The sequence below is a fragment of the Allomuricauda sp. MMSF_3307 genome (genome assembly GCF_030733585.1).
Lineage (GTDB): Bacteria > Bacteroidota > Bacteroidia > Flavobacteriales > Flavobacteriaceae > Flagellimonas.
The window spans coordinates 748,450-806,120 of sequence record NZ_JASHIQ010000002.1; the positions used below are offsets into that span (position 1 = coordinate 748,450).

Here is a 57,671-nt window from a genome sequence, read left to right on the forward strand (position 1 = left end):
CTTGACGTCCTTCAAAATTTCTGTTCGATGTACTCACCGCATATTTGCCTGCAGGAATTTTGTCATCGTTCATGGCCAAGCAAGCGGAACAACCGGGTTCTCTCAATTCAAAACCGGCCTCGGTCAAAATATCCAAAATACCTTCACTCTTAATGGCTTCTTCCACCTTGTGGGAACCAGGTACCAACCAAGCGGTTACGTTGTCGGCTTTTTTTCTTCCTTTGATGATGGATGCAAAAGCCCTAAAATCCTCGATTCGACCATTGGTACAGCTTCCCAAGAACACAAAATCAATAGGTTTGCCCACCATGGCCTCTCCTTCGTTGTAATCCATGTATTCCAAGGATTTTTTGTATGTGGCTGGAGAACCATCAATGGTTTCCGCCAATGGAATATCCTTGCTGATTCCGATGCCCATTCCCGGATTGGTTCCAAACGTGATCATGGGTTCGATCTCGTTGGCATCGAAAGTTACTTCTTTATCAAAAACGGCATCTTCATCGGAATAGAGGGTTTTCCAGTACTCCATGGCCGCATCCCAATCCTTTCCTTTGGGGGTATACTCCCTTCCTTTGATGTATTCGAAGGTTTTCTCGTCCGGTGCAATCATTCCGCCACGGGCTCCCATTTCAATACTGAGGTTGCAGACCGTCATTCGGCCTTCCATGGACATATTTTTGAACACATCCCCTGCATATTCCACGAAGTAGCCTGTGGCTCCAGAGGTGGATAGTTTTGAAATGATGAACAAAGCCACATCTTTTGGTGTTACCGCCTTGTTCAATTCACCGTTCACGTTGATGCGCAAGCGTTTCGGCTTGGGCTGCATAATACATTGGGTAGACAGTACCATTTCTACCTCGCTGGTTCCGATGCCAAAAGCGATGGCACCAAAGGCACCGTGGGTAGAGGTATGTGAGTCGCCACAAACGATGGTGGCCCCAGGCACGGTGATTCCGTTTTCCGGGCCAATCACGTGCACAATCCCATTTTTCTCATGGCCAAGCCCCCAATAAGGTATGTTGTGCGCATTGGCGTTTTCTTCCAAAGCCCTCAACTGATTGGCGGACAAGGGGTCCTTAACGGGCAAGTGCTGGTTTCGTGTAGGGGTATTGTGGTCCGCGGTGGCAAAAGTGCGCTCTGGGTACAATACCTTAATTCCTCTGTTCTTCAATCCCAAAAAAGCTACGGGACTCGTGACTTCGTGTACCAAATGCCTATCGATGAAGAGTACATCCGGACCATTGTCGATATGCTTTACTACATGGGAATCCCAAACTTTATCAAATAGTGTCTTGCTCATTGTATCTTCCATAATTTGTAAGCCTACGAAGTTAAAAATTGTATATCAAACCGATTTTCGGTCCCTTATAAAATTACGATGTTCAACGGCAACTTCAAGCCATTATTTTGAAAATAAAGTAGGGGTAAGTGTTGATTGTCAACCAGTAATGACGTATTTATGGGTAAGGGTGTATACTGCCAATTACAAACCTTATCTGCATTAACTAATGTAATTCCAAATGGTAGTGTTGGCCATCATTTTGGAATAGGCACTTAAAATAGGTGCGTTTTCCACTTTTTCCAAACGGGGGTCATCTTTTAGCAATTGAATGGCGTGGTAACGAGCGGTTTTCAAGATTTGATTATCCTTTACAATATCCGCGATTTTTAGATTGAGCATACCGCTTTGTTGTGTGCCCATAAGGTCTCCGGGACCTCGAAGCTTCAGGTCCACCTCCGCAATTTCAAAACCATCGTTGGTGCGCACCATGGTCTGCAATCGGGTTTTGGCATCTTCGGACAGTTTATGGCCCGTCATGAGGATACAAAAACTTTGCTCGGCGCCTCGGCCCACACGTCCGCGTAGCTGATGCAATTGGGACAGCCCAAACCGCTCGGCACTTTCAATGATCATTACAGAGGCATTGGGGACATTTACGCCCACTTCTATCACTGTGGTCGCAATCATGATTTGGGTTTCGCCTTTTACAAAGCGTTCCATTTCGTAATCCTTGTCAGCTGGCTTCATTTTTCCGTGCACAATGGAAATCTGATACTCGGGCTGCGGAAAATCACGTACGATGCTCTCATAGCCATCCATCAGGTCTTTATAGTCCAGCGCTTCCGATTCTTGGATGAGCGGATACACAATATAGATCTGTCTCCCTTTTTTGATTTCATCTTTGATGAACCGGAATACTTTCAAACGGTTACTATCGTATCGATGCACCGTTTTAACGGGCTTTCTCCCTGGCGGAAGCTCATCGATGACCGAAACATCCAAGTCTCCGTAGAGGCTCATGGCAAGGGTTCTGGGAATTGGGGTGGCCGTCATCACTAAAACATGGGGGGGTACGGCCCCTCCATCCTCCCCAACGGGGAGACTATTGAGCACTTCCTCTATTCTTTTCACGACGGAATCTAGGGCTCCGATGACTTCTTCATTTTTAAAGCGAATTACCTTGTACCCAAAATCGTTCAGTATGGCTGTGCGCATGGCATCAGCTTCCTTTTGCATTGGGTCATTGTGGTATCCGCCATCAACTTCTACAATCAGTTTTTTGTATAAGCAGACAAAATCGACAATAAATTCATCAATTACGTGCTGTCTTCTGAACTTTGCACCTAGCTTTTTTGTCCTTAATTGCTCCCAAAGAATACGTTCTGCTTCAGTACTGTTCTTTTTGCCCTGCTGCTGGAGCTCTTTTAAGATTTTATAGGTTGAAGGTCTGGCTGTTTGATATTTATAACGGATTTCTTCCACCCTCCCTTTGGGAGGGAGCTCGGGAGGGCTTCCTTTGTGCCATAGCTTCGATCGCTGCGCCACACCAAACCGATGTTGTTCGTCCACAATGGCCAAGCCTAGATTCTGAAACTGGACTTTATCCTCCAGAAGGGCATGTGTACCTACCAAAATGTTCAAGTTCCCATTCTCCAGTTGATTGTGGAGGAGGGTGCGTTCGAATTTTTTCGTAGAACCCGTCAGTAGGGCAATTTTAACATCCATGCCTACCAACAGCTCCTTGAGCCCATTGTAATGCTGAGTGGCCAAAATTTCGGTCGGGGCCATCAAACAGGCTTGAAACCCGTTGTCAATCGCGAGCAACATACACATTAAGGCAACAATGGTCTTGCCCGAGCCCACATCACCCTGCAACAAACGGTTCATTTGGGCATTGCTGCCCAAATCGTTCCGTATTTCCTTAATGACCCGTTTTTGTGCGTCGGTGAGCTCAAAAGGCAAATGGTTTTCAAAGAATTCGGTGAATTTTTCGCCCACGGCCCCAAAAGGCATTCCCTTAATCTTTTGTTTGCGCCTTAAATTTTGGGATATGAGTCGCAATTGCACAAAGAACAATTCCTCAAACTTTAATCTAAACTGTGCTTTTGCCAACAATTCTTGATTCTTCGGAAAATGGATGTTAAAGAGCGCAGAACTCTTCGAAATCAGCCGTAACTCCTCCATGATCGTGGGAGAAAGTGATTCCGGAAACTTTCCCTTGCACTCCAAAAACAACTGTTGCATCATTTTGCTGATGACCCGATTGGTGATTCCCTTGTTGCTCAACTTTTCAGTAGATGGATAAATAGGCTGCATGACCATTTTTAATCCCTGTTGATGCTTTTGCAGCGTTTCCATTTCTGGATGGGGCATGGAGAAGGTACTTCCGTATTTGTTCACCCGGCCAAATACTACATAGGGTTCGTTCAATTTTAAACTTTCCTTGATCCATTTGTGCCCCCTAAACCAAACAAGGTCCATTTGTCCCGTTTCATCCACAAAAGTGGCCACCAAACGCTTCCCTCTTTTCTGTTCCACCATTTTTATGTGGACAATTTTTCCTATCACTTGCACATCGGCACCGCTGGGTTGAAGCTGGTTGACCTTATAATAGCTTGTCCGGTCCAGATAGCGATTGGGGAAGAGGTGCAATAGGTCCCTAAAGGTCTCAATACCCAGTTCGGCCTTGAGCACATCGGCCCTATTGGGGCCAACACCCTTTAAATAGGCTATGGGAGTTTGTAGAAAATTGGGATTCATCGAACTAAAATATGTAATTTGGAAGGACTTTTGATAAGATGATGGTATGAAGCTGAGCCCCATAGTTATTTTTTTACTGCTTGTGCAATCAATGTCCGCCCAAATTCAGGATAAGGTGGACTTTTTGCATGCCCAAGTTTGGATTGAACCCGAACCTGTTGAAAACCGTATTCACGGTACTGTTACCTATCAGTTTGAAGTAGTCAAGGATGTAGATTCCGTTTTTCTGGATGCGGTAAACATGGATTTTTCCAAGGTTTTTATTGATGGCAAAAAAATGGACTACGTGTATGACGGTAAAAAAATTACCATCAAAACGGACCTCAAAAAAGGAGGACAACATGATTTATCTTTGGCATATGTGGCAAAACCAAAACAAACGGTATATTTTTTAGGGTGGGACGATGCTGTTAGGAACAATGAGCAGGTCTGGACCCAAGGACAGGGCAAATACACCAGTCATTGGTTGCCCAGTTTTGATGATATGACCGAAAAGGTAGAGTTCGACCTTGAAATTGCGCTGGAACAAGCATATACCGTAATTGCCAATGGTAAATTGATAAAAAAAGAGCCTTTGCCCAACTCCAATGGGTATGCTTGGCAATTTAATATGGAAAAACCGATGAGCAGTTATTTGGTGGGCTTCGCAATTGGCAACTACAACAAAAAAACGGTCGAATCGTCCTCAGCCATACCCATTGAGCTTTATTACGAACCTACAGATGTTGCAAAGGTGGAGCCTACCTACCGATACACTGAAGCCATTTTTGACTTTTTGGAAACCGAAATTGGTGTGCCCTACCCATGGCAAGACTATAAGCAGGTTCCCGTTCAGGATTTTTTATATGCAGGGATGGAGAACACCACCTGTACCATTTTTTCCAATCAGTATGTGGTGGATTCCATCGCTTTTGTGGACAAAAATTACGTCAACATCAACGCCCACGAACTCGCGCACCAATGGTTTGGCAATCTGGTTACCGAAACCAGTAGCGAGCATCACTGGCTGCACGAGGGCTTCGCTACCTTTTATGCCTATTTGGCAGAAAAAGACATTTTTGGAGAGGATTATTTTTATTGGAGGTTATTGGAAACGGCCAAGGCTTTGGAACGTTTTTCGGGGGATGATAATGGCGAGGCACTGCGCAATCCCAATGCCGGGAGCCTGACCTTCTACGAAAAAGGGGCATGGGCCTTAGTGATGCTCAAGGATAGGATAGGGGAGGAAGCCTTTAAAAAAGGGATTCAGAACTATTTGAACACCTATGCCTTTAAAAATGTGACCATTCCCAATTTTATGGATGAAATGGAGAAGGCTTCGAATATGGCTCTTGCCGATTTTGAAACAGTCTGGCTTGAAAGCACCCATTTCCCGTATGACGAGGTCGTTTCCTTTTTAAAGAAGAAAAACACTTCCATTCAAACCTATTTCGAGCTAAAGGATAGGATTGGTAAGGAGCCGGAACAAGTGGAGTCCGTTTTGAAGAGAGCCTGGAAAAAATTGAAGTCCACCCAACTAAAGGAAAATCTAGTTTTGGATTATGGCTCCAAGCTATCGTCGGAATTTCTAAGTTCTATCCTTGATTCTGAAGATGTAAAGGTAAGGCAGGCCGTGGTGCTTTCCCAAGCTAAAATTCCAGCCGAGCTAAGATTACAAATGGAAAGCCTATTGAGGGATCACAGCTATACAACCATCGAAGCTGCTTTATATCGGTTATGGTCGGATTTTCCCCAGAACAGAAGCAGGTATCTCAATGAAACAGATAACATCACTGGTTTTTCCAACAAGAATATCCGCTTGCTTTGGTTGACATTGGCTTTGGTGACCCCAGAGTACAATCCCGATTTCAAAGCTTCGTATTTTGATGAATTGAGCGGTTACACCAGCTCCGAACATCATTTTGAAACCCGATTGCTGGCATTTGAATACCTCAAGAATATAGGAGGCTTTACCGATACCACCTTAAAAAACCTAGTGGAAGCCTGTAGCCATCATGTATGGCACTTTAAAAAATCGGCCCGGGAAATATTGAATGGCTTTTTGCAATCCGAAGGGAACACAGCCCGTATTAGGGGACTTTACCCTTTGTTAAGTCAGGAAGAAAAACAATATTTGGAGAAAACTTTAGGTGAATGAGGGCATTGGTCATTTCGGGAGGAGGTAGCAAGGGTGCCTTTGCGGGCGGCGTTGCCCAATTTTTGATACAAGAAGCCAAACGGGACTACGATTTGTTTGTGGGAACCTCTACGGGAAGCCTTTTGATTTCCCACTTGGCCTTAAATAAATTGGACAAGATCAAGGATATTTACTCCAATGTGAATCAGGATAGCATTTTTAATAACTGTCCTTTCATCATCAAAAAGAAGCATGGTGTTGAAACCATTGCCATCAATCACTGGAATGTGCTTCGAAACTTTTTGAAGGGAAAAAAGACCTTTGGGGAGAGCGAAAACCTTCGGAAACTCATTCGAAACTCCATTACTGTTGAGGAGTTCAACGAGTTGAAAGCAAGCAAAATGGATGTGGTGGTCACGGTCTCCAATCTCTCTTTGAACCAAGTGGAATACAAGTCCATCAACGATTGCACCTATGAGGAGTTCTGCGATTGGATATGGATTTCGTCCAACTATACCCCATTTATGAGTTTGGCCAAAAGGAACGGTTGCGAGTATGCCGACGGTGGACTGGGAACTTTGGTGCCCATTGAGGAAGCATTTTTAAGAGGGGCGACCGAAGTGGACGTAGTGGTGCTCCATACCGAAGTCAACCACTTGAACCGCCTTTCTTCCAAAAACCCTTTTGATTTGATTACGACGATATTTGGCTTTATGCTGGACCGTATCGAAAACCAAAATATCCGAATCGGAAAACTGGTGGCCAACCAAAAGGATGCCATCATTAATTTTTATTACACCCCCACGGTGCTCACGACGAATTCCCTTATTTTTAATAAGGAACGCATGACGCTGTGGTGGAAACGGGGCTATTTGTATGCCAAAAACAAAAATGAGGAAACAAGCCCCATTGAGCCCGAAAAGCAGGAATAGCCTATTTCCAGAGTTCGCTCACCTCTTTTTTAACATAGGCTAGGGCCGCGCTCGATGGCGATTCCCGTTCCATGGTTTGGTTCAGGATGTCCTCTCGCAATTTATCGGGCGAATCCGTTTCGCTCATGCCGGCCGAACGAATAATTTGTATGGTGGTGTTCTTGGCTGTTTTGATGATGCTCCAACAAGCATCCGACATATAAATCTGCTGGGAAAGATTATGTTCAAATTCCGTTTCAATCTGTTTGATCAACAAATTTTCGTAGTCACTTTTATTTTTGCTGGTAGGAGCTACACGAACTACAAGATTGTTCAGCGTGATGCGTTCCAAGAACAAGGCCATGCGCTCATAGGCCTGCAACCGAATGGGCAGGGTTTCCTTTTGCGAATCTTTGTGCAATAAAAAACGTCTGCGGCCATCTTCGTTGCGCGTATGCAATCTGAAAAAATAAAAGGCCACCGCTCCGGTAACTACGGCTGGCAATAAAAAGGCGAATAGCTGAAGGATTTGATCTCCACTCATAAGGTAGTCTGGTTTTTTTGTTGATTTTACACTACCAAGAACGCATCAAAACCACAAAAAGTATATTGATTTTTGCCTTATTGGGCCGCTTTGGCACTTTCTTTGGCTTGGGCATAAAAACCTTTGTAATCGGGCTGTAGTCTGATGTTCACTCCTTCCTTAAAGTTCCCATCCTTGGCTGAAACCGCGATACGCTCCGCAGGAATTTCCAAATTGGTGACCAATTCCGATGCTACGGAAGCAACTTGATTGAATGTAGGACCAAATTCACCGGTGATGTTCAAACCTTGGACTTCTGTCTTAAAATTCGGATTGGATTTGATCACTTTTGCTACACCTGCCAACCATGTCTTGCCCTCTTCGGTGAGTTCAGTAGCCGTATCCGAACCAAAAAGTCCGTTCAAGCTATTGCTGATGACAATGACTCCACCTTCCACAGCAACATTGGCGTTTTCTCCCAACGTCTGTTTGATACGTGTTAAGGACACAATGGCAGTGGAATCGTTGGCCGAAATCATATCGTTGATTCCGCTCAACTGTTTTTCTTTTCGGGCCAAAGCTGCCATGGCCTTATTGACGTTTTCGGAATTCTGTTTGGAGAGTTCCGAGAAGTTGCTCAAATTCCCCAAAAGCGTAGCGTTGGCATCGCGTAGGCTCACATTTTCGGCCCTTAGCGCTTCTGCCTCCGCACTGCTGGAAGATATTTCACGTTTGGCCTTGGCCAATTCTTGCTCCACTTGCGAAATCCTGGATTTTAAGGTGTCTATCTCAGCAAAAAGCTCGCTTTTACGCTGCGCAAAAGCACTTGTGACCATTGTCAAACATAGGAGTAGGAGTAAATTTCTTTTCATAAGTAGTATAGTTACTTGTTGAATATTTGGGTTTAAATTAAAACGTTTTTTCCAAAGCTTTTTTTCCGCCTAAATGTTCGCAATCAAAAAGTTGTTGCATTGAATTAAAATTCACTTTTTCCTTTTGATAACCATAAACAGACTTTAAATCGCTGCTAAGATAATCATCATCCACATTTACTTGCACATCATCCATATTAAATTGGCAGGGATGTTCATAACCTGCGGCATGGGTAATCTCCAACAACTCCTTTCGAAAGGTTTTGAAGTATTGCGCCAACCTATCGGATTTTAGAGGTACATTGATGCCCTTTTGCAGCCATTTGTTTTGGGTCGCAACACCGGTGGGGCATCTATTGGTATGGCATACTTGCGCCTGAATACAGCCAATGCTCATCATGGCCTCTCGTGCTACATTGATACAATCTGCTCCCATAGCAAACGCCATTGCGGCTTTCCCTGGGAACCCCAACTTACCGCTACCTATAAATACGATGCGTTCCGTAAGTCCGTGCTCCATGAAAAGGCTGTACACTTTGGAAAACCCGTACGTCCACGGTAATGAGACATGGTCTGCAAAGCTTGGAGGTGCGGCTCCGGTTCCTCCTTCGCCACCATCAATCGTGATGAAATCAGGTCCTTTCCCTTTCTTTTTCATCAAATCTGCTAGCTCCTCCCATTGCTCAATTTTACCAATAGCCGCTTTTATTCCAACTGGAAGACCAGTTTCTTCGGCAATGGATTCAATCAATTCCAAAAGCTCGGGAATATTGCCAAATGCTTTGTGGGTAGGAGGGGAGATTACATCTTTACCTACCTCTACCCCCCGTATCTCAGCGAGTTCATGGGTGATTTTGGAACCGGGAAGTACTCCGCCCTTACCCGGTTTTGCACCTTGGGAAAGTTTGATCTCAATGGCCTTGATACAAGGATTTTCATCTACCAGCACTTTTAATTTGTCCATGGAAAAGCCACCTTCCCTTGAGCGAACACCAAAATAGCCTGTACCAAAATGAAAAATAACGTCACCGCCTTGTTTGTGGTAAGGAGAAAGTCCTCCTTCTCCTGTATTGTGATAAGCTCCACATTGTTCTACCCCTTTGTTCAACGATTCAATGGCAGCAGCGGATAGCGACCCAAAACTCATGGCCGAAACATTGATAATAGAAGCCGGGCGATATGGTTTTCTACGCTGGTTATAAGCACCCATTACTTTGGCGCAGGGCAAGAAATAAGGTTTCTTTTTGTTGGGGTGCGTTTCGGGCATTTGGAATCCGATCATTGCATTTTTTATAAAAATATGCTGGTGCTTGTAAATATCCCTATCCGTTCCGAAACCTTCATAATTGTTCTCTTTTTTTGCTGATGCATAAATCCAACTTCGCTCAATACGGTTGAATGGAAGCTCCTCCCGATTATTAGCCACGAAGTACTGGCGCATTTCGGGGCCTATACTTTCCAGCCAGTACCTAAGATGTCCCACAATAGGATAATTATGTGATATCGTATGTGCCTTTTGAAAAAAGATATCACGTATAGCGACCGAGAACAAAAAAATCAAAACCCAGGCCCACCAGGGAATGTAACCGATAAAATCAAGGAATGAATGCATTTATATGGTTTGAAGGATTACCTACAAATATCAAGCCCCAATATCCAAATTCCAAACGGATGGGGATATTGGGGCTCATTAGGTATCTTAAAGTTGGTCTATTTGCTTCTATCCAAATAATCCAATGCGATTTCCGTCATGGCTTTTACCCCTAGCTGCAGGCCACTATCATCAATTTTAAAGTCAGGAGTGTGGTGCGGAAAATGATCATCTGGGCCAGCATTGGGGTCCTTTCCCCCCAAAATATAAAAGAAGCCCGGAATTTTCTCCTGATAAAACGAAAAATCCTCTGCTCCGGTGATGGCCTTGATCAAATGCACGTTGTCTTCTCCTGCCACTTGTTGCAAACTGGGCAGCGAAGCAGCGGTAAGGTCTTCATCATTGTAAGTGATAGGCACCCCTTTGTCAATTTCCACAGTGGCCTCGGCACGGTAAGCTTTGGCAATGGTGGATGCCATTTCTTTCATTCGCTCATTAACCTGCTTTTGCATATCGTAATCCAAGGTTCGAATGGTTCCGATGAGTTCGGCACTTTCCGGAATGATGTTGTTTCGGACACCTCCACTTATTTTTCCAACGGTGATTACTGCGGCCTCCTTGGTCAGTTCCAATTCACGACTAATGATAGACTGGAATCCATCCACAATTTTGGAAGCTACGTAAATCGGGTCAACACCGCCCCAAGGTTGGGAACCGTGCGACTGCTTTCCTTTAATTTTTACCACAAACCGCTGAGCGGCTGCCAGAGCACCTCCTGGTTTATAGGCAATATGTCCCACAGGAAGATAGGAACCAATATGAAGCCCATAAATGGCATCCACTTTGGGATTTTCAAGCACTCCTTCCTTTACCATGAGTGCAGCACCGCCTTCCTCTCCAGGAGGTGCGCCTTCCTCGGCAGGCTGGAAAATGAATTTGACGGTTCCATGGATTTTGTCCTTGTTTTTGGCCAATACCTCGGCAGTGCCCATCAAAATGGCGATATGGGTATCATGCCCACAGGCGTGCATAACGCCCACCTCTTCACCCAAGTATTCAGATTTCACTTCTGATTTAAAAGGCAAATCGTTACGTTCGGTGACGGGTAGCGCATCAATGTCAGCTCTCAAAGCAACCACTTTTCCAGGATGGTCTCCCTTGAGCAAACCCACCACGCCCGTATGTGCAACTCCTGTTTGCACTTCTATCCCCAAAGATTTTAGGTGCGCTGCAATTTTTTCAGCGGTCTTGAACTCGCGGTTACTGAGCTCTGGATGTTGGTGGATGTCGCGTCGCCATTCGATGACTTTCGATTCCACGGCGGCAATATCCTTTTCAAGTCCATGTTCTTGGGCATATATACCCATACTTGCGAAACATAAGGCAAGTGCTAAAAATTTCTTCATAATTGTGTTGGTTTAAAGGTTAATAGGTCGGTATCCTTGGTTTTGTAGCTGAATGTTGGCTGTCATGGCCGATAGTGCTATTTTCACACCTGGAATGAGTTCTTCCTTGGGTAGGTCCCTGGTTTTTGAGGACTGCCCGCACATAATCACCTCCACATTGGCTTCCATTAATTGCTCCACAAGCTCACGGTTGGGATTGGGAACACCATAACGTTGTTGATGGCCTTTATCGGTCAACAGGTTTCTGGCAGCCGTCCCATGAACGATTAGGGCTACCTTTAGTTGAGAGGCTGGTACACCATGCTGTGCATGCATGTTTAAAAAGCGGGCAACGGTGTTTAGGTTTCTGTTGACCTCGGTGTCGGATTCCGGACCAATCTTTACATCAAAAACCACTTTGAACTCCTGCGATTTGTCCGTTGCAAAGTCGGGATTTTCAATTTCCCAAACGGCACCATAGTCCTGAATGATGGGACCTGTTTGGGTCTGCTGCGAAAACGCATAAAATCCTGTAAAAAAAAGAAGGAATACCGATAATTGTTGAAATTTCATTGGTTATTTTAGTTGAGATGTTAAATATATTTAAAAAACAGGCTAATTCCACGTTCGCTGTTTATAAATATTGAAAGCTTGATTTCAGCAAAAGAGCAATAATGGCTAATTTCACGCCTACTTTAAAAGCTTCAAGCCCTTGAGTACTTTTTTGGATGAATTGAATGATGCGCAGCGCGCTCCCGTGCTGCACAAGGATGGACCCCTAATGGTGATTGCCGGTGCCGGTTCTGGCAAGACCCGTGTTTTGACCTACAGGATTGCCCATTTGATGGAGCAGGGCGTGGATTCCTTCAATATTTTGGCCCTTACCTTTACCAATAAGGCGGCGCGCGAGATGAAAAAGCGTATTGCCACCATTGTTGGGAATTCCGAAGCGAAAAATCTTTGGATGGGTACGTTCCACTCCGTTTTTGCCAAATTACTTCGCTTTGATGGCGATAAACTGGGGTTTCCGAGCAACTTTACGATTTACGACACCCAAGATTCGCAACGCTTGATTGCATCCATCATCAAGGAAATGGGACTGGACAAGGATATATACAAGTACAAACAGGTGCAGAACCGGATTTCATCCTACAAAAACAGTTTGATTACTGTTAAGGCATATTTTCAAAATCCAGAATTGATGGAGGCCGATGCCATGGCCAAGCGACCTCGATTGGGTGAAATCTATCAAAACTACGTGGACCGCTGCTTTAAGGCAGGTGCGATGGATTTTGACGACCTTTTGTTGCGCACCAATGAGCTTTTGACCCGATTTCCTGAGGTGTTGATGAAATATCAGGACCGTTTCCGATATATTTTGGTGGATGAGTATCAGGATACCAATCATTCCCAGTATTTGATCGTGAAGGCATTGTCCGACCGCTACCAGAACATTTGTGTGGTGGGTGACGATGCCCAAAGTATCTATTCCTTCCGAGGGGCGAACATTAGCAATATCCTCAATTTTCAACGGGATTACGACGATGTGGCCGTTTACCGTTTGGAACAAAATTATCGTTCCACCAAGAATATTGTAAACGCAGCCAATTCCATCATTGCCAACAACAAAAATCAGCTGGAGAAAAATGTTTGGACTTCAAACGACGATGGGGGACTTATAAAAATACATCGAAGCGTAACCGATGCAGAGGAAGGGCGTTATGTGGCGGGTTCCATTTTTGAGAACAAGATGCAACAGCAGATGCAGAACGGGGATTTTGCCGTATTGTATCGCACCAACTCCCAATCCCGAGCCATTGAGGATGCACTTCGCAAACGGGATATTCCTTATCGGATTTATGGGGGCTTGTCCTTCTATCAAAGAAAGGAAATAAAGGATGTCCTGGCCTATTTACGGTTGATTGTAAACCCAAAAGACGAAGAGGCGCTAAAAAGGGTCATCAATTTCCCTGCGAGGGGCATTGGCCAAACGACCATCGACAAACTGGTGGTTGCCGCGAACCATTATGGCCGCTCCATTTATGAGGTAATGGACAATCTGGACAAACTCAATTTAAACATCAATGCGGGGACGAAACGGAAACTCGCGGACTTTGTTACCATGATCAAGAGTTTCCAGATCATGAACGAGGGTTCGGATGCCTTTACGTTAGCGGAGCACGTGGCCAAGAAAACGGGACTTTTGTTGGAGTTCAAAAAAGATGGGACTCCCGAAGGGATAGCCCGAATGGAGAATATTGAGGAACTTTTGAACGGTATCAAGGACTTTGTGGAAGGTCAAAAAGAGGTTGCGGATGCAACGGGCAGTTTGACGGAATTTTTGGAAGATGTGGCGCTTGCCACGGACATGGATAAGGATGTTGGCGATGATGACAGGGTCGCTTTGATGACCATTCACTTGGCCAAGGGCCTCGAGTTTCCGTATGTATACATCGTGGGTATGGAAGAGGATTTGTTTCCATCGGCTATGAGCATGAACACCCGAAGCGAATTGGAGGAGGAGCGAAGACTGTTTTATGTTGCACTGACCCGGGCCGAAAAACAGGCATATCTCACCTATACCCAAAACAGATATCGTTGGGGAAAATTGATTGATGCCGAACCCAGCCGTTTTTTGGAGGAAATCGAGGAGCGATATGTGGAGAACCTTACCCCGGTAAATGATGGCTATCGTTACAAATCGATAATCGATAAAAATATCTTTGGTGAAGTGGACAAAAGCAAACTGAGGCAAGTGAAGCCCAAAAATGGGACACCTCCCAGTTTGCATCAACCTAATGAAAATCAGCTGCGGAAATTGAGAAAATTAAAACCTGAGATGTCCGCACCCGCCAAACCCATGGAGCTCGATCCTGGCCTTACTATTGGGGCGCGAGTAAACCACACACGATTTGGGATTGGGAAAATACTCAACATAGAAGGAGCGGGCAACGACAAAAAGGCAGAAATCCATTTTGACCAAGGGGGTATCAAAAAACTGTTGTTGCGTTTCGCCAAGCTGGAGGTTTTGGACAATGCCTAGGCTAATTTTTATTTTCCAATAATTGAAACCTAGCTGTTTTGAGAACTCCTTAAATAAAAGGAGTAAGTCGGTTTGGGTGGACAAAATTGTTTAAATTCAGAGCTAGATTTAGAAATTTTGACCAAACCAACCTCCCTTTATGAAAAATCTTCTGCTCAAGCCTGTTTTTATTGCCGTTGGCATCCTTGTCATCATTCTTTTTGGTGTAGCTGGATATCATTATGATGTCGGTTATCCTGCATGGGTAATGATTGCGACTGGAATCCTGATTGGTTCAATTTTGGTGATTGCCCTTAAGTTGTTGCTCACATGGATTCTTCCTTTTATTAAAAAAATACCATTACCGCTGCTTACTTCGCTATTGGGAGGTTTAATTTCATTCTATTTATTGAGGGAATTTGCCTTTAGGTGGCCTTCACAGCTGTTTTATGCCTTGGTAGTATTCGGATTTATCTGTACAGCCTTGATGGTTTTCGGTATGTGGAACATCTTTCTAAATAACAAAAAAACATTGGGGGCTGTCCTCGCTGTAGTGGGTGTTTTGCTGACAGTTTTCGGGTTTTATGGTTTTAACGGTCTCGACGGTGACCCTTATGCACCTGATTTATCAAAACAGGAAAACATAGATGTAACCACGCTAGCCGATATGGGAGTTCAAAATCCCTCCAATAAGGGCAATTTTGAAGTGGAGGTATTTACCTATGGAAGCGGAACGGATAAAAAACGTTCCGAATATGCCACAGCTATCAAACTGAAAACACCAACTGTGGATGCAACACGATTGCTTCCCGAGTGGAAAGGAAAAAAGAAAAAGTGGCGCGAAAAGTATTGGGGCTTTGGAGTGGATAGTTTTCCGTTGAATGCGCGTGTGTACATGCCTAAAGGCAAAGGACCCTTCCCAATGGTGATGATGGTTCATGGAAACCACAGTATGCTCGATTATTCCGATGGTGGTTACGCCTATTTAGGAGAGCTCTTGGCAAGTAGGGGCATTATTGGGGTTTCTGTGGATGAGAACTTTATCAACGGGCACTGGTCTGGCGATTTTATGGGAAAGGAAATGCCAACACGGGGTTGGCTGTTATTGAAACATTTGGAACAATGGAGGGAATGGAACAGTGGTGTTTCACCTGAATTAAAAGGGAAAGTGGATTTGGACAATGTTGTTCTGGTGGGACACTCAAGAGGAGGAGAGGCCGTATCCATTGCTGCTGCCTTTAACCAACTGGACAGGTTCCCGGATGATGGCAATGAAACTTTTGATTTTGGTTTTGGAATCAAGGGCATTGTGACGATTGCGCCAACAGACTATCGGTATAATCGGGAGATAAGCCTTAAGGATATCAACTATTTGTCCATTCAAGGAGCCTTCGATTCGGATGAGACCAGTTTTTGGGGGATGAGGCCGTACCATCGTTTGGAGTTCTCAGAGGGTTTTGAGGGCTTTAAAGCAGGATTATATATGAATCATGCCAACCATGGCCAATTCAATTCCACTTGGGGACGTTCGGATTTCGGAGCTCCCATGAAGTGGTTGCTCAATCTTGACCCTTTGGTTACTGGTGAAGAGCAGCGTCAGGTGGCCCAAGTGTATGTGAGTGCTTTTGCAGAGGCCGTGCTCAAGGGCAACACGGATTATCGCTCCATGTTCAAAAATGTGGATGTGGTGAACAATTGGCTACCAAAGGAAACCTATCGCAGTCAGTATGCGGACAATCATAAAAAAGTATTGGTCGATTTTGAAGGGGATATCGATGTGACCAAGGCATCCAACAGTATAGCATTAAATGCCAAGAACTTTAAAGTTTGGCGAGAAACGGAATTGGAGTCAAGGGATGGGGGAAGTCAGCAAAACAATGCTTTGGTGCTGGGATGGAAATACGACAAGTCAACATCTGTCGATTCCATTCCCGTCTATCAAATAGTACTTTCAGATTCACTAAAGAATTTTAGCGAGGCCGATACGCTGGCCCTTTCGATGGCGATGGGCGATATTTCCGAATTGAAATCCAGCGATGATGATGAACAATTGGAATCCCCGGAAAAAGGGTTCAATTTTAGTATTATGCTCAAGGATAGTTTGGGAAATTCGGCATCGGTTGCATTGGACCAAAACAATAGACTTCCCGGCATTATCAAAACAAGGTTCACCAAGTTCAAGTTCCTGGATAAGGATATGATTGGTGAACCTTCTGAAGTTCAGTTGAAAAGTTGTTATATTCCCGTTTCTGCCTTTAGGTCCCAAAAAGACAGTTTGCAATTGGGTAAATTGCAGAGCATCAATTTGGTGTTTGATAAAGACAGCTTGGGCGTTGTTGTTCTGGATGATATCGGTTTTTATTTAAAAAACAGGTCTGCAGAGGAATAAATTTTACTCGTCCTCAAAGGGCTGATTATCTGCGAAAGAGGCATCTTTTAGGTCTATTTGAGTCTCTTCCAAATAGCCATTGGAAATGGAGTACCCTTTAACCGCGTTATTGGCATGCAGAAGGTAGTTTCCTTTTTTCATTGGATTGCTGCTCACCCTATGGTATATCATGGGCGTGCCATACAAGGAGGAGGTCAAGACACCATTATCCGTTTTATAAAGGGCAATATTCTTGATTTGATTTCCTAAACAGTCCATTTTGGTACGCCACGAGAAAACACCAAAAGTCCCATCCTCCGAAATGGCGAATTTGACATTGGGGCGATGTGTTTTGTAGGCTTTTGCCAGTTTATCGAACTTTTCGGCGGAACGAATGTTTTCTACGATTCTCCGCATACTTTCGTTGATGCTGACGATTTCATCCATGTTTCTGCAACCAATCGTGTCCAATTGGTTTAATTGAGTCAATAGCACCTCCAATTCATCTAAAGTATTACGGGCGTTAAAGTCGTTTTCTTTTGACTTTTTGGAAAAATCACAACTTGAACTGATCATGGAAAGGACTATGGCAATGGAAAGGATATTAATTGTTACGGATTTCATCGTTGTTCAATTTTTGGTTTAAAGGTGTGACAATTCCATCAATATTTTGGGTGCCAATTGATCAATGCCCCTTTTGAATTGACGAATGCCCCTTTTCAATTGACGGATGCATTAAATGCTACTGGGTTGGGTGTCTTATAAAAGGTTTAACAGATAGTTTTGTGGTACCGATTTAGTTGAAAGATGTAGTATCTTTGTTATCAATCGATTGGATATTTTTTGCTTTTATGGCTGAATTGATCAAACTTTATGAGGAAAACCCCAACCCAAAGCAGGTTGAGAAGGTGGTAGACGTGCTACGGCAGGGCGGCTTGGTCATTTATCCAACAGATACCGTGTATGGATTGGGTTGCGATATTACCAACTCCAAGGCATTACAACGCATTGCCCGGATAAAGGGAGTAAAGCTGGAAAAAGCAAACTGGTCCTTTATTTGTGCAGATTTGAGCAATTTGTCAGATTATGTGCGACAAATTGATAGCGCTACTTTCAAGATTCTTAAAAGAACTCTACCCGGTCCTTATACGTTTATTCTTCCGGGAAACAATAATCTTCCCAAAGATTTCAAGAAAAAGAAAACGGTGGGTATCCGTGTACCGGACAATTCCATTGCCAGAGCTTTGGTAACTGGGCTGGGACACCCGATTGTTTCCACCTCTATTCGGGATGACGATGATATTCTGGAGTATACCACAGATCCTGAGCTCATCTTTGAAAAATGGCAGAACCTTGTGGATGTTGTAATCGATGGGGGATATGGAGACAATGTGGCCTCCACGGTAATCGACCTTTCTGGTGATACGCCCGAAGTGATACGGGAGGGCAAGGGCAGTCTGGAAATTTATTGATAACTGTATATAAAAAAAGCGGCCAATTAGGCCGCTTTTCTTTTTAGCTATTGCTATAACTTATTTACCGGTACCTCCGATGGCAGGATCTTTCATTCCTTCTTCGATCATGTTATAGAACTGATCGATTTTTGGAAGTACAACGATTCTTGTTCTTCTGTTTTTGGCTCTGTTTGCAGAGGTGTCGTTGCTTACCAATGGTACGTAGTAGCTACGTCCGGCAGCAGTCATTCTAGCAGGGTCTACACCAAAATCGTTTTGTAGGATACGAACAACGGATGTGGCTCTTTTGGCACTCAAATCCCAGTTGTCCAACAAAACACCGCTTCTGTACGGTACGTTGTCGGTATGACCTTCTACCATAAACTCGAAGTCTGGTTTGTTGTTCACCACTTTGGCAACTTTTCCAAGTACTTCTTTTGCAGCACTGGTTACGTTGTAGCTTCCGCTTCTGAACAACAATTTATCGGAAATGGAAACGAATACCACACCCTTTTCAACACTGATTTCGATGTCGTCGTCGTCCAAATTGCCCAATACACCTTTCAAGCTCTGTACCAATGCAAGGTTTACAGAGTCTCTTCGGGTAACGGCATCTTGCAACTTTCTGATGGTAAGGTCCTTTTCACGTAGGCTTTCCAATGACTTTTCAAGGTTTTCGGCACCTTTTGTGGTCAAAGTGGTCAAGTTGCCCATATTGTTGATGAGCTCTTGGTTATTTGCCTTAAGGAATGCGTTTTGGTCTTCGAGGGTTTTCAACCTAGAGTCAGCAGTAGCTTTTTCTTCCAAGCAATCGTTCAATTTAACGGTTGCAGAGTTCAATAGGTCTTGGGTTTCTTTGTGTTTGGCCTCCAGTTCGGCGTATTTCTTCTGCGATACGCAAGAGGATAAAAGAACGGTCATTGCCAATGTTCCTAAAAGAAATTTTTTCATAGTTCAGAATATAATTTAAGGATTGTTAGATATATCAAATTTGAAAAACTCAACCAAAATTAGATAAAAAGCAAGGCTCGCTTATTTCGGTATCGTTAATCTTTTACTAAAATGTTAAAATTCTTTATTTGATGTACGAAATAGGACCACACTATGGATGTCGCCACATAATATTTTAATATAAAATTAGCTTTTTCCCGCTTTCTGTACATTTTGATAAAGTTACCATAAAAACTGAAATGTGCCCTCAAGATGGCAAAGCAATGGTCGAATTTTAATTGGAAGATAAAACGGAGGGCAGCGATGGCATCCAACAATAGGCGGATAAACACAATGGGCCATGCCTGTCTCCTCGGTAGATTTTTTGTGATGGAATACAATGAGTTCCTAAAATTGAGGAAGGTTTTTTTGGGGTTCATGTTGGATAGGGTGCTGCCCCCTAAGTGATATATATGGCTGTGCCCTACATAAAACACTTTTTGCCCGGCATTCTGTGCACGCCAACAAAGGTCGATTTCCTCTTGATGGGCAAAATAATCCTCATCAAAACCGCCAAGTGACCAAAACACATCGCTTTTGATGAACATGCAAGCTCCTGTGGCCCAAAACACTTCCCTGATGTCATCATATTGACCCTCATCTTTTTCAATGGTCTGAAATATACGTCCCCGACAGAACGGATACCCAAATTTATCCAGAAACCCGCCTGCGGCCCCGGCATATTCAAAGTGATCCTTTTGCATCAAGTCCAATATTTTGGGTTGAATGATGGCCGCCTCTGGTTGGGTGCTAAAGGTATTTTTGATAGGTTCCAGCCAATCAGGGGTCACTTCAACATCCGAATTCAAGAGACAATACACATCTGCCTTTACGTGCTGCAAACCTTCGTTGTACCCTTTGGCAAATCCGCCATTGGAACTGTTCTGTATGATGTTGATGTTGGGGTAGTGCTGTGCAACATACGCCACCGAACCATCGGTGCTGGCATTGTCCACCACATAAACATCCGTTCCTTTGGAATATTCAAGAACCGAAGGCAGGAACCTTTCGAGCAGGGCCTCTCCATTCCAGTTGAGTATGACTACGGCGATTTTCAAAACGGAGGCAAATTAACGGCTAAAATCAGGAATATCCTCTAAAAACCTATACTTTTCATTCACATGGTCCATTTCGCAATAATAATGATCCAAACCATTGGTGACCATCAGGTGCTGGGCCTCCAGTTGATAATTGTACTGGGCTATCTGGTCAAATGTCGCCTGGGTAATCCTCACTTCAGGTGCCTTGCACTCAATCAACAAAAATATGGAGCCATCAGGATTGTAGACCACCACGTCATACCTTTTTTTAAGTTCGTTCACTAGGAGCTGTTTCTCAACGTTGATAAGGCTTTTGGGGTAGTTTTTTGTGAACACCAAATACCGGAGCACATGCTGCCGTACCCATTCTTCGGGTTGGAGTACCACAAACTTTTTACGGATACCGTCAAAAATGTACTGTCTATTTTGGCTATTTTTGATTCGAAATGAGTATGGTGGAAAGTTAAGGTCTTGCATAAGACAAAACTGGTGAAATATTTTCAATGGACAAAGTAAAGGAAATCGTATCGGAAATTAAGCAGGGAAGCCCAAAGCCCATTTATTTTTTAATGGGGGAGGAGCCCTATTACATTGATCGTATTTCGCAGTTCATAGCCGAAAACGTGCTAACGGAGGATGAGCGTGGTTTTAACCAAATGGTGCTTTATGGAAAGGATACCTCGGTCGATGAAGTGGTGGCCAATGCTAAGCGTTTTCCCATGATGGCGCAGTATCAGGTGGTAATCGTTAAAGAAGCGCAACACCTATCCCGTACCATTGAGCAGTTGGTACCTTATGCCGAAAACCCCCAACAGACCACTATTTTGGTACTCTGTTACAAATACAAAAAGCTCGACAAGCGAAAAAAGCTCTACAAGGCCATTCAGAAAAAGGGAGAGCTGTTTGAGAGCAAAAAGCTTTACGAGAATCAGGTGGCCGACTGGATTCGAAGAACCCTTGGCGGCAAGCAATACAGAATTTCCCCCAAGGCGTGCATTATGCTTGTGGAGTTTTTGGGAACAGATCTCAGTAAAATCAGCAATGAACTGGACAAGTTGACCTTGATCGTGCCGCCGAATGTAGAGATTACACCAGAATTGGTTGAGGAGCATATTGGCATCAGTAAGGATTTCAACAACTTTGAATTAAAAAAGGCCATTGGAGAGCGGGATGTTAAAAAGGCCTCCCGAATCATTGACTATTTTGCACAAAACCCTAAGGACAATCCCTTTATTGTGACCGTTACCTTGTTGAACACCTTTTTTACGCAATTGCTACAGTACCATGGCCTAAAGGATCATTCCCCCGGCAATGTGGCCAAGGTATTGGGTGTGAGCCCTTACTTTGTAAATGAGTATGTGGTAGCGGCGCGAAACTATCCCATGAAAAGGGTGAGCGGGGTTATCTCCAGCCTAAGAAAATTGGATTTAAAGGGCAAAGGTGTGGGAGCCAGCAATATGGCACAGGCCGATTTGCTGAAAGAACTCTTGTCCGAAATACTCTAAGCTTACTTTTTGTCCACACTGTATTTACCAGGGCCCAGCAGCATAATCACCACAAAAATGGTAAGGTAAAGCAATGCCATTTCCTTTTTGCCAAAGGGGTCTGCCCCATGGATCATAAAGCCTGCAACGAACATGGTGATTGCGGTTGGAATAGCCGCCCATCTGGTTTTAAATCCAATAATGATAAGTAACGGGCACACAAATTCGGCTACAACCGTCAAAAATAGGGAGGGAGCCTGTCCAATACCAAAAGGATTGGCGAATTCCGTATTCCCGTTGATAAGGTTCATCAATTTGGGGTAACCGTGGGTCAGCATAAAAGCAGATGGTACAATTCGAAGTATGGCCAGCCCAAGGTGAATCAGAGTGTTATTTTTCATGTGGGGAAATTTAATCCACGTGAAAATATAAATTATGTTTTAAATAGAACAACATAAATTAATGAAAAGGTGCTTTGAGTTGACGGATGTAGAAAAATCACCTCAATTCAGGGTATGATTTTGGGTCCACTTCGTGCATGATTTGGTACACTTTCTCAAAAATATCCTCTGCATTGGGTTTGGAAAAATAATCCCCATCCGAAGCATAAGCAGGTCTGTGCGCCTTAGCGGAAAGGGTTTGTGGTGCGCTGTCCAAATAACGATACCCGCCTTGTTTCTCCACTACTTCTTGAAGCAGATATGCGGAGCATCCACCCGGTACATCTTCGTCGATGACCAACAGTCGGTTTGTTTTTTGGAGGCTTTTTACCACATCATGGTCCAAATCAAAAGGTAGCAGTGACTGGGCGTCGATGACTTCGGCGTCAATACCAACCTCCAGCAAGTCTTGGGCTACTTTTTCCACAATACGAAGTGTGGAACCATAGGATAACAGCGTAATATCGTTTCCTTCCTTCAAGGTTTCCACCTTTCCGATAGGTGTGCAAAATTCACCCAGATTGGAAGGTTTCTTTTCTTTGAGGCGGTAACCGTTCAGGCTTTCGATGACCAGCGCTGGTTCATCGCTTTTCATCAAGGTATTGTAAAAACCTGCGGCCTGCGTCATGTTCCTTGGCGTCAAAATGTACATTCCGCGCAGTAAATGAATCAGTCCGCCCATAGGTGAGCCTGAATGCCAGATACCTTCCAAGCGGTGCCCTCGTGTACGAACGATGAGAGGGGCTTTTTGCTTGCCAACGGTCCGGTACATCAAGGTCGCAAGGTCATCGCTTAAGGTTTGTACGGCATACAGAATATAATCCAAATATTGTATTTCGGCAATGGGTCGCAGTCCGCGCATGGCCATTCCAATCCCTTGGCCAATAATGGTAGTTTCACGGATTCCGGTATCGGCAATTCGCAATTCACCATATTTTTTCTGTAGTCCTTCAAGCCCTTGGTTAACGTCCCCAATATTACCAGTATCCTCACCAAAAATCAAAGCTTCTGGATATTGGGAGAAAAGGGAGTCAAAATTGTCCCTTAATATGATTCTGCCATCCACTTCTTCGGCATCATCAGCGTATGATGGAGGAATAGGGGCAATGTTGGTAGCCTTGTTACCTACTTCATTATATAGGTGTGAGCTGTATTGTGGTTCGTTGGTGGCCAAAAATTGGTTGACCCACTGCTGAAGTTGTTTTTTTTCTGCGAAGGATTCACCCAGCAAATAACGGAGTGCCTGTCTGGATTTGGATGCCAAATCCTTTTTTAAGGGCTCTTCAATTGCGATCAAATCATTTTTCAATTTGTTGATGAACGCCCTATTGGCACTTTGATTGGCGACTTTTTCGAGCAATGCGACCAATTCTTTTTTGGCAGCAAGTTGTGGCCTTAAAAATTCGGACCAAGCTTCTTTTTTGGCAGAACGGACCTTGTGTTTGATGTCTCGTTCCAGTTTTTTTAAATCCTCTTCGGTACTGATGCCGTTTTCCAGAATCCACTCCCTGAACCGTTTGTTACAATCGTTTTCGCGTTCCCATTCCAAACGTTCCGCCGATTTATATCTTTCATGGGACCCAGATGTTGAGTGGCCCTGTGGTTGAGTGAGTTCAGTAACATGGATGAGTACCGGCACGTGGTTTTCACGTGCAATATCCGATGCGTTCTCGAAGGTATGGATGAGAGCGGTATAATCCCATCCCTTCACCTTGAGGATTTCGTAGCCGTTGTTTTCATCGTCCCGTTGTAGTCCGCTCAGTGCTTCTGAGATATCACCTTTGGTGGTATGGAACTCAGAAGGCACGGAAATACCGTAGTCATCGTCCCAAACACTTATCACCATGGGAACCTGCATGACTCCTGCGGCGTTCAAGGTCTCAAAAAAATGACCCTCGCTGGTACTTGCGTTTCCAATGGTACCCCAGGCCACTTCATTTCCGTTTTTGGAAAAGTTGGTCTGGTCAATGCCCTCTACGTGGCGATATATTTTGGAGGCTTGGGCCAATCCCAACAATCGTGGCATCTGCCCTGCGGTACAGGAAATATCCGCACTGCTATTTTTTTGTTCGGTAAGGTTTTTCCAAGTCCCGTCCTCGTTCAAACTGTGCGTTACAAAGTGCCCTCCCATTTGCCTTCCGGCACTCATAGGTTCCTTTTCAAGGTCGGTAGTGGCATACAATCCATGAAAGAAAGCTTTTGGTGTCAAGTGCCCCAATGCCATCATAAAGGTCTGGTCGCGGTAGTATCCGCTCCTAAAATCACCATCTTGGAATGCACGGGCCATTGCCAGTTGCGGAAGTTCTTTTCCGTCTCCAAAAATTCCAAATTTGGCTTTGCCTGAAAGTACTTCCCTTCGTCCTAGAACACTACATTCCCTACTGGTGACGGCTGTCTCATAATCTTGAAGAATCTGGGACTTAAAATCGTCAAAAGAAATATCGCTGCTTGTACTAGGATTAGGTTTCATGGACTGATTAAGATTTCTGCGAAATTACTAAAAATCCGTCTAAATAGCAATATCGAACGGTGTTAATAAAATTAAATACCCTCAATAATTTATCGCAATAAATGGTGATTTTGTAAAAAACACCCCAAAATAAGCGACCGCATTGTCAAATTGATAATTAAAACCACTTTCGGGTAAATAGCCCTGTAAGTGTTCTAGGACTTAAGGTAACAATAAATCGGATACGTTGTCCATAGTCGTTTTGCGCAATTTCCCAACCTCTGTTGGAATACACGGGAAAGTAAAGTTCAAAGTAATCCGTGACCAAGTTGAGACGGATACCGGAGTCGTAAACAAAACGGGTATTCTCTCCTTTATTTTTGATAAAGCCAATATCCCCATAAGCCTCGATCCAACGCCAAATGTTGGTGCTGGCATTGGTGGTGGCAATCCAATCGTTCGCAAAAGGATTCTCTAACTTTGATTTGAATCCTCCTTCAGCAATGATTACCTGTTGACTGTAGATTCCGGAATCTTCCGACCTACCCAAATAGGCAAGATCGAACATATAATCCGTAGGTCTGTCCAGCGCAAAGCTAAAAAAGTTGGAATTCGTGGTATTGCGCAAAAACTTTCCTGCGTAGAAGCGAAGGTTCAACTGCCTATTGCTCTGGAAGAGTTTTCGGTATTCCCATTCGAACGCCAGCTTGCTGAACTCACTGGAATGTTGTGCATCTATGGACCAAGAGGAGTAATTGATTATACTGTTGTCCACATCGGTAAAGCGCGCATTCAACACCCCATAATCAGGGTCGGTCTCCAGTTCTCCCTGTAAACTCTCATCAATGCTCCTAAACACATTCCGGTACCTTAGAAGAAGATATTGCCTTCGGTTGGACAATAAATCGTTGGGGCGCCATCCAAAACTAATGGCCGGCGTTACCGTAGAAAACCTTGAATTTTGCTCAAAATGTGAAGTGGAGGCCGAGAAGGAGTAGTTGGTCACAAAAAGACCTGTTTTGTTATGGTATTTCCGATATCGGAATCCCACTTTACCCACCATGGTGCGTTCCAAAAAGGAATAGGTGGGGGCTATATCATATTCAAATGGGCGCTCCAAGAAGGTTTTGTTGTACAATCGCAACCCTGGGGTTACACCGTCATACAGGTTAAAGTTCATGATGGGCACATAAAACACCTGATTGTAATAAGGGTCTTCGGTATCCTTAAAAAATTGAAACTTTAGTTTTTTATTGCTGGAAAACCATCCATTCAAGGTTTTCCAATTATCCCGTTGGTTGAATTCCGGGATCTTTTGGTCGTAGTTCAACACCAAACGGTCTTCACTTCCTCGCGGAATGGTAAAGCTCTTGGTGGAATCAATATTGCTAAACCAGTATTGGGAGACTACAGAGTCGTTCTCGAGTCCAAAAAGCGATATCGGCACATTGGTTCCCCGCTTGTTCTTGAGCATAAAGGTGATGGAATCGTCGGTCTTTTCAACACTCTTGATCTTGAAATCAATCTTTTTATCCGAGCCTACATATTCTTCAAAAAACCAATCCACCTCCTTATCCGCATATTTTTCAATGGTTTTTCTAAAGTCCGCAGCACTTACTCTTTGCTGCTGTTTGTAGTTTTTATAAAAGTCCAACACCGTACTGTCTATCTTCTTTTCGCCCAAATAGGCCGATAGGTAGGACATTCCCAATCCAGCCTTGTAGCCGTTGGCAATTCGTTCGTTGAACTTGATCAGGGAGTCATTCGAAGTGGTCAATGCCTGGTCGATGTTCTTTCGGGCCGAAAGCATGCTGAAAAGGGCATATTGCTCGTTAAAATCCATTTTGGCCAAATGAAAGCTCCTTACGCCCCAAATTCTGGAAAGCTTCCCTATCAGTTTTTGGTCGGGATAGAACTCCTCCACGTATTTGATCATCAAGTAATACCCAATGGCATCGTTTACCCAGCGTTCCTTTCTCGGATTCAAATAGAGCGATTCTTTCAAGTAGCTTCGGATAGCCGTTTTGAGAAACTTCATCTCAAACTGGAACTGTTCTTCGTAAGGTCTGATGAAAGAAGGCAACTGATTGATGCCGTAGAGCGGCGAGCGGTTGTAGTCAAATTCAGAAACCAACAGGTTTCCGTGCGGATAGGAACCCAAATTTTCTTGAAGGAACTGCGCAATTTTTAAAATGGAGATGCCCTGTGCAATTTCCTCATATTTGTTCGATTCGATATCCGTGGAAACGGTGACGAAGTCGGTGACGTGCTTGGTGAAACGGTCATCCCTGTTTAGAATGATTTCACAATTCTTTCGATTGTCCCCTATCAATTGCGTGTATTGCCCATTTGGAAACCCTGAAACGCTCGACTTTCTATAATTTGACACCAAAAACAGGTTTTCCGGAAAGGTGAAGTTGATTCGGGTATTGGTCACATCAGTATAGATATCGTTCAGGTTGATGTTGTTGTACAGATGCCATTCCCCGTCAAAAACAGCAGGGGAAAAATACCAATCCTTTAAATGGTAACCCCCATCATCCCGATGTCCGTATCCGGTAAATTTGGCGCTCGGCAGTTTGATGGTGTAGGTAAAAAAAAGTTGTATGGATTCATTGGGTTTTAGGACTTCGTTCAGGTTGACGGTGATATAATCCGAATTGCCTTCCCTTTTCCAGTCCAATCCAACATAGTTGTTGTCCACTATGGTCTTGATGGTAGTATAGCCTCTTTCCCTATCTTTTGCCAAGTGCAAACTTCTGTTGAACTCCTCCCCAAAACGTTTGGCAAGGGCAGTGTTTTTATTGGAGTAGGCATGGTTCCAATCGTTGAAATAAAGGGTAGACAGTCCTTTGTCCGATTGGTTGTGGTAGGTAAAGTGTTGCCGAATACGTATTTGGTTCGTTGGGCCGTCCAAGGTGGCCACTATCTCGTTGGTGTGCTGTCCCCAAAGTTGGGGGCACAGGAGTGATAAAACGAGCAAAACGCAAAGTAGTATTCTAGATGGGACCAATACCAAACGGGATTAAAAGTTGGGACTTAACGTTCGGCCTTTGTAGAAGGCATCAATGATTTCGATAACTTCATCCTCGGTATCCACCAATTTGATCAAGTCCAAATCCTTGGGGCTGATGTTGCCCTCTTCGACCAAGGTGTTTTTGATCCAGTCCATCAATCCTTTCCAGAATTCAGTACCGACCAAAATAATGGGAAACGTATGGATCTTATGTGTTTGGATAAGGGTAAGAGCCTCAAAAAACTCATCCAAGGTTCCAAAACCTCCCGGCATTACCACAAAACCTTGCGAATATTTCACAAACATTACCTTTCTAACGAAAAAGTAATCAAAATCCAAGCTTTTATCACTATCAATGAATGGATTGTCATGCTGCTCAAAAGGCAGGTCAATGTTCAACCCGACCGAGGTGCCGCCTGCCAAATTGGCCCCTTTGTTTCCTGCTTCCATAATTCCGGGTCCTCCACCGGTAATAACGCCGTAGCCTGCTTCGGCAATCCGTTTGGCAATTTTCACGGCCAAATCATAGTAAGGATGGCCTTCGCGCACCCTTGCCGACCCAAAAATGGAGACGCAGGGCCCAATAACGCTCATTTTTTCAAATCCATTGACGAACTCGCCCATAATCTTAAATATGGCCCACGAATCGTTCGTCTTTATCTCATTCCATCCTTTGGAATGTTGTTCTTTTCGCATTTGCATAGTACTTCTATTGTTTAAACTGCGCTTTTTATGTTCTGTTTTGTGCTCTCCAATTCTTTCTTCAAAAATCGAGCCGTGTAACTTTTCTTGTCTTTGGCCACCTCTTCAGGGGTACCGGTCGCAACCACTTCGCCACCTCCTTTACCGCCTTCGTATCCAATATCGATAATATGGTCCATCATTTTAATGACATCCATGTTGTGTTCAATGACCAAAATGGTGTTTCCTTTGTCCACCAGTCGGTCGAGTACTTCCATAAGTACCCTAATATCTTCAAAGTGCAAGCCGGTTGTAGGTTCGTCGAGGATATAAAACGTGTTCCCGGTATCCCGTTTGGAAAGCTCCGTGGCCAATTTGACCCGTTGCGCTTCTCCTCCGGAGAGAGTAGTGGACTGTTGTCCCAATGATATATAACCCAAACCTACATCTTTTATTGTTTTGAGCTTACGATGAATTTTTGGAATGTTCTCAAAAAAATCAACAGCCTCATTAATGGTCATTTCCAGCACGTCGGCAATGGACTTTCCTTTATATCGAATTTCCAAGGTTTCTCGATTGAATCTTTTACCGTTGCAGGTTTCACATTCCACATATACATCGGGTAAAAAGTTCATTTCAATCACTTTAAGCCCTCCACCTTGACAGGTTTCGCACCTACCACCGGCCACATTAAAACTGAATCGGCCCGGTTTATAACCACGGATGGTGGCCTCCGTAGTTTTGGCGAAAAGCGATCGTATTTCACTAAAAACCCCGGTATAAGTAGCGGGGTTGGACCTCGGGGTACGTCCGATAGGGGATTGGTTGATATCGATGACCTTATCGATATGCTCCAGCCCCGTGATTTTTTTGTACGGCATCGGTTTTTTGACCCCATTAAAGTAGTGGGCGTTCATAATGGGATAGAGAGTTTCGTTGACCAAGGTGGATTTTCCACTTCCCGAAACGCCAGTGACTCCAATGAGTTTTCCCAAAGGGAAATCCACGGTCACATTTCTAAGATTGTTTCCTGTGCATCCGGAAAGGGTAATTTTTTTGCCCGTTCCCTTGCGCCTCTTTTCTGGAACCGGAATTTCCAATTCTCCGGTGATGTATTGTGCGGTGAGCGTATGCTGGTCTATCAGTTCCTTTGGTTTTCCTTGCGATATGATTTCACCACCGTGTTTTCCCGCTTTAGGGCCAATATCGATAACATGGTCAGCACTTTCGATCATATCACGGTCATGCTCTACCACGATAACCGAATTGCCAATATCACGCAAGGATTCCAAGGAATGGATCAAGCGTTCATTGTCCCGTTGGTGCAGACCAATACTGGGTTCGTCCAGAATGTAGAGTACTCCCACCAATTGGGAGCCTATTTGTGTAGCCAATCGTATGCGTTGGGCCTCACCTCCCGATAATGATTTAGAACTACGGTTGAGCGACAGGTAATCCAATCCAACATCCAACAAAAAACCAACACGGGCTTTGATTTCCTTAATGATTTCCTCCGCGATTTTTTTCTGGTTGCCTTCCAAGGTATCCTCCAAATGTTGAAAGAAATCCGCCAACTCGTTGATATCCATTTGGGCAAGCTCCGCAATGTTCTTTCCATCCACTTTAAAATAAAGGGACTCCTTGCGTAAACGGGAACCTTCACAAGACGGGCATTTCACTTTGTCCATGTAATCTTTGGCCCATCGTTTTATGGAAGTGGAGTTCGCTTCTTCATATTGGGTCTTGATGAAATTGGAAATCCCTTCGTAATCGATTTTGTACTGCCGTTTGACGCCCAAACTTTTGGAATCGACCTCAAAACTTTCCTTTCCGCCGTTCAGAATAACGTCCATGGCTTCCTGCGGAATCTTTTCAATAGCATCGGAAAGGTCAAAATTGTAGCGCTGGGCTATGGTCTCCAACTGTTTAAAGGCCCACGACTTTTTGTATTCCCCGAGGGGAGCCAGTCCACCGGCTTTGATGGATATTTTTTTGTTGGGGATGATTTTGTTCTCGTTTACCTGATACACATGACCCAATCCGCTGCATTCGGGGCACATTCCCTTAGGTGAATTGAACGAAAAGGTGTTGGGCTCAGGAGTGGGGTAGGAGATGCCCGAAGTGGGGCACATTAAATCCCGACTAAAATACCGTGGCACTTTTTCGCCCTCTTCCAAGACCATCAGCACATTATCGCCGCTGTACATGGCGGTATTGATGGTTTCGCTCAATCGCTTGTGAAAATCCTCGCTGTCACCCACTTTCAATCGGTCGATTACAATCTCAATATCGTGCGTTTTGTAGCGGTCAACCTTCATGCCTTTGGTGATGTCCACTATTTCGCCATCGACCCTTACCTTAACGAAACCTTGCTTCGCAATCTGTTCAAAAAGTTCACGGTAATGTCCTTTTCTGGATTTGATGACCGGGGCGAGCACATTGATTTTTTTGTCCTTGTAGGTCTCAATGATCAAATCCTTGATTTGTTCATCGCTGTAGCTTACCATTTTTTCGCCCGTGTTGTAACTGTAGGCGTCCCCGGCACGTGCAAAAAGCAATCTTAAAAAATCGTAGACTTCGGTGATGGTCCCTACCGTGGAGCGTGGCGATTTGGAGGTGGTCTTTTGCTCTATGGCGATAACAGGCGATAGCCCGTCGATTTTGTCCACATCGGGACGCTCCAGTCCACCCAAGAACTGACGGGCGTAGGCCGAAAAGGTTTCGATGTATCTGCGCTGTCCCTCCGCATAAATGGTATCAAAGGCCAGTGATGATTTTCCACTTCCCGAAAGCCCTGTAATCACTACTAATTTTTCCCGGGGAATGGTGACATCTATATTTTTAAGGTTATGGACCCGAGCACCCTTAACCTCAATATGTTCTTCGTAATTGATCATAAATCATAGCAAACCTCAAATGTAGCGATTTGGGATGTAAAAAGGAAGCCAACGCCCATTACCATTTTGATAAAATAAGCAGTAAGTTTAACAAATCAAATTATCGAAAATGAACCTTAAGCCAGTATCCGTCCGAATCTTGATGCTTGTATTTTTCCTCAACTGCTCTGCACTTGTGCTTGGACAAACAAGGCAAGTCATTGTGGATGCCGATACGGGCAATGAGGTGGACGATTTTTACGCCCTCGTCCGAATTCTGGCAGATTCCACAGTAGAAGTGACCGCTTTGAATGCGGCACATTGGCAAACCAGCCATTGGGCTGTGGACAGGACGATGGAAAATAGCCACCGCCTGAACCAACAGCTTCTGGGAGAAATGGATTTGCAGATCAGGACTTTGCGCGGGGCGCCCGCCCGTATGTACGATTGGGGCGATAGGGCGCAAAACTCGGCCGCAGCCTACGAAATTATAGCCCAAGCGGAGCAAATGGATAGGGTAACTATTTTGGTTTTGGGTGCTTTGACCAATGTCGCTTCAGCGGTGTTCATTCGACCGGAAATCGCAGAAAAGCTCGAAGTATATTGGTTGGGTACGACCATGGATTTTGATACCGGTGTTCTGAAGCGAAACGATTTCAATCCGCTGATGGACCCTTTTGCGCTGGATTATCTGCTGGATTCAAAAGTTACCATGAACATTATGCCCATTAATGTAGCAGTGGATATGGAAATTGATTATGATGAACTGTCCAGTAAGATTGGAAATAATGCGTTGGGCCGCTTTTTGATAAAACGATGGAACGACCATTTGGACGGCTCACGACAAAGTAGGGTGCTTTGGGACTTGGCATTAACAGCGGCTTACCTAAGGCCCGAACTGGCAAAAAGCATATTGGTTCGGACTTCGCGCGATAGTGGGAATAGGGACATTAATTTTTATAGCAGCATAGCCGCAAAGGCCATTTATCAAGATTTTTATGACGTTTTGACCGTGTTTGAAAAGCGGAAATGACCTCTTAGGAACCAAAAGTTGAGAATCATTTTGAAAAATGTTTAATTTCGGTCGTTATTCCAAAGAGTAAGAAATTTAGTTTATGAAATTATTAGGCATTGGCTCCAGAATAGAGCATCCCGAGTACGGCAAAGGTGTAGTCACCAATGTATCATCCAAGCACTATTGGGTCACTTTTATGGAAAATGGATTGGAAACCATTGATTTGGATGCAGATTTTGAAGTGATTGAAGGCGTAGAAGACGAAGTGGACAGCGTCAGTTTTTTTGATGTGGAACGCTCCTTGGTCAAGATTTTGGAAAAATGGAGCGATACCCACGAAAAAGTGCCGATGGCGGATAAGTGGAAAGGCGGCAAGCTTATTTTGGACCCTGGGGATGGCACGGCCAGCAAAGAAATGCCCATAGATACCTTTTTTCATAAGATTGTAATGGTGCGTGACCGCATCCGTGTGATGGAGCAAAAAATCAACAGCAGCAAAAACTTGGACGACCAAGAAAAAGTGGACCTACAACAATATATTACTCGCATTTATGGCAGCTTGACCAGTTTTAATGTGCTGTTCAAAGCCAAAAGCGACCATTTTGTGGGGGAGAAGGGGAAGGGCTAATCAAACCGCCTCTTTCTTCTCACTTAAATACTTCCAATACCTTTTGGGCACATGTTGCACATGCAATTTAGGATTGATACGCGATGCGATATTGGTGCTCTTAAAATAATCATTCCAAAGGGTTTGGTATTCGTATTCTTCAATCGCAAAGGCATCGCTTTTCACCGTTCTGTTGTGATGGATGTCCTTTAGGTTTAGGGATACCATTTCCACATGGTCCAAATCATAATAAATTCCGTATCTGCGCTTTACGTCATAAATCAACCACTTTTGGTCCGCGTAGCGGTCACGAAAGTGCTTGGAGATTAAGGGCAATACATCAAAATCGGGTTCAATATTGGCGAAGTAGATGCCATCTTTGGTCAGTTGAAACCGTACAAAGGCCTCCATGCGGTGCTTTTCGCGTCCTACCTTTTTGGCCAGTTGGGCAATGTGCAACACCGTGGAATCTGAGTAATCCATATATTTTCCGTTTTTGTCTCGCATCAATTTTTGGATATAGTTGTACAACAGCAGCTCTATCCCTTCGGTTTCGCTCAAAAAGGCAAAATACACATTGGAAATGGCATTGTGACTCTTGTTTCGGATACCGTTCCAGACCCGTTTCGCCTTTTCCACATGGGTAAACACCGTTTCGGTTTCAGAAAACAGCCCGCTTTGGGTCTGATGGTTCTTTTGAATATCGGCCACATTGATTTTTTCATCAAAGGCAACAAAGACGGCGGTCAGGAATCCGTTGAAACTGCCATCGTACACTAAGGTTGTTGAAGCGTTCATAACACCTACTTTTTTTGGTTTTTTGAAGTCATTTTAACTGACTCATTTATCAATTGTCCATTTCTAATTGAATAGGGACAATTGCGTACTGTACTGATTCCGAAATTTCCCGGTGGAATGTTGCAGAATCATACCTTTTATCTTCTCCGCATCCAAATCACGGCGTTCCCAGTAACGGGAATCGCATACCATAAAATATTGGGCACGGTTGAGGGCCACTCCCATTTTTTTGAGATGGTCCCAGTTCAATTTTCGAAACTTTCTAGCCTTTACAATTTTGTCCACGGACCGCAGTCCGATACCGGGTATTCGTGCCAGCAAGCGTTTATCTGCTGAATTCACGTCCACCGGAAAGTGGTGCAGGTTGCGCAGGGCCCACGAAAGTTTGGGGTCGACCTCCATATCCAAATTAGGATGCTCGTTGTTCAGCAATTCCTTTACCGAAAAGCCATAAAAGCGCAATAGCCAATCGGTTTGGTACAGCCGGTTCTCTCGCAACATGGGCACTTGGGTTCCAATGGCTGGCAAACGTGAATCGTGGGTCACCGGCACATAACCCGAATAATAGACCCGTTTCATGTTGTATGTTTTGTAGTAGTAGGTAGCGGAATACATGATGTCCTTATCCGATTCGCCAGATGCCCCTACAATCATTTGGGTGCTTTGACCTGCAGGGGCATACTTTGGTGTACTTTTGATGATTTTACGTTCCGAAGTGTAGCGAACGATTTCATTTTTCACCTTTTCCATGGGTTTGGTAAAATCCTCGTGCTTTTTATCGGGAGCCAATAGTTTAAGTCCTGAAACCGTAGGCACTTCAATATTTACGGAAAGTCTATCTGCATAAAGCCCTGCTTCGTACATCAGTTCGTCACTTGCCCCTGGAATGGACTTTAAATGAATGTAACCGTTGAAGTTTTCTTCTTCGCGGAGCTTTTTGGCCACCGCAATCAAGCGCTCCATGGTGTGGTCGGGACTTTTAAATATCCCGGAACTCAAAAAAAGCCCTTCGATATAGTTTCTTCTATAAAAATTAATGGTAAGGTCAACCACTTCCTGTACCTTGAAAGCTGCCCTTGGAACATCGTTGCTTTTCCGCGTCACACAATAGGCACAATCAAAAATGCAATGGTTGGTGAGCAGAATCTTTAAAAGCGACACGCAACGACCATCCGCAGTATAGCTATGGCAAATTCCCATTTTGGAAGCGTTCCCCAACCCCTTGTTCGCGTTGGTTCGGTTACTGCCGCTACTGGCGCAGGAAACATCGTATTTGGCGGCATCCGCCAGAATGTTCAGTTTTTCTCGAATTCGTTCAAAGTTCATAACTTGGAAATATTCCAATCAAAAATATGGAAAAATTCCAAATATTGGAAATAATCCATAAAAAGTTTTGGAAATAATCCAAATACCCTATATTTGAGAATAGATTGTCCTTGTCATTGCTTTCGAGATTAAAATGCTGCATAATGTCTCGACTGCGCTCGACAGGACATTATTGACTAGATGATGGAAAATGAAATAACCCTAAAACGATTTACCGATATCCGAAGGGAACTTGGATACACCCAAACAGAGTTCGCCCAATTGTTGGGCGTTAAAAATACGACTGCCGATATTGAACGGGGTAGAACCAAGCTGTCGGGAAAAGTGGTTGCCGAACTTTTGAAACAGTTCAAAATCAACCCGTTATGGTTGTTTGGTGAAAGTGACCAAAAGCATTTGGATACGTCCAAGACCAGTGTCATTCCCAAAGTGGTCACCGTGGATAATTCCGATAACGACAACATGGTGATGGTGAATGCCAAGGCCGCAGCAGGGTATTCACAAAATATTTCCGATACCAGCTGGTACCGACAATTACCAGCTTTTGATATGCCCATTCCCGAATTTCGCAATGCGACCTATCGTGGCTTTCAGGTGGAAGGCGATAGTATGCTCCCAAATCTTAGGCCCAACGATTGGGTGTTGGCACGTGCCATCGAGCACATTGACCATGTGAGTCCCAATAAAATGTACGTTGTTGTGCTTCAGGATTCGGTAATGGTGAAAAAGATTGAACGAAAACCAAACTCCAATAACATTACCTTGGTTTCCCTCAACGAGACGTATCCGCCCTACGAAATCAAACCTTTTCAAATCCAAGAAATTTGGGAGGTAAGCAGCAAATTGACTTTCAACGTGGATGCCACTACGGAAACCGGCTTGTTGAAGCAGTTACAGCAGTCCATGGAAGATCTCAAGAGACAAATTGCCAAGTAAAATTAGAAGCCTACCCCAGTGGTTTTCGTTTGAATTCGCATCAAATGGGAGTGGGCGGTCATGTACAGTACCGAACCATCGTCGCCCCAAGCACAGTTAGCGGTGCGCTGTCCGGTGGCGATGCGCCCCAAAAGCTTACCGCTTTCCGTGATAATCAATACACCTCCTGGTCCGGTCGAAAATATAGTCCCATCTTTGGCAACTTTGAGACCATCCAAGGACCCGATCAATTCTTCTTCCAGCAAGGGAGATGCATCAAAAAATATACGACCCTCCTTTAAAGTGCCATCAGGCTGAACCGGGTAGGCCATAATATATGGTGCCGCATTATCGGATTGATTGACGTATAGAATTTTTTCATCAGGGGAGAAGGCAATCCCATTGGGGCGGGAAAGATTCCCAACAACCCTATCCACCTTCCCGTTCGTATCAATTTTATACACCCCACAGGCATCCATTTCACGGATTTTGGAATTTTGTTGCTCGGGGAGTCCATAGGGAGGGTCGGTAAAATAATAGGTGCCATTCGAGCTTTGCACAATATCGTTGGGACTATTGAACCGCTTGCCTTCCCAATGGTCAGCAATGGTTATTTTCCCTCCATTTGACAAAGGCATTCGAGAAATTCTACGGTCGCCATGTTCGCAGGCTACCAGTTCGCCTTGTTGGTTTATGATGAGTCCGTTACTGCCGGGCTCATGACTATAAGGCAAAACGCCCGTATATCCTGAGGGTTTCAAAAATTCGGAAATCCCTTCGCCCTCTTTCCATTTAAAAATGGTATTCTGTGGTACATCTGAAAACAGTAGGAAGTCACCATCTTTCACCCAAACCGGTCCCTCGGACCAGATATACCCATCGGCCAGCACTTCAATGGTTGCATGTTGATCAACATAATCATAAAAGGCTTCGTCCAGAGCCACCAATTCACCTGTCGTTTGCCGTTGGGCCATACAGCCCAATACCACAAACATCAATACGTATCGTACGATTTTCATTTTAAAATTGTTTTTCGCTGGTAATGTTCAAGCAGGCTTTCCAATCAGGCCTGTTGCATCAAACAGCTATTTTTTATCGCTTTTGCCAGCAGACCGGCAGCTTCAGGTTTTAAGCGGAACCACAGTTCGGGTTCAAAAATTTCCAGCTCGGCCAAGGCCCAATTTCCATCATTGTCCTTAAAGATATCCACCCGTGCATACATGGGCAATTGTGGAGCCGCGTGAACCACAGTTTGCGCAAAGGCAATCTGCTCTTCAGTAGGTTGGTATTCGTGCACGGTTCCCCCAAAATCGTCCTGTACCCTAAAATCACCCGCTTTGGCTATTTTTAATACGGCATGAGTGAATGTTCCGTTGAATAGCATCATGGAAATCTCTCCTTCGGAAACAATATGGTGCTGAAATTCTTGAAGCATTAATGCTTCTTCCGCAATCAATTCCTTAAAAATGGATTCCTGTTTACCAATTTCGTCTTTCCCTATTTTATAGGTATGGCGGGCAGCCCCCGAAACACAAGGTTTTAGAATATAAGTATCCGATGCGAATCCGTACTCCAGCTGTGTTTTGGCCACGGCTTCGGCAAGGGTAATGCTTGAACCTTTTTCGATAAATAGCGTTTTGGGAATGGCCACCCCTGCCTTGGACAGGTCTTGCAAATAGTGCTTATCGATGTTCCAATGGATGAGTTCCTTGGAGTTGATGAACTGTGTTTGTTGGGAAGCTTGCTCGAGCCATTTGGAAAATTCAGCGAAGCGGTCAAAATAGTCCCAAGTAGTGCGAAATAGCGCAAATCGGGTAGTGGACCAGTCAAAATCGGGATCGTCCCACGCTTTTCGGCCTACGGTCAACCCTTCATTTTGCAAAGCTTCCACCACCAATCGGTCCTCCAAAAGTACATTTTCAATATAAGGAGTCTTTTTTGTTGGGGACACATATCTACGGTCCGTCAATACCACAACATCAAATTGCATAGGGCTGAAATTTAGAATCCTACGGCGGTGTCATCACCACGTTTGTCCGCCCCGCCTTCCAGTCTTCCATCGGGAAGCACCCGGATGGCATCCACCTTACCAATGATTGGGGTGCGTTCCTCGTTGATGATGTATCCTTTGGACTTTAGTTGTTCTTTAAGTTCATCGGAAAAGCCTTCGGGTTCAAAAATCACCATATCGGGCAGCCATTGATGGTGAAAACGGGGTGCGTTCACGGCTTCTTGCATACTCAGGTTGAATTCGTACACATTAAGAATGGTCTGTGCGACTGCTGTAATAATCGTGGAACCTCCTGGAGTTCCTACCACCATGTACAGTTTGCCATCCTTTTCCACAATGGTGGGTGTCATGCTGCTGAGCATGCGTTTTTCGGGTTGAATACTGTTCGCTTCGGCACCAATGAGTCCAAACATATTCGGAACCCCTGGTTTAGCACTAAAATCGTCCATTTCGTTGTTCAAAAAGAAGCCAAGTTCTTCACAATACAGCTTGGAACCATAGCCTCCGTTTAGGGTAGAGGTGACCGAGACCGCATTACCTTCGCTATCCACAATGGAAAAATGGGTGGTCTGTGCGCTCTCAACAATTTCGACCTCGCCATGGCTTACTTCAGAGGACAGGGTAGCCTTATCAAAAGAGAAATTGGCCATCCGTTCCTGAATATATTCATCGTTCAACAACATATCGTAAGGAATCTCCACAAAATCAGGGTCCCCCAAATAGAAGTTACGGTCGGCGTAGGCTCTTCGTGAGGCCTCGGTGAACAATTGGATGGTCTTCGCCGAGTTATGACCGTACTTGGCCACTTCGTAGGGCTCCATCATTTTAAATATTTGATTGATGGTGACACCCCCGCTGCTCGGCGGACTCATGGAAATCACCTTAATGTCCTTGTACTTAAAAACGATGGGGTCGCGCCAAACGGCTTCGTATTTTTCTAGGTCTTCAGTGGTAATCAAACCGCCATTTTCTTGGACGAAACTGGCCAATTTTTGAGCCACTTCACCTTTATAAAACCCATCGCGCCCTTCTTCCATAATTTTTTGAAGTGTTTTCGCGTAGGTCGGATATTTGATGGTGTCGCCTGCGGTAAAAGGTCCCGCAAATTTGGTGCTATCGCTATTTGCCTTGATGAAATCCTCACGATAACCCGCAAGACGTTCTGCCTGCTTCTCCGTAACCACAACGCCTTTATTGGCCAATGCAATGATAGGTTCAATGATTTCCTTTAGCGGTAATTTTCCAAATTTTCTATGGACTTCCAACACACCTGCTACGGTTCCGGGTACGCCTACAGCGGTGCCGCCCGAAGTGCTCAAGCCGGGGATAACGTTGCCCAAGGAGTCCAAATACATATCCTTGTGGGCGGCAAGGGGTGCCTTTTCCCTATAATCGATGCCGCCGACTTCGCCATTGCTTTTGCGATAGACCATAAAACCGCCTCCGCCCACACTGCCGGCAAAAGGGTAGGCTATGACCAAGCTAAGCTCGGTAGCCACCATGGCATCAAAGGCATTACCGCCTTTTTTCATGATGTCCGCGGCCAATTGGGAGGCTTCCTCCCGTGCGGAAACGACCATGGCTTTTTCAGTGACCAGTCCAGTTGGCGTTGCAGGTTGCTGCTTACAATTGATGAATAGGAGTAGGGGCAAAAAGAGTATCAGTCTTCGCATAGGGCAATAAATTTTTGGTTGGAAAAGGTAATCAATTCTTTAAAAAAGTCGGTGAACTCATTTTCAAATTCCTCGTAATGTTCCTCTAGGTCCAAAATGGCAAAATTCATACGGGATTTGTTATTGGTCCGTCGGTTCATGCCATTGAGCACGCGTTGGATTCCCGCTAGATTGGCATAGTTGAGCAGCCAGTTATCGGCAATCATGTAGGGCATCATCCGTTTGGTGGCCATCGGCAGGATATCGTAATTGTCTTCCAGCAAATCATAGAAGTTTTCTACATAATCGGCCAAGGGAACATCGGAATAATCCGCCCAATTCTTGGCCAAAAAGTGGTCATAATAAATATCGACGATCACACGGCTGTAGTGACTGTAGTTTTTGTGCAAACGTTTGCTGCTTTGTCTTGCGATGGGATGGGCATCGGTAAAAGTGTCTATTTCCCGATGCAGCAGGATGCCTTTTTGTATTCTGTCAGGAAAATGTTGGTACTTATTTCCACGGATATGGTCGGCAAAGAAATTGCCCAAAGTGATTTCCTTATCATCGAACGATAAATAAATATGCGCTAAGAAGTTCATCGGGGCAAATTCCTTTTCCATCGAAATTTACAAATTCAAAACATGGAATCGAGGATACCCCATTATATTTGCAAAAACTTTTTTAACAATTATGACACTGATCAAATCCATTTCCGGCATACGAGGCACCATCGGAGGACGCACAAACGACAACTTAACGCCCGTTGACGCGGTAAAATTCGCTGCCGCTTATGGTACCTGGTTACAATCGTACGCTGCGAAGGATAAGCTGAAGGTAGTTATTGGTCGAGATGCCCGTTTATCTGGAGAGATGATACAAAATTTGGTGGTCTCCACCTTGGTGGGATTGGGAATTGATGTTATCGATTTGGGATTGTCCACAACCCCCACCGTAGAGATTGCGGTTCCTTTGGAAAAGGCTGATGGAGGCATTATTTTAACGGCCAGCCATAACCCCAAACAGTGGAACGCCCTTAAATTATTGAACGAAAAAGGGGAGTTTTTGGATGCGGAGCAAGGCGCTAAGATTTTGGCCTTGGCCGAGAAAGAGGATTTTGAATTCGCCGAGGTCGATGATTTGGGTGAAATCATAAAGAACGATTCCTACATCGATATCCATATAGATGAAGTATTGGAATTACCTTTGGTAGATGCCGAGACCATAAAAAAGGTAGGCTTTAAGGTTGTGGTCGATGGGGTCAATTCAACAGGTGGGATTGCCATTCCGAAATTACTGGAAGAATTGGGGGTTGAAGTGGTAAAATTATACTGCGACCCCACAGGACATTTTCCGCATAACCCCGAACCTTTGAAGGAACATTTGGGCGATATCTGCAAGAAAGTAGTGGAGGAAAAGGCTGATTTTGGTATTGTAGTGGACCCGGACGTGGACCGATTGGCATTTATTAGCAATGATGGGGAAATGTTCGGTGAAGAATATACGCTAGTGGCTTGCGCCGATTATGTGTTGTCCAAGACCAAAGGAAATACGGTGTCCAATCTTTCCTCTTCCCGTGCTTTGCGCGACATTACGGAAAAACACGGCGGCACTTACGAAGCTGCTGCAGTGGGGGAGGTGAACGTAGTGACCAAGATGAAGGCCAATAATGCCATTATTGGTGGTGAGGGCAATGGCGGTATCATTTATCCTGAGAGCCATTATGGACGGGATGCCTTGGTGGGAACGGCTTTATTTTTGATGCTGATGGCCGAGCGCGGTGGCACAGTGGCCGAACTTCGTGCCAGTTACCCGAGCTATTTTATGAGCAAAAAGAAGATAGCATTGACGCCCGACTTGGATGTAGATGCGCTATTGGAGGCCATGCACCATAAATATAAGGATGAAGAGGTGTCTACCATCGATGGGGTCAAGATTGATTTTCCAGAAAATTGGGTGCATTTGAGAAAATCGAACACGGAACCCATCATCAGAATTTATACCGAAGCCAAGTCCCAAGCCGAAGCCGATGGATTGGCGGATAGGATAATCGGTGAAATCAAGGAAGTAGCGGGAATCTAGGAATTGACCACCTTTTGGGTTGTTTTCTGGAACTCCTTGGGTACTTTGTCCTTGTGTTTCCAACGTTTATGTGTCCAGAAGTAATATTCTGGCGCTTCCCGAATGGACTTTTCGGTCTCCCGTAAAAAGGCGTCGGTGATTTTGTAGTCTTCTACCTCCGATGGGTTTTCGGAAAGTACCTTGACCGTACCCTCATAATAGCCCCTTCCAATTTTACGTGTCTTGAGGTAGACGGGAATAATATCGTTTGCTTTGCAAATTTCCTCGCCCCCCACATGCACAGGTACCACTATGCCCATAAAATCTGTCCAGTATTTGGCTTTGATGACCATGGGCGATTGATCGCTAATGATACCCACCATGAGCAGTTGTTTGCTTTCCTTGGCGTCCTTCAATATTTTTCGGGACTCCCTTGTGGAAATCAGTTGGGTGTTGAACCTGCCCCTGAGGTCCCGTACCAGTTTATCAAAATACTTGTTCTGTATTTTTTGATAGATGCCGTAGCCTTTGGACTTAATTTGAAGATTAAGGGAAACCACCCACTCCCAGCTGGCATAATGTGGCAGCATCAGCATGGTATTGATACCCTTTGCTTCAAGCTCGTGAAGCACCTCCATGTTAGTGACCGTAAATCTTTTTTGGACTTCCTTATTGCTTATCCCCAGGGTCTTGATCATCTCCAGAAAGATATCGCACATGTGCCTGAAGAACTTTTTCTCTATTATCAACCGTTCCTCTTCTGATTTTTCAGGAAAAACAAGGGTCAAATTGTTACGCACCACCTTTTTGCGGTACCCAATAAGGTAGTACAGGAGTAGGTAGACCCCATCGGATATAAAATAAATGATTTTAAAAGGGAGTCTGGAAACCAACCAGAGCAAAGGATAAACAAGGATATAAACTACCAGCTGCATAGACTATTCTTGTGTGCAAATATAGCTATATTTGAACCCAAACCTTTATTTACATGCTCAATTTACATATCGCTACGATAGCCATCATGGCGGCCAATGTGCTGGTTTCACTACGTGGTTTCAATAATATGGCATTTTTTGACCGATACAAGTTCAGTATCAGTGCCATACAAGCGGGCCAGCGGGAGCGGATGGCCACTTCGGGCTTTTTGCACGTGGATTTTTCCCATTTGTTCCTCAATATGTTCACGCTGTATTTTTTTGCTCCGGTAGTGATCGGCTGGTTCGGCTCCATCAAATTTTTGATCATCTATTTTGTGAGTCTGCTGGCAGGAAGCCTTTTGGCCTTGGTTTTTCATAAAGATGAGCCATTTTACAGTGCCGTAGGGGCCAGTGGTGCGGTTATGGGCGTGTTGTACGCCGCCATATTGCTCAACCCTGACATGCAATTGGGCATTATGTTCATTCCCATTCCATTACCTGCATATGTGTTGGGGATTGCTTACTTGTTGTATTCCATTTGGGGGATGAAAAGCCGGATGGGCAATATAGGGCATACCGCCCACTTCGGGGGAGCCATTGGCGGGTATGCAACCACTTTATTGTTTAAACCAGAGCTTTTTGTTACGGACACCTTGATTGTGGTGCTCTTGGCCATTCCTATCATCATTCTTTTTGTTCTCGATAAAATGGGCAAGATTTAACCAAGATGCCATAGGTAATTTTATTGGAAGTATGGTTTTCAATTCGAATGGATTCCGTGTCAAGCACGGAATGATGGTCATCCATAAATCCCATAAAAAAAGGCCTTGAAACTTCAAGACCTTTGTTTATCTATATTCTAGGGCTGATTTAGCTCTTCCCCAGTATTTCGGCCACTTTTTCTTCCAAAGCAGGTCCCCTAAGGTCTCTTGCCACGATAACCCCATTTTCGTCCAATAAAAATGCAGCAGGAATAGCATTGATGTTGTACAAACGGGCAATTGGATCCTGAAAACGCTGAAGGTTGGAAATATGGTTCCATTCCAATCCATCGGCTTCAATAGCGCCGGTCCATTGTTCGGCTTGGGTATCCAAAGAAACGCCCAAAACGTCGAAACCTTTTTCGTGGTATTTTTTGTAGACCGATACAATGTTCGGGTTTTCGGCACGACAGGGTCTGCACCATGCGGCCCAAAAGTCGACCAAGGTAAGTTTAGCGTTACTGGTCACATCGCTCAACGCAAGCACATCACCAGAGGGCGTAGGGGCAGAAAAGTCGGGCGCGGTGGCTCCCACTTCGGTAGATTTTAAATTTTCAAGCTGTTCCGCAATCTTTTTTGCAGGTTCGGTTTCCTTCATTTCGGGTGAAAGTGCTTCGAACATGGATTTGATTTCATCTATGGTAGCTGACTTTGTGGCCAACAGGTTACCGATGACCAAAACGGAGATGTAGGCATCCGGATGGCTCTTCGCAAAATCAAGGTTGAAATTTTTGGCATCTTCCTGAAACTCCATGAATTCTTCGCGAAGTGCGGCCACAGTGGCAGTATCTTGCTGCTGGGCTGCGGTACGCATATCGTTCTGCATAGATTGCGCTCTTTCAGAAAACCTGCGGGACTCTTCCAAAAAGTCCATGAAGACCTCGTTTTGCTCGGTTCCTTTGAGCTTTGCGTATCCAATGCTATCTTTTTGGAATTCTACATCGATTGTTCCGTTCTCCACGATTACCGGAACGTTTCCACGCATTTTATCCACAAAAAGATAGTACATCTTGGGCTCCACTTGGTTTCCGCTAAAGCTGAAAAGTCCATCTTGTACGGCGGTAGTGTCAATATCCACCAATTGGTTTAGGGAATCGGTGGTCTTCAAAAATATTTGGGTTCCATTTTCGGGTTCTCCGGTAATGGTTCCGCTCAATACGTATCCTTTGGGTTCAGAATTACAGGCACTTATCAAAAGTGCACCTAGGGATATGGCAAATAGTTTTTTCATTTCAATATGTTTAAGCCGCTAAGGTATTCAATGTTTATGGCATAAAAAAACCCTTAGCTTATTGAAAAGCCAAGGGCTTGTCTTTAAAAATCGTATCGTTAGAATTGGTATCGGATACCCAATGCGATATCAAAATCAAAATCGTTATCGAAACCGTCGTACCCAACTAGGCCTACCTCTGGTCGGAAGTCCAAGGATAGGAGCAGTGGAATATCAAAATCGTATTCTATACCGATATTACCTGCCGCAAACACGAACAAGCCATCGTTATCATCGTTAAAATCGGGTTCTGGCCTATCAAAGTCAACGCTTCCCAGTCCACCACCGACGCCGTAGTACCAGTTAAAGTTGCCATCCAAAGGTCGTACCCATTGGTAAACTCCTGCCAATTTAAAAGCGTCAAACTCACGGCTATCCCTCCAGCCTAGGTTGAATTCCGCCCGGTTGTAACGTCCAATCGATTTTTGATAGGAAATCTCGGCCCCAAAGCCGTCGCTATCGCCCAATCGTAGTCCCAAAGCATGCTCTGAGATGTTCTGCGCGCTTAAGCTCACTGTTGCAAACAAAAATAAAACGGATAATAATGTGGTAATCTTCATGAGGTTCTCGTTAAGTTAAAAAATAGAGATAGTTTTGTAATACATTTACGTTCTAAAAACCAATTTAGTTCCCAAAAAGTATTCCAAGTTGGATAAAAAATTGTTAAAAGACCTCTCTGAATCCTTGGAAGGGGAGTTGTTGTTCGACGAATTGAGCAGGGCGATATACGCCACAGATGCTTCGGTGTATCGCAAACTGCCCTTAGCGGTGGCCTATCCCAAAAATCCACAGGATATCAAAACATTACTTGTTTTCGCAAACGAAAATAAGATTGGATTAATTCCTCGGACAGCAGGAACTTCTTTGGCCGGACAGTGCGTAGGGGAGGGCATTGTGGTGGATGTGAGCCGACACTTCACCAAAATCATCCATTTGAACAAGGAGAAAAAGCAAGTGACGGTTCAGCCCGGGATAGTTCGTGACGAGCTCAATCAGTACCTACAACCTTTTGGTCTCTTTTTTGGCCCAAACACCTCCACTTCCAACAGATGTATGATCGGTGGGATGGTTGGGAACAATTCTTCGGGCACCACTTCCATACAATATGGTGTTACACGTGATAAGGTGGTTGCCATGCAATGCATTCTGTCCGATGGGAGCGATGCACACTTTGCGGATATATCCAAAGAAACATTTGACCAAAAGCGGATTGGGGATTCTTTGGAAGCAAACATATACCAAAAACTTTACGAAGAACTTTCCAATCCGGAAACGCAACAACAGATTGCCGATGAATTCCCGAAACCAAGCATTCACAGACGGAATACAGGTTATGCGGTGGACGAACTGTTGAAGAATCGGATTTTTGGGGATGAAAAGGAGGATTTCAATTTGTGCAAGCTTTTATCGGGCAGCGAGGGAACGTTGGCCTTTACCACCGAAGTAACCCTACAGCTTGATGATGTACCACCTCCCTTTGCGGCCATGGTAGCTACCCATTACCATACCTTGGAGGATTGCTTGAGCGATGTAGCTCCCGTGATGCAGCACAGCCTGCACCTTTGCGAGATGATGGATAAGGTAATTCTGGACTGTACCAAGAACAACCGCGCACAACTGGCCAACCGTTTTTTCGTGGAGGGCGACCCTGCAGGAATTTTGATGTTGGAGGTAAAGGCAACTACCAAGGAAGATCTGGAAAAGCAGTTGGAAGCCCTGCTCCAAACCATTGAAAGGTCGGGATTGAGCTATGCCAGTCCTGTTTTGTATGGGGACGACATCAATAAGGCCATCGAACTTCGTAAGGCCGGATTGGGATTGCTGGGCAATATGGTGGGAGACCGAAAAGCGGTGGCCTGTATTGAAGATACTGCAGTGGCCTTGGAAGACCTGAAGGATTTTATCGGGGAGTTTACCCAAATCATGAAAGAATATGGCCAGGATGCCGTGTACTACGCCCATGCAGGGGCTGGAGAATTGCATTTGAGGCCCATTCTCAATCTCAAAAAACGGGAAGATGTGGTCTTGTTCCGCCGCATCACCACCGATGTGGCCCAACTCACTAAAAAATACCAAGGCAGCTTTAGCGGCGAACATGGTGATGGGATTGTGAGAGCGGAATTTATCCCATTAATGATCGGAGAGGCCAACTATGAACTCCTGAAGCGCGTAAAAACGCTTTTCGACCCCAATGGAGTCCTGAATCCGGGCAAGATAGTGGATGCGTACCCCATGGATGAGTCCTTGCGGTACGAGGTAGACCGAAAAGAGCCCGAAGTTTCTACTGTCATGGATTTTTCGGATAGTGAGGGTATCTTAAAGGCTGCGGAAAAATGCAACGGAAGTGGTGATTGCCGCAAAAGCCACCACATGAGCGGTGCCATGTGCCCCAGTTATCAGGCGACCAAAAATGAAAAAGATACGACAAGGGCCAGGGCCAATGCGCTGCGGGAGTTTTTGACGCATTCTGAAAAACCGAACCGCTTCGACCATCAAGAGCTAAAACAGGTCTTTGACCTTTGTTTGAGTTGCAAGGCCTGTGCCAGTGAGTGTCCCAGCAATGTGGACGTGGCCACCTTGAAGGCGGAGTTTCTGTACCATTATCAGGAAGCGAACGGCTATTCCTTGCGCAGCAAGCTGTTTGCCCACAATACCCAACTGAATGCCTTGGGAAGCAAGGTTTCAGGAGTAACCAATTGGATGTACGAGTCCAATATTTTTGGGAATTTGCTTAAAAAAGCAGCTGGCGTTGCCCAGGAGCGAAGTCTCCCTCGAGTAGGGCGCTTTAATTTTAACAACCACCTTAAAAAGCAGCGCGCAGAGCGTACGGACCTTTCCAAAAAGCAGATGGTGCTATATATCGACGAGTTTGTTCAATATTTGGATATCCAGATCGGTAAGGATGCCATCGAATTGCTGTGCAAACTGGGTTACGATGTGGAACTATTTTATGGGGAAAGTGGGAGAACCTATCTATCGAAAGGATTTTTAAAACAGGCCAAAAAACTGGTCGCCCGTAATTTGGAACACCTCAAGCCCATTTTGGATGCCGGAACGCCTATTGTGGGACTGGAGCCTTCGGCCATACTCTCTTTTAGGGACGAATACCAACGGTTGCACGAGGATAAGGGCCAATTGACCAAACTGGCTTCGCAATCCTTTTTGATCGAAGAATTTTTGGCTTCGGAAATTGCAGCAAAACAAATTACTGCTGACAGTTTTACCAAAGAAGAGCGGACCATAAAAATCCACGGGCATTGCCATCAAAAAGCATTGAGCAACCAAAAAGTGACCTTCGATGTGCTCAACTTGCCCGAAAATTACAAAGTCACCATCATCCCATCGGGCTGTTGTGGCATGGCGGGTTCCTTTGGGTACGAAAAGGAACATTATGAGGTGAGCATGCAGGTGGGGGAACTCAAATTGTTTCCAGCGGTGAAGAAAAGTTCAACGGACACCATAATCGCTGCCAATGGAACCAGTTGTAGGCATCAAATCAAGGATGGGACGAAAAGGGAGGCATTGCACCCGGTCTCAATCTTGAGACAGGCCCTTGTTGTCTAAGAAATCAGGGTCGACGTGTTCTTCGCTCTCACTGAATTGTTCTTCGGTAAGGTCTTCCATCTTCACTTCCTTGTCCGTAATGGATGCAATAAGGTCGTTCATATCCATTTCCTTTAGGTCTTCGTCCATAAAGAAAGGGGAGAGCCGGTCGTGATTGTAGTGGTAAATTTTCCAACGCTTAAAGGAATATTCCAGAGCGGTAAGGTTTTCCACCCAATCCCCGGAATTTAGATAGGTGCATCGACCATATTTGTTTTCGTAGATTTCTTTTTTGGGTTGATGGATGTGTCCGCAGACCACATAATCGTACTCGTTTTCTATGGCGAGTTCTGCAGCGGTTTTTTCAAAGTCATTGATGTATTTGACCGCACCCTTTACGCTGTTCTTTATTTTTTTGGACAAGGAATATTTTTCCCGTCCCATCTTGGCCAAGCACCAATTAAGGAAACTATTGATCAAAATAAGTAGGTCATAGCCATATCCTCCCAATTTGGCCAACCACTTTGCATTCTGAATGGAGACATCGAACACATCACCATGAAAGATCCATGCTTTTTTACCGTCGAGGTTCAAGACCAATTTGTTCATGATCTTAAAGTTGCCCATTGAAGTATCACTGAACTTACGGAGCATTTCATCATGATTTCCAGTAATATAATACACTTCGGTACCCCTGGAGGCCATTCCAATAATCTTTCTTAACACTTTTAAATGGGAAGGAGGGAAGTATCGTTTGCTAAACTGCCAAATATCGATAATGTCCCCGTTTAAAATCAGTTTTTTGGGCTGGATACTGTTGAGGTATGTGATCAGTTCGTCCGCATGGCAGCCATAGGTTCCTAGGTGGACATCCGAGATAACTGCCAATTCTATCTTCCTTCTTTTCAATCGAATAAGGTTTAGTACAAAATAAACTGGTAGGAATAAATTAGAAATCAATTCCAAATCATTAATTCATGAGGATATTGTTAAAATAATATCACCTTAAAGTGAATTATGTTACAATAACATTAAGCCAAAAGCCTGTTTTTGAATTAGCTTTGTATCCGCTACCTTTGGGGGCAATCTAATTTTATACCGAATGGCAGGAAATTCCTTTGGACAACTTTTTAGGCTCACCACCTTTGGTGAATCCCATGGAAAGGCTCTGGGCGGCATTATCGATGGTTGTCCCGCTGGGATAACGTTGGACCTCGAGAAGGTACAAGAAGAACTGAACCGAAGAAAGCCGGGGCAATCTGCCATCGTCACGCAACGCAAGGAGCCGGATACCGTGGAGATCTATTCCGGGGTGTTCGAGGGAAAAACTACGGGAACGCCCATTGGTTTTGCCATTCACAATACCAATCAGAAGTCCAAGGACTATTCCCATATCAAGGATTCGTACCGACCTTCCCATGCGGACTATGTGTACGATAAAAAATATGGTTTCCGTGATTACCGAGGCGGAGGCAGGAGTTCCGCACGGGAAACGGCAAGTCGAGTGGTGGCGGGAGCCATCGCCAAACAGTTTCTGGACGATATCAAGATCAACGCCTTTGTTTCGCAAGTGGGGGAGATGAAATTGGATAAACCGTATCAAGAATTGGACTTTTCCAAGATCGAATCTAATGCAGTGCGCTGTCCGGATCCTGAAATGGCCCAACAGATGGAGGCATACATCAAATCCATTAAAAAAGAGGGGGATACCATTGGTGGGGTCATCACCTGTGTGGCCCAAAATGTACCCATCGGTCTCGGAGAACCTGTTTTTGATAAGCTGCACGCCCGTTTGGGGGAAGCCATGCTTTCCATCAATGCCGTTAAGGGTTTTGAATATGGAAGCGGCTTTGCAGGGGTTGCCATGAAGGGTAGCGAGCATAACGATGCCTTTAACCCTGATGGCACTACAAAGACCAATCGCAGTGGAGGTGTCCAAGGGGGTATCAGCAATGGTATGGACATTTATTTTAGTGTTGCCTTTAAGCCTGTGGCCACTGTTCTGCAAGCCTACGACACCATCAACAAAGAAGGGGAGAAGGTGACCACCCAAGGTAAGGGAAGGCACGACCCCTGCGTGGTGCCAAGGGCTGTGCCCATTGTGGAGGCCATGACGGCATTGGTGTTGGCAGACTATACGTTGCTGGCCCGTACCAACAAAATCTGATGAGCCGTTAGGTGGTTTCCATGCAATAAAGTATCTTTCCGTCCATAATTTTATTTTATGAAGAAATTAGAATTACACTGGCAAATCCTCATCGGGATGGCCTTGGGTGTTTTGTTTGCGTTGTTAATGGTTCAATTTGATTGGGGTCCCAAAATTGTTTCGGATTGGATCAAACCTTTTGGTAATATTTTCATCAACTCACTAAAATTGATTGCGGTGCCCTTGATTTTGGCATCGTTGATCAAGGGAGTGTCCGACTTAAAGGACATTTCGAAGCTCTCCAAAATGGGAGGTCGGACGATAGGGATTTACATCGTCACCACCATTATTGCGGTAACCATAGGTTTACTGGTCGTGAACGTGGTAAAGCCCGGCGGTTCCATTACAGAGGATACCCGGAACGAGCTCGTGGAGAACTACAAAGGAGATGCCGACAACATCAAAACTGCCGCCGACAAACAAAAGGAGGCGGGACCATTGCAGGCGCTGGAAGATTTGGTTCCGAGCAACATATTCAAGGCCGCGAGTGACAATGGAAACATGCTTCAGGTGATTTTCTTTGCCATATTCTTTGGGATTGGGCTCATTTTGATTCCAGAGAAAACCGCTGAACCCGTCAAAAAATTCTTCGATGGCTTTAACGAGGTCATTTTAAAATTGATAGATATTATCATGTTGGCCGCACCTTATGGTGTATTTGCACTTTTGGCGGCCTTGGTAGTGGAGTCGCCAAGTTTGGACCTTTTCCAAGCCCTGGCATGGTATGCCTTCTGTGTACTGCTTGGTTTGGCGCTTATGCTATGTGTATATCTGCTGATTGCATGGATTTTCACCAAAACCAACCCTGCCTTTTTTATGAAAGGAATGTCCCCTGCACAATTATTGGCTTTTTCGACCAGTTCGAGTGCCGCTACCTTGCCAGTAACCATGGAAAGGGTAGAAGAGCATTTGGGCGTTGAGGAAGAGGTGACCAGTTTTGTGCTGCCCATTGGTGCCACTATCAATATGGACGGAACCAGTTTGTACCAAGCGGTAGCCGCCGTTTTTATCGCCCAAGCCTTTGGTATGGACCTGAGTCTTTCCGCTCAGTTGGGCATCATTGTTACGGCAACCTTGGCTTCCATAGGTAGTGCAGCTGTTCCCGGTGCCGGAATGGTGATGTTGGTCATCGTATTGGCACAGGCTGGGATTCCTGAGGCAGGTCTTGCACTGATTTTTGCGGTGGATAGACCTTTGGATATGTGCCGTACCGTGGTGAACGTTTCAGGTGATGCAACCGTTTCTTTATTGGTTGCTAAATCCGTAGATAAATTGGGAGAGCCCAAGGTGAAGAATTGGGACGACAACTATCGGAAACAAAAAGAGAGTTAATCCAAAAACTTGGCTTTAAGTTCTGGGGTGGGGATCATGCAGGCATCCTGCTTTCCGAACCATTTGTACCGATTTTTGGCCACAACGTCATAGATTCGGTCGCGGATGGAGGTAGGAATCCAGGTAAAAATGGCCGAAAGTCTCCAGATGCCGCCCAAATCTTGGGCAATTTCCAAGGCAGCATCCGATTTGGTAAAATAGGCCACCCCGGGCTCAATCAAAATAATGGAATCGATTTTGCTGGTATCGATTTGGCGTTGGTCCACCAACTCCTGTCCAATGTCACTTTGGAGCGCCGCATAGCGAAAAATATCCTTTTTGTCCCTTTTAATGACAAATTGGACCGCGTTGTTGCACAAATTGCAAACGCCATCGAACAGGATTATCTTTTTATCTTCCATAGTGCTATCATTCCCGCGTAGGCGGGAATCTATTTCTTTACCCCAAAGATACGCAGCAATCCCCTCAAAGCCTAGCGATTTCTAATAGCCGGCCAATGTTAAAATCTCGTTGGGAGGGAGCTCGCTCAGTTCAAGGATGTTCTTGCCCGATGCTGCCAAGGCCTTGCGCACGATATAATTCCCCGTTCGGTAACCCACGGATTCCCTACCGTCGGGATGCTGGAACATCCAGTGCTGGTAATTGGCATTGATGGGCAGGGCCAAAATTTCGGTTGCCCATTCCTCGGCCACTGTGGCTTCGGGAGGGCTATCGGCTTCCATGGCTACGGTGTACGCTTCCGAAAACACCACGGCAAGCCCCTCGTTCACCGCCGCGATATGGATGCCCGGTCCAAATTTATTGTCCTGAATGGCCCAACCTCGGTATAGGTGGTGAAATTCATGAAAAATGGTATGCTCCAAGGCCGTTTCGGCCGCTTTGACAACCCCACCGGGGTAGGTCTCGGATATTTGGATCACCACTTGGGGAGGGGAGTTGGTCTCCGTTCGGCCGGTAACCCCACCGACCACATCGATGTTCCAATCCACGATTTCCACCGCTACGTTGATGCTATCGGGCAGGTTGGGCAACAGTTCCCTGACCTTTAGTTCCGATGTGTGGACAATGTCTTGTATGAGTTCTTCCTGTGCCGGCGTAAAGCGCGATTTACCTTCGGTAAAGGTTACCACTGAGCTGGCTTGGAATGTTTTGCCCGGAGAAGGGTTGCAACTGGCGATGACGCTATATAGTGCACATAGCGCTAGGATTTTGATGGATTTCATGAATGTTCGTTTGTTTAAAGACTGATGAGATCCGAAATTGTTACATGAATAGAAAAGAGGTGTGGGTGGTTTTGACTATGGAGTGTGAGTGGCACTATGGATTATAAGTGTATCCCGGTATTATTATTCTGCAATCTTTTTTAATAATTCCGCTGTTTTTGGTTCAATTTCCCCATTAAACTTTAGTTTGGAAGCTTTTTTACCCGTTAGCATTTGATAAAAAACGCACGCATTTAAAAAAGCTCCATAGACATTGGGATGGATATTGTCTTCGTATACGTTGACTTCTGGATACTCCGTCAAAATTTGGTAGAATTTGTTCCCATTTTCCGATGCTGTGAGTCCATACTTTTCGGCCACCAAATCATACGATTCGTTGATCAAAGCAAACTCCTGTTCTAGATCCGCTATTTCTGGAGAGCAATACTCATCATTTTCCAAGTTATGGTCAATAGCCCATTTGGAATAGCAATATTGTTTAGGGTATTCCTTTTTTGAAGGCCAAGTTTTAAATAAAATGAACTTACAATCTTTATTTGAAATTCGATTCTTGATTTCTTCAATTGCGGTTTCAACTTTGTATTTTTTGGCCTCCGGAATTAATAGTCTGACGGTGCCTTCCTGCAGAATTATGACATCCCAATCCTTTTCGGATAGTTTAACCTCTGTTTCGGTTTTTTCACCATCTTCCTTTCTTCGCGTATTGATTTGATCCTCGGTTCTTAATTCAATGATGTTGTTCAAATGCGCATCCAATGACATTCCGGGAAATGTACTATGTTCAATGTTAAAATTAGAGGAAGTCTCGTTCAACATTTGTTGTAAAGTTTCCGGCATATCATGGTAATAGGTCAAACTATTTCCAATAAACAGTACGTCGATTTTTTCGGTTTCCTTTGTTTCCTGAGATTTACAATTAACAGCAATGAATAATAATAATGGTAATAGAATATGTTTCATGAATTATAGCTAATGGTCTCGGTTATTCGTGTTTAGTCTCTTAAAAATAGGGAATCTTAGTTTAGGGGAGGAGGGAACAATGAATTATAGCCAGTGTTATCTCTTGTTTTTATCAAGCCCGTGAACATTGATAAAAACATTTTCTGTTTCAGATTCACTATCAATAGGTAGCTTAGACCATATTAACCTTGTACTATCTGGGGCATTGAGTAAATCAATCCTACGATATTCTGTTACGAGGCCAATAATTGTATCATTGTTATTTTTAAACTCAAAATCAACGTAATTTTTACCTTTTGATTCAAAAGTGGTAATATCTGTACTATCTCCTAATTGGTTTACGAAATCAACTGTGATTTCTCTGTCTACAACAGGGTCTTTAATTGAGTGGTCTAACTCTAAGTGGAGAGTAATTCGCCCCTTAATAATGCTGTCTTCTGCCATTTTAGCCTCAAAATCATAAAAATTACTTTTTGAGTAATCTATTTCTCCATTAGTATAAATTTTTCTATTCCAGCAAAGAGTGTCGCCATATTCGGAAATATACAATTCCAATTCACTTAATTTTCGTCCATTCTCATCCACATATTTAACCCATATCTTTTCAAATTTAGTTAACTTGATTTTAGTGGAATCTTTTTCCAAATTGTATTCTGTTGAATCGTTTTCAACAGTCGATATTGGATTATTTTTTGCAACAGTACTGTCCTTGCAACTCCAATTGAAAATTAAATGAAGAAATATAAATGGATATATGTAAAAAGTGTTTTTCAAAATAAGAGATAACGGTCTCGGCTATGAGTAGTTGCGTGGGTTAGCACTTAACTTTGCAAGCCTGCCCGGAGCAAAGCCGAAGGGTAGCAAGAATTCTCCGTTTTGTTGCTGATTGGGGGTTTGTACAACGGTTACAGGTGTTAGCATTAGTTTTTCAATTTAAATAGATATGTGCTTAGTGACACACCTATAAAGACAAGGCATAGCAAAATGAATGGTGTCCATGGCGCATTTAAAGTCCAAAAAAACAGTCCGAAAGTGCTTATTGAGTATAAAAGTGATAGAAAACCGAACCAAAATTTTGTTTTGGAACTTAAATCTTTAGCTTTTTCATGAAAATCTTGTCTTTTCAATAATTTGTCATAATGAATCCACATTAATATACCCACCAAGATGATGGCGGTGATGACAAATTCCGTTTTCCCAACACCTTCAAAAGATAGACCTGCCAAAAGTCCGATCGTTAAGGCATTTAAAGCGTGCAAAATGGAAAGACCAGATATAGCCGACCAAAAAGGGTCCCAAGTATTTGTCCTAGCGAAGCAGGAGTATGTGCTGAAAAATATTTTTTCGTAGAAATTCAAATTAAATAGATGCTAACGGTCTAGTATAACCGTCAGTTACGGGTTTATATGCGTTAATTTTAGGTTTGGCACAGACTTTAGCAATTCCGAGTGGATTCGGACGTAGTCGAATCCGCCGTAATTGCGGTTATACATTGTAGCACCAGTTTTTTATTTGTCCCAACCATTTTTCTTTACATTTTCGATGTAATCTCTAAATTCAGTTTCAGAATATTTGTTGTGTCTCCCGTCATAAGTACTACTATGAGAATTATAAGGGGACAATTTTCCGAAAATTACTAAACTTCCTTTCAATCGCCTTTCAACAAGTCTTGCTCCTTGCGGTAAAGGTTCTTCATTATATTCGTTTTCATCCCAATGCGACCGTGATACGTAATTTAAAGGACTCAATTCGCATAGTTCTTCTCCAAATTCAATGTAATAATCATATACTTTAGTTTGAGGAATTTCATTCAATTCTATTCTAAAATATGACCAATCTAAATTATCAAAAGAGTTAAAAGTCAAACTTTTAGGCGAAATTATTTCATTTCCAGCAGTCTTAATTTCGATACAGTTTTTTTCGTTAGAATCAGATGTACCATGAAGGTCTAATCCACCACCGCTTGGATAAAAAAGATGATTAGAATTATCGTAAGAACCCAATTTGTTCAAAAATTTTTGTATTTCAGATAATTCAGTCCATTCGCAAAACTTAGGAATTCCATTAGGAAATACTTGCTCTAATATAAATTTCCATTCTTTCATATGTTATATTTGTTTTTTGATTCAAATTGTTGCCCACGGTCTTGTATATGAAAAGTAGCGGTTTTTTGTGCACTAACTTTTCGGTTTGTAACCGACATTAATTTATTATTTATCTTTTGTTTAGGCACTAAACCGCTATTTTTTATATACGTTGTTAGCTGCTGGCTATATCCCGTTTCTTTCCGAGTTCAGGTTTTACTATTTCGGGTTCGTCATAAATTTCCCTTAATAAATCAAGATAGGACGTCTCATAATTTTCATCCTTTCTCATATCAATATGTATATATTGTTGCATAAATTCCGGAATACTTTTCGTTTTGTCTCCGTTTCTCAAAACAGGAATGATTTTCTCATTCTCCGTTTGATTTTCATAAAGTTTGGCATTCATAATAGAGTACTCGTATCCAACTCCTCCTGCTCGTTTTTCAGCTTTAAGTTTGTAATTTGGCGTGAATACTATTATAATTCTATCTGCTTTTTTAATGGATGTTTCAACAAAATGTGGTAGACTTTTTCCTGGTCGAAGCTCATATCTGTCGAGGATTACGTTTACACCTTCACTCATTAATTTATTTGCTAAATCCAGAACCCATTGTTTGTGTTTTTCATCGTCCCAAGAGTATGAAATAAAAATAGTCGATGTGCCTTCTAAAACTGTTTCTTTCTTTTCTACTTGAATTGAAGCCTTTGCGGTAGTTGAGCTTTCTCCAGAGATAAGAGCTTTTATTGGAATAACTCTCTCCTTGTCAAAAGGTTCTACCATTTCCAAAATTCGATCAACAAAGACAATTCTTGTCCTTTCGTCCAAATCCATTAATATGTCGTAGTAAAAAATTCTCCGACTTGTGCTTTTTCCTTGTTGATTTCTTAAATCAATATATTGAGTATAGTCCGGATGATATTTGTCGAACTCTCTTAAAGTATTGATAAATCTTGGACCTGAAAAATAAGTGCTGGTATCGCCTTGATTATTGATTATTTCAAATAATCTATTATAAATTTCAATCCAATTGATCTTATCAATTTTTCTATGTTCTATCTTTTTATCCTCTTTTGGCAAACTACTTTTGTGTTCTTCAATAATGGATTTACAAATTTCTTCATCTGGAAACAACGAAGCATAATTGTATGCAGATTCTCCTTTGCTTTGAGTTGCTAATTCAATGACCAATGTTTTGTAATTAGTGTCGGTCAGTCCGAAAAAATTACCATTATGCAGTAAAAAAAGCTTCTGTAGGTCATCAAATTCTATGCTTTTCGACTTTGTTTTAAGTTTTCTGAAAAATTCTGATTCAAATATTTCAGTTGAATATTTTAAAAGAGTGTCAGATTTGATTTCCTTCCGATGTTTGTATAAAAAATCCAATACAGGTTTCCAGTTTTCCGACTGAATGTAGTTTAATATTTCTTCCTGATTGATAGATTTCATTTTTTTCAGCTTGCAGCTAACGGTTTCTGCTATGAGTAGTTACGTGGGTTAGCACTCAACTTTACAAGTAAACACCAAACTGAAAATCCGCAAGGATTTTCAGAAGTAGGCGAGAACAAGCAATTACTTATAGCCATTGTTAGCTGCAGATTTTTAATTTAATTCATATCCTTTAACAATTTTCTCAAATATTTTTCTCGAATTTTCTGTCTTAAAAAATGAATCCAAGAACAAGTCATCAAGAATGATAGGATTTTGTCCTTGCTTTAAATTTCTC

47 protein-coding genes (2 of these 47 only partly in view) are annotated in these 57,671 nt (G+C 43.9%); 14 read left to right on the forward strand and 33 right to left on the reverse strand.

Features of this window, described 5'->3' with window-relative positions; all coding sequences use genetic code 11:
* Both leuC and RBB12_RS07820 read right to left on the reverse strand, forming a co-directional pair.
* Positions 1-1,303 carry the 5' portion of a 3-isopropylmalate dehydratase large subunit gene (gene leuC / locus RBB12_RS07815; protein WP_293282492.1) on the reverse strand. Its footprint begins 110 nt before the window's first position, so only the first 1,303 of its 1,413 coding nucleotides appear in the window; the start codon lies at positions 1,301-1,303; its stop codon lies beyond the left edge, outside the window.
* A gap of 201 nt (positions 1,304-1,504) precedes the next feature.
* Positions 1,505-4,045, reverse strand: coding sequence for a DUF559 domain-containing protein (locus RBB12_RS07820; RefSeq protein WP_306012998.1), 2,541 nt, complete (start codon positions 4,043-4,045; stop codon positions 1,505-1,507).
* Positions 4,046-4,136: 91 nt separating this feature from the next.
* Here RBB12_RS07820 and RBB12_RS07825 point away from each other — a divergent pair, with 91 nt between their 5' ends.
* Together RBB12_RS07825 and RBB12_RS07830 are read left to right on the forward strand one after the other, a co-directional pair.
* Positions 4,137-6,182 (forward strand): M1 family metallopeptidase, encoded by a 2,046-nt coding sequence (locus RBB12_RS07825; protein WP_306012997.1) that lies wholly within the window; start codon positions 4,137-4,139, stop codon positions 6,180-6,182.
* Entirely contained in the window at positions 6,179-7,093 is a 915-nt protein-coding gene (locus RBB12_RS07830) for a patatin family protein (RefSeq protein ID WP_306012996.1), read from the forward strand. Before RBB12_RS07825 ends, RBB12_RS07830 begins: the two co-directional genes overlap by 4 nt.
* A 1-nt stretch (position 7,094) precedes the next feature.
* Here the strand turns inward: RBB12_RS07830 and RBB12_RS07835 are convergent, their stop codons facing one another.
* The 5 genes from RBB12_RS07835 to RBB12_RS07855 form a co-directional block, all read right to left on the reverse strand.
* The gene (locus tag RBB12_RS07835; protein ID WP_179383801.1) at positions 7,095-7,616 is read right to left on the reverse strand and encodes a hypothetical protein; all 522 of its coding nucleotides are present in this window, start codon (positions 7,614-7,616) and stop codon (positions 7,095-7,097) included.
* Between the two features lie 77 nt (positions 7,617-7,693).
* Complete coding sequence (locus tag RBB12_RS07840) at positions 7,694-8,467, reverse strand: hypothetical protein (RefSeq protein WP_306012995.1); 774 nt, start codon at positions 8,465-8,467, stop codon at positions 7,694-7,696.
* Positions 8,468-8,504: 37 nt separating this feature from the next.
* Positions 8,505-10,079, reverse strand: coding sequence for an FMN-binding glutamate synthase family protein (locus tag RBB12_RS07845; RefSeq protein ID WP_306012994.1), 1,575 nt, complete (start codon positions 10,077-10,079; stop codon positions 8,505-8,507).
* Between the two features lie 98 nt (positions 10,080-10,177).
* Positions 10,178-11,464 (reverse strand): amidohydrolase, encoded by a 1,287-nt coding sequence (locus RBB12_RS07850; RefSeq protein WP_306012993.1) that lies wholly within the window; start codon positions 11,462-11,464, stop codon positions 10,178-10,180.
* A 12-nt stretch (positions 11,465-11,476) separates the two neighbouring features.
* Complete coding sequence (locus RBB12_RS07855) at positions 11,477-12,016, reverse strand: DsrE family protein (RefSeq protein WP_306012992.1); 540 nt, start codon at positions 12,014-12,016, stop codon at positions 11,477-11,479.
* Between the two features lie 139 nt (positions 12,017-12,155).
* Between RBB12_RS07855 and RBB12_RS07860 the strand changes: the two genes are divergently transcribed.
* The gene (locus tag RBB12_RS07860; RefSeq protein WP_306012991.1) at positions 12,156-14,486 is read left to right on the forward strand and encodes an ATP-dependent helicase; all 2,331 of its coding nucleotides are present in this window, start codon (positions 12,156-12,158) and stop codon (positions 14,484-14,486) included.
* 139 nt (positions 14,487-14,625) lie between these two features.
* A complete protein-coding gene (locus RBB12_RS07865) occupies positions 14,626-16,854 on the forward strand; it encodes a hypothetical protein (RefSeq protein ID WP_306012990.1) in 2,229 nt (742 codons plus the stop codon).
* A 3-nt stretch (positions 16,855-16,857) separates the two neighbouring features.
* On the opposite strand, the gene RBB12_RS07870 is transcribed toward RBB12_RS07865, so the two are convergent.
* Positions 16,858-17,457 (reverse strand): hypothetical protein, encoded by a 600-nt coding sequence (locus RBB12_RS07870; protein WP_306012989.1) that lies wholly within the window; start codon positions 17,455-17,457, stop codon positions 16,858-16,860.
* A 227-nt stretch (positions 17,458-17,684) separates the two neighbouring features.
* Here RBB12_RS07870 and RBB12_RS07875 point away from each other — a divergent pair, with 227 nt between their 5' ends.
* The gene (locus tag RBB12_RS07875) at positions 17,685-18,305 is read left to right on the forward strand and encodes an L-threonylcarbamoyladenylate synthase (RefSeq protein ID WP_179383793.1); all 621 of its coding nucleotides are present in this window, start codon (positions 17,685-17,687) and stop codon (positions 18,303-18,305) included.
* A 60-nt stretch (positions 18,306-18,365) separates the two neighbouring features.
* On the opposite strand, the gene RBB12_RS07880 is transcribed toward RBB12_RS07875, so the two are convergent.
* The 3 genes from RBB12_RS07880 to RBB12_RS07890 form a co-directional block, all read right to left on the reverse strand.
* A complete protein-coding gene (locus RBB12_RS07880) occupies positions 18,366-19,238 on the reverse strand; it encodes a flagellar motor protein MotB (protein WP_179383792.1) in 873 nt (290 codons plus the stop codon).
* Between the two features lie 95 nt (positions 19,239-19,333).
* Positions 19,334-20,335: a glycosyltransferase family 2 protein gene (locus tag RBB12_RS07885; protein WP_306012988.1), complete on the reverse strand. Its 1,002-nt coding sequence runs from the start codon at positions 20,333-20,335 to the stop codon at positions 19,334-19,336.
* 12 nt (positions 20,336-20,347) lie between these two features.
* Positions 20,348-20,794, reverse strand: coding sequence for a type I restriction enzyme HsdR N-terminal domain-containing protein (locus tag RBB12_RS07890; protein WP_293288069.1), 447 nt, complete (start codon positions 20,792-20,794; stop codon positions 20,348-20,350).
* A gap of 26 nt (positions 20,795-20,820) precedes the next feature.
* Here RBB12_RS07890 and holA point away from each other — a divergent pair, with 26 nt between their 5' ends.
* The gene (gene holA, locus RBB12_RS07895) at positions 20,821-21,822 is read left to right on the forward strand and encodes a DNA polymerase III subunit delta (RefSeq protein WP_293288072.1); all 1,002 of its coding nucleotides are present in this window, start codon (positions 20,821-20,823) and stop codon (positions 21,820-21,822) included.
* Between the two features lie 2 nt (positions 21,823-21,824).
* On the opposite strand, the gene RBB12_RS07900 is transcribed toward holA, so the two are convergent.
* The 5 genes from RBB12_RS07900 to uvrA form a co-directional block, all read right to left on the reverse strand.
* Entirely contained in the window at positions 21,825-22,202 is a 378-nt protein-coding gene (locus tag RBB12_RS07900; protein ID WP_293282506.1) for a DoxX family protein, read from the reverse strand.
* A 97-nt stretch (positions 22,203-22,299) separates the two neighbouring features.
* Positions 22,300-24,711, reverse strand: coding sequence for a thiamine pyrophosphate-dependent enzyme (locus RBB12_RS07905; protein WP_306012987.1), 2,412 nt, complete (start codon positions 24,709-24,711; stop codon positions 22,300-22,302).
* A gap of 157 nt (positions 24,712-24,868) precedes the next feature.
* A complete protein-coding gene (locus RBB12_RS07910; protein ID WP_306012986.1) occupies positions 24,869-27,673 on the reverse strand; it encodes a metalloprotease in 2,805 nt (934 codons plus the stop codon).
* A gap of 42 nt (positions 27,674-27,715) precedes the next feature.
* The gene (locus tag RBB12_RS07915; protein WP_179383786.1) at positions 27,716-28,402 is read right to left on the reverse strand and encodes a TIGR00730 family Rossman fold protein; all 687 of its coding nucleotides are present in this window, start codon (positions 28,400-28,402) and stop codon (positions 27,716-27,718) included.
* A 20-nt stretch (positions 28,403-28,422) separates the two neighbouring features.
* Positions 28,423-31,284 carry an excinuclease ABC subunit UvrA gene (gene uvrA, locus RBB12_RS07920; protein ID WP_306012985.1) on the reverse strand — a complete coding sequence of 954 codons (2,862 nt, stop codon included), beginning with the start codon at positions 31,282-31,284 and terminating at the stop codon, positions 28,423-28,425.
* 109 nt (positions 31,285-31,393) lie between these two features.
* Between uvrA and RBB12_RS07925 the strand changes: the two genes are divergently transcribed.
* Positions 31,394-32,296, forward strand: a complete 903-nt coding sequence (locus RBB12_RS07925; protein ID WP_306012984.1) for a nucleoside hydrolase — start codon at positions 31,394-31,396, stop codon at positions 32,294-32,296.
* 82 nt (positions 32,297-32,378) lie between these two features.
* A complete protein-coding gene (locus RBB12_RS07930; RefSeq protein ID WP_293288084.1) occupies positions 32,379-32,906 on the forward strand; it encodes a hypothetical protein in 528 nt (175 codons plus the stop codon).
* Here RBB12_RS07930 and RBB12_RS07935 read toward each other — a convergent pair whose 3' ends face one another.
* Together RBB12_RS07935 and RBB12_RS07940 are read right to left on the reverse strand one after the other, a co-directional pair.
* Positions 32,907-33,683 carry a TIGR03915 family putative DNA repair protein gene (locus RBB12_RS07935; protein WP_306012983.1) on the reverse strand — a complete coding sequence of 259 codons (777 nt, stop codon included), beginning with the start codon at positions 33,681-33,683 and terminating at the stop codon, positions 32,907-32,909.
* A gap of 63 nt (positions 33,684-33,746) precedes the next feature.
* The gene (locus RBB12_RS07940; protein ID WP_306012982.1) at positions 33,747-35,009 is read right to left on the reverse strand and encodes a putative DNA modification/repair radical SAM protein; all 1,263 of its coding nucleotides are present in this window, start codon (positions 35,007-35,009) and stop codon (positions 33,747-33,749) included.
* Between the two features lie 183 nt (positions 35,010-35,192).
* Here RBB12_RS07940 and RBB12_RS07945 point away from each other — a divergent pair, with 183 nt between their 5' ends.
* Complete coding sequence (locus tag RBB12_RS07945; protein WP_306012981.1) at positions 35,193-35,945, forward strand: XRE family transcriptional regulator; 753 nt, start codon at positions 35,193-35,195, stop codon at positions 35,943-35,945.
* 2 nt (positions 35,946-35,947) lie between these two features.
* Here the strand turns inward: RBB12_RS07945 and RBB12_RS07950 are convergent, their stop codons facing one another.
* From RBB12_RS07950 to RBB12_RS07965, 4 genes are read right to left on the reverse strand one after another with little or no spacing between them, the layout of a single operon-like run.
* Positions 35,948-36,943, reverse strand: coding sequence for an SMP-30/gluconolactonase/LRE family protein (locus RBB12_RS07950; RefSeq protein ID WP_306012980.1), 996 nt, complete (start codon positions 36,941-36,943; stop codon positions 35,948-35,950).
* A 44-nt stretch (positions 36,944-36,987) separates the two neighbouring features.
* Positions 36,988-37,914: a RimK family alpha-L-glutamate ligase gene (locus tag RBB12_RS07955; protein ID WP_306012979.1), complete on the reverse strand. Its 927-nt coding sequence runs from the start codon at positions 37,912-37,914 to the stop codon at positions 36,988-36,990.
* 11 nt (positions 37,915-37,925) lie between these two features.
* Complete coding sequence (gene ggt / locus RBB12_RS07960) at positions 37,926-39,608, reverse strand: gamma-glutamyltransferase (protein ID WP_306012978.1); 1,683 nt, start codon at positions 39,606-39,608, stop codon at positions 37,926-37,928.
* The gene (locus RBB12_RS07965; RefSeq protein ID WP_306013461.1) at positions 39,596-40,189 is read right to left on the reverse strand and encodes an acyl carrier protein phosphodiesterase; all 594 of its coding nucleotides are present in this window, start codon (positions 40,187-40,189) and stop codon (positions 39,596-39,598) included. Before RBB12_RS07965 ends, ggt begins: the two co-directional genes overlap by 13 nt.
* Positions 40,190-40,280: 91 nt before the next feature.
* On the opposite strand from RBB12_RS07965, the gene glmM reads away from it, so the two are divergent.
* Entirely contained in the window at positions 40,281-41,669 is a 1,389-nt protein-coding gene (gene glmM / locus RBB12_RS07970) for a phosphoglucosamine mutase (protein WP_306012977.1), read from the forward strand.
* On the opposite strand, the gene RBB12_RS07975 is transcribed toward glmM, so the two are convergent.
* On the reverse strand, positions 41,666-42,583 hold the full coding sequence (locus RBB12_RS07975; RefSeq protein ID WP_306012976.1) for a lysophospholipid acyltransferase family protein: 918 nt from the start codon (positions 42,581-42,583) through the stop codon (positions 41,666-41,668). The genes glmM and RBB12_RS07975 overlap by 4 nt on opposite strands.
* Positions 42,584-42,636: 53 nt before the next feature.
* Here RBB12_RS07975 and RBB12_RS07980 point away from each other — a divergent pair, with 53 nt between their 5' ends.
* Positions 42,637-43,287 carry a rhomboid family intramembrane serine protease gene (locus RBB12_RS07980; RefSeq protein ID WP_127141826.1) on the forward strand — a complete coding sequence of 217 codons (651 nt, stop codon included), beginning with the start codon at positions 42,637-42,639 and terminating at the stop codon, positions 43,285-43,287.
* A gap of 148 nt (positions 43,288-43,435) precedes the next feature.
* On the opposite strand, the gene RBB12_RS07985 is transcribed toward RBB12_RS07980, so the two are convergent.
* Both RBB12_RS07985 and RBB12_RS07990 read right to left on the reverse strand, forming a co-directional pair.
* On the reverse strand, positions 43,436-44,557 hold the full coding sequence (locus RBB12_RS07985) for a TlpA disulfide reductase family protein (protein ID WP_293288107.1): 1,122 nt from the start codon (positions 44,555-44,557) through the stop codon (positions 43,436-43,438).
* 98 nt (positions 44,558-44,655) lie between these two features.
* Positions 44,656-45,156: a hypothetical protein gene (locus RBB12_RS07990; RefSeq protein WP_306012975.1), complete on the reverse strand. Its 501-nt coding sequence runs from the start codon at positions 45,154-45,156 to the stop codon at positions 44,656-44,658.
* An 88-nt stretch (positions 45,157-45,244) separates the two neighbouring features.
* Here RBB12_RS07990 and RBB12_RS07995 point away from each other — a divergent pair, with 88 nt between their 5' ends.
* Positions 45,245-48,160 (forward strand): FAD-binding and (Fe-S)-binding domain-containing protein, encoded by a 2,916-nt coding sequence (locus RBB12_RS07995; protein WP_306012974.1) that lies wholly within the window; start codon positions 45,245-45,247, stop codon positions 48,158-48,160.
* Here the strand turns inward: RBB12_RS07995 and RBB12_RS08000 are convergent.
* On the reverse strand, positions 48,131-49,048 hold the full coding sequence (locus tag RBB12_RS08000) for a UDP-2,3-diacylglucosamine diphosphatase (protein ID WP_306012973.1): 918 nt from the start codon (positions 49,046-49,048) through the stop codon (positions 48,131-48,133). The genes RBB12_RS07995 and RBB12_RS08000 overlap by 30 nt on opposite strands.
* Before the next feature lie 193 nt (positions 49,049-49,241).
* On the opposite strand from RBB12_RS08000, the gene aroC reads away from it, so the two are divergent.
* Both aroC and RBB12_RS08010 read left to right on the forward strand, forming a co-directional pair.
* The gene (gene aroC / locus RBB12_RS08005) at positions 49,242-50,306 is read left to right on the forward strand and encodes a chorismate synthase (protein ID WP_306012972.1); all 1,065 of its coding nucleotides are present in this window, start codon (positions 49,242-49,244) and stop codon (positions 50,304-50,306) included.
* 57 nt (positions 50,307-50,363) lie between these two features.
* Positions 50,364-51,677: a dicarboxylate/amino acid:cation symporter gene (locus RBB12_RS08010; RefSeq protein WP_179383772.1), complete on the forward strand. Its 1,314-nt coding sequence runs from the start codon at positions 50,364-50,366 to the stop codon at positions 51,675-51,677.
* On the opposite strand, the gene RBB12_RS08015 is transcribed toward RBB12_RS08010, so the two are convergent.
* The 7 genes from RBB12_RS08015 to RBB12_RS08045 all read right to left on the reverse strand — a co-directional run.
* The gene (locus RBB12_RS08015; RefSeq protein WP_306012971.1) at positions 51,674-52,078 is read right to left on the reverse strand and encodes a thiol-disulfide oxidoreductase DCC family protein; all 405 of its coding nucleotides are present in this window, start codon (positions 52,076-52,078) and stop codon (positions 51,674-51,676) included. The two genes, RBB12_RS08010 and RBB12_RS08015, sit on opposite strands and share 4 nt — an antisense overlap.
* An 81-nt stretch (positions 52,079-52,159) precedes the next feature.
* The gene (locus tag RBB12_RS08020) at positions 52,160-52,900 is read right to left on the reverse strand and encodes a DUF2268 domain-containing putative Zn-dependent protease (protein WP_306012970.1); all 741 of its coding nucleotides are present in this window, start codon (positions 52,898-52,900) and stop codon (positions 52,160-52,162) included.
* A gap of 123 nt (positions 52,901-53,023) precedes the next feature.
* A complete protein-coding gene (locus RBB12_RS08025; RefSeq protein WP_306012969.1) occupies positions 53,024-53,860 on the reverse strand; it encodes a DUF4886 domain-containing protein in 837 nt (278 codons plus the stop codon).
* 96 nt (positions 53,861-53,956) lie between these two features.
* Positions 53,957-54,634: a hypothetical protein gene (locus RBB12_RS08030; RefSeq protein WP_306012968.1), complete on the reverse strand. Its 678-nt coding sequence runs from the start codon at positions 54,632-54,634 to the stop codon at positions 53,957-53,959.
* Between the two features lie 734 nt (positions 54,635-55,368).
* A complete protein-coding gene (locus RBB12_RS08035; protein WP_306012967.1) occupies positions 55,369-55,965 on the reverse strand; it encodes a hypothetical protein in 597 nt (198 codons plus the stop codon).
* Positions 55,966-56,119: 154 nt separating this feature from the next.
* A complete protein-coding gene (locus RBB12_RS08040) occupies positions 56,120-57,394 on the reverse strand; it encodes a toll/interleukin-1 receptor domain-containing protein (protein ID WP_306012966.1) in 1,275 nt (424 codons plus the stop codon).
* A 153-nt stretch (positions 57,395-57,547) separates the two neighbouring features.
* Positions 57,548-57,671, reverse strand: partial view of a pentapeptide repeat-containing protein gene (locus RBB12_RS08045; RefSeq protein WP_306012965.1) — the 3' end only. It continues 578 nt past the right edge of the window; 124 of the gene's 702 nt are visible here — the last part of the coding sequence; its start codon lies off the right edge, out of view; the stop codon is at positions 57,548-57,550.

What these genes read in the sequence shown, in the direction of transcription:
- RBB12_RS07825 (WP_306012997.1), top strand. Translation starts at nt 4,137, where the DNA reads ATGTCCGCCCAAATTCAGGATAAGGTGGACTTTTTGCATGCCCAAGTT.
- RBB12_RS08015 (WP_306012971.1), bottom strand. Translation starts at nt 52,078, where the DNA reads ATGGAAGATAAAAAGATAATCCTGTTCGATGGCGTTTGCAATTTGTGC.
- RBB12_RS07845 (WP_306012994.1), bottom strand. Translation starts at nt 10,079, where the DNA reads ATGCATTCATTCCTTGATTTTATCGGTTACATTCCCTGGTGGGCCTGG.
- RBB12_RS07975 (WP_306012976.1), bottom strand. Translation starts at nt 42,583, where the DNA reads ATGCAGCTGGTAGTTTATATCCTTGTTTATCCTTTGCTCTGGTTGGTT.
- uvrA (WP_306012985.1), bottom strand. Translation starts at nt 31,284, where the DNA reads ATGATCAATTACGAAGAACATATTGAGGTTAAGGGTGCTCGGGTCCAT.
- RBB12_RS07880 (WP_179383792.1), bottom strand. Translation starts at nt 19,238, where the DNA reads ATGAAAAAATTTCTTTTAGGAACATTGGCAATGACCGTTCTTTTATCC.
- RBB12_RS07955 (WP_306012979.1), bottom strand. Translation starts at nt 37,914, where the DNA reads ATGCAATTTGATGTTGTGGTATTGACGGACCGTAGATATGTGTCCCCA.
- RBB12_RS07985 (WP_293288107.1), bottom strand. Translation starts at nt 44,557, where the DNA reads ATGAAAAAACTATTTGCCATATCCCTAGGTGCACTTTTGATAAGTGCC.
- RBB12_RS07900 (WP_293282506.1), bottom strand. Translation starts at nt 22,202, where the DNA reads ATGAAAAATAACACTCTGATTCACCTTGGGCTGGCCATACTTCGAATT.
- RBB12_RS07965 (WP_306013461.1), bottom strand. Translation starts at nt 40,189, where the DNA reads ATGAACTTCTTAGCGCATATTTATTTATCGTTCGATGATAAGGAAATC.
- RBB12_RS08020 (WP_306012970.1), bottom strand. Translation starts at nt 52,900, where the DNA reads ATGAAATCCATCAAAATCCTAGCGCTATGTGCACTATATAGCGTCATC.
- RBB12_RS07925 (WP_306012984.1), top strand. Translation starts at nt 31,394, where the DNA reads ATGAACCTTAAGCCAGTATCCGTCCGAATCTTGATGCTTGTATTTTTC.
- RBB12_RS07980 (WP_127141826.1), top strand. Translation starts at nt 42,637, where the DNA reads ATGCTCAATTTACATATCGCTACGATAGCCATCATGGCGGCCAATGTG.
- holA (WP_293288072.1), top strand. Translation starts at nt 20,821, where the DNA reads ATGGACAAAGTAAAGGAAATCGTATCGGAAATTAAGCAGGGAAGCCCA.
- RBB12_RS07875 (WP_179383793.1), top strand. Translation starts at nt 17,685, where the DNA reads ATGGCTGAATTGATCAAACTTTATGAGGAAAACCCCAACCCAAAGCAG.
- aroC (WP_306012972.1), top strand. Translation starts at nt 49,242, where the DNA reads ATGGCAGGAAATTCCTTTGGACAACTTTTTAGGCTCACCACCTTTGGT.
- RBB12_RS07840 (WP_306012995.1), bottom strand. Translation starts at nt 8,467, where the DNA reads ATGAAAAGAAATTTACTCCTACTCCTATGTTTGACAATGGTCACAAGT.
- RBB12_RS07935 (WP_306012983.1), bottom strand. Translation starts at nt 33,683, where the DNA reads ATGAACGCTTCAACAACCTTAGTGTACGATGGCAGTTTCAACGGATTC.
- RBB12_RS07940 (WP_306012982.1), bottom strand. Translation starts at nt 35,009, where the DNA reads ATGAACTTTGAACGAATTCGAGAAAAACTGAACATTCTGGCGGATGCC.
- RBB12_RS08035 (WP_306012967.1), bottom strand. Translation starts at nt 55,965, where the DNA reads ATGAAAGAATGGAAATTTATATTAGAGCAAGTATTTCCTAATGGAATT.
- RBB12_RS07950 (WP_306012980.1), bottom strand. Translation starts at nt 36,943, where the DNA reads ATGAAAATCGTACGATACGTATTGATGTTTGTGGTATTGGGCTGTATG.
- RBB12_RS07890 (WP_293288069.1), bottom strand. Translation starts at nt 20,794, where the DNA reads ATGCAAGACCTTAACTTTCCACCATACTCATTTCGAATCAAAAATAGC.
- RBB12_RS07915 (WP_179383786.1), bottom strand. Translation starts at nt 28,402, where the DNA reads ATGCGAAAAGAACAACATTCCAAAGGATGGAATGAGATAAAGACGAAC.
- RBB12_RS08040 (WP_306012966.1), bottom strand. Translation starts at nt 57,394, where the DNA reads ATGAAATCTATCAATCAGGAAGAAATATTAAACTACATTCAGTCGGAA.
- RBB12_RS07870 (WP_306012989.1), bottom strand. Translation starts at nt 17,457, where the DNA reads ATGAAATCCGTAACAATTAATATCCTTTCCATTGCCATAGTCCTTTCC.
- RBB12_RS07835 (WP_179383801.1), bottom strand. Translation starts at nt 7,616, where the DNA reads ATGAGTGGAGATCAAATCCTTCAGCTATTCGCCTTTTTATTGCCAGCC.
- RBB12_RS07945 (WP_306012981.1), top strand. Translation starts at nt 35,193, where the DNA reads ATGGAAAATGAAATAACCCTAAAACGATTTACCGATATCCGAAGGGAA.
- RBB12_RS07905 (WP_306012987.1), bottom strand. Translation starts at nt 24,711, where the DNA reads ATGAAACCTAATCCTAGTACAAGCAGCGATATTTCTTTTGACGATTTT.
- RBB12_RS07830 (WP_306012996.1), top strand. Translation starts at nt 6,179, where the DNA reads ATGAGGGCATTGGTCATTTCGGGAGGAGGTAGCAAGGGTGCCTTTGCG.
- RBB12_RS07865 (WP_306012990.1), top strand. Translation starts at nt 14,626, where the DNA reads ATGAAAAATCTTCTGCTCAAGCCTGTTTTTATTGCCGTTGGCATCCTT.
- RBB12_RS07990 (WP_306012975.1), bottom strand. Translation starts at nt 45,156, where the DNA reads ATGAAGATTACCACATTATTATCCGTTTTATTTTTGTTTGCAACAGTG.
- RBB12_RS08025 (WP_306012969.1), bottom strand. Translation starts at nt 53,860, where the DNA reads ATGAAACATATTCTATTACCATTATTATTATTCATTGCTGTTAATTGT.
- RBB12_RS08010 (WP_179383772.1), top strand. Translation starts at nt 50,364, where the DNA reads ATGAAGAAATTAGAATTACACTGGCAAATCCTCATCGGGATGGCCTTG.
- RBB12_RS07930 (WP_293288084.1), top strand. Translation starts at nt 32,379, where the DNA reads ATGAAATTATTAGGCATTGGCTCCAGAATAGAGCATCCCGAGTACGGC.
- ggt (WP_306012978.1), bottom strand. Translation starts at nt 39,608, where the DNA reads ATGCGAAGACTGATACTCTTTTTGCCCCTACTCCTATTCATCAATTGT.
- RBB12_RS07855 (WP_306012992.1), bottom strand. Translation starts at nt 12,016, where the DNA reads ATGAAATTTCAACAATTATCGGTATTCCTTCTTTTTTTTACAGGATTT.
- RBB12_RS07850 (WP_306012993.1), bottom strand. Translation starts at nt 11,464, where the DNA reads ATGAAGAAATTTTTAGCACTTGCCTTATGTTTCGCAAGTATGGGTATA.
- RBB12_RS07820 (WP_306012998.1), bottom strand. Translation starts at nt 4,045, where the DNA reads ATGAATCCCAATTTTCTACAAACTCCCATAGCCTATTTAAAGGGTGTT.
- glmM (WP_306012977.1), top strand. Translation starts at nt 40,281, where the DNA reads ATGACACTGATCAAATCCATTTCCGGCATACGAGGCACCATCGGAGGA.